General features: G+C 66.2%; 46 protein-coding genes and 1 other RNA gene (1 of these 47 running past the window's edge). 20 read left to right on the top strand and 27 right to left on the bottom strand.

From position 1 onward, the window contains the following. The 13 genes from QM685_RS33265 to gyrA form a co-directional block, all read right to left on the bottom strand. Positions 1-1,111 carry the 5' portion of a UDP-glucose dehydrogenase family protein gene (locus tag QM685_RS33265; protein WP_415123495.1) on the bottom strand. It extends 293 nt beyond the left edge of the window, so only the first 1,111 of its 1,404 coding nucleotides appear in the window; it begins with the start codon at positions 1,109-1,111; its stop codon lies beyond the left edge, outside the window. Positions 1,112-1,246: 135 nt separating this feature from the next. Then, on the bottom strand, positions 1,247-2,422 hold the full coding sequence (gene lapB / locus QM685_RS33260) for a lipopolysaccharide assembly protein LapB (protein ID WP_415123494.1): 1,176 nt from the start codon (positions 2,420-2,422) through the stop codon (positions 1,247-1,249). A 68-nt stretch (positions 2,423-2,490) separates the two neighbouring features. Next, positions 2,491-2,784: a lipopolysaccharide assembly protein LapA domain-containing protein gene (locus tag QM685_RS33255; protein ID WP_415123493.1), complete on the bottom strand. Its 294-nt coding sequence runs from the start codon at positions 2,782-2,784 to the stop codon at positions 2,491-2,493. Between the two features lie 287 nt (positions 2,785-3,071). After that, positions 3,072-3,395 carry an integration host factor subunit beta gene (locus QM685_RS33250; protein ID WP_006050255.1) on the bottom strand — a complete coding sequence of 108 codons (324 nt, stop codon included), beginning with the start codon at positions 3,393-3,395 and terminating at the stop codon, positions 3,072-3,074. Between the two features lie 21 nt (positions 3,396-3,416). Beyond that, positions 3,417-5,150: a 30S ribosomal protein S1 gene (rpsA, locus tag QM685_RS33245; RefSeq protein ID WP_415123492.1), complete on the bottom strand. Its 1,734-nt coding sequence runs from the start codon at positions 5,148-5,150 to the stop codon at positions 3,417-3,419. 161 nt (positions 5,151-5,311) lie between these two features. Then, positions 5,312-5,998: a (d)CMP kinase gene (gene cmk, locus QM685_RS33240; RefSeq protein ID WP_415123491.1), complete on the bottom strand. Its 687-nt coding sequence runs from the start codon at positions 5,996-5,998 to the stop codon at positions 5,312-5,314. Positions 5,999-6,033: 35 nt separating this feature from the next. Beyond that, a complete protein-coding gene (aroA, locus tag QM685_RS33235) occupies positions 6,034-7,338 on the bottom strand; it encodes a 3-phosphoshikimate 1-carboxyvinyltransferase (protein WP_415123490.1) in 1,305 nt (434 codons plus the stop codon). Positions 7,339-7,356: 18 nt separating this feature from the next. Then, positions 7,357-8,298 carry a prephenate dehydrogenase gene (locus QM685_RS33230; protein ID WP_415123510.1) on the bottom strand — a complete coding sequence of 314 codons (942 nt, stop codon included), beginning with the start codon at positions 8,296-8,298 and terminating at the stop codon, positions 7,357-7,359. A gap of 54 nt (positions 8,299-8,352) precedes the next feature. Beyond that, the gene (gene hisC / locus QM685_RS33225) at positions 8,353-9,474 is read right to left on the bottom strand and encodes a histidinol-phosphate transaminase (protein ID WP_415123489.1); all 1,122 of its coding nucleotides are present in this window, start codon (positions 9,472-9,474) and stop codon (positions 8,353-8,355) included. 95 nt (positions 9,475-9,569) lie between these two features. Next, on the bottom strand, positions 9,570-10,649 hold the full coding sequence (gene pheA / locus QM685_RS33220) for a prephenate dehydratase (RefSeq protein WP_415123488.1): 1,080 nt from the start codon (positions 10,647-10,649) through the stop codon (positions 9,570-9,572). Positions 10,650-10,712: 63 nt separating this feature from the next. After that, complete coding sequence (gene serC / locus QM685_RS33215) at positions 10,713-11,795, bottom strand: 3-phosphoserine/phosphohydroxythreonine transaminase (protein WP_415123487.1); 1,083 nt, start codon at positions 11,793-11,795, stop codon at positions 10,713-10,715. A 234-nt stretch (positions 11,796-12,029) separates the two neighbouring features. Next, positions 12,030-12,638, bottom strand: a complete 609-nt coding sequence (locus QM685_RS33210; RefSeq protein WP_415123509.1) for a DUF2059 domain-containing protein — start codon at positions 12,636-12,638, stop codon at positions 12,030-12,032. 125 nt (positions 12,639-12,763) lie between these two features. Continuing rightward, positions 12,764-15,394, bottom strand: a complete 2,631-nt coding sequence (gene gyrA, locus QM685_RS33205) for a DNA gyrase subunit A (RefSeq protein WP_415123486.1) — start codon at positions 15,392-15,394, stop codon at positions 12,764-12,766. A 476-nt stretch (positions 15,395-15,870) separates the two neighbouring features. Between gyrA and ompA the strand changes: the two genes are divergently transcribed. The 5 genes from ompA (at position 15,871) to QM685_RS33180 (ending at position 19,325) form a co-directional block, all read left to right on the top strand. After that, the gene (gene ompA / locus QM685_RS33200; RefSeq protein ID WP_415123485.1) at positions 15,871-16,515 is read left to right on the top strand and encodes an outer membrane protein OmpA; all 645 of its coding nucleotides are present in this window, start codon (positions 15,871-15,873) and stop codon (positions 16,513-16,515) included. Positions 16,516-16,744: 229 nt separating this feature from the next. Beyond that, positions 16,745-17,443: a bifunctional 2-polyprenyl-6-hydroxyphenol methylase/3-demethylubiquinol 3-O-methyltransferase UbiG gene (ubiG, locus tag QM685_RS33195; RefSeq protein WP_415123484.1), complete on the top strand. Its 699-nt coding sequence runs from the start codon at positions 16,745-16,747 to the stop codon at positions 17,441-17,443. Between the two features lie 31 nt (positions 17,444-17,474). Beyond that, positions 17,475-18,188: a phosphoglycolate phosphatase gene (gene gph, locus QM685_RS33190; RefSeq protein WP_415123483.1), complete on the top strand. Its 714-nt coding sequence runs from the start codon at positions 17,475-17,477 to the stop codon at positions 18,186-18,188. Between the two features lie 124 nt (positions 18,189-18,312). Then, positions 18,313-18,682: a transfer-messenger RNA gene (ssrA, locus tag QM685_RS33185) on the top strand. A 274-nt stretch (positions 18,683-18,956) separates the two neighbouring features. Further along, positions 18,957-19,325 carry a hypothetical protein gene (locus QM685_RS33180; RefSeq protein WP_415123482.1) on the top strand — a complete coding sequence of 123 codons (369 nt, stop codon included), beginning with the start codon at positions 18,957-18,959 and terminating at the stop codon, positions 19,323-19,325. 150 nt (positions 19,326-19,475) lie between these two features. Here the strand turns inward: QM685_RS33180 and QM685_RS33175 are convergent, their stop codons facing one another. Beyond that, positions 19,476-19,742: a hypothetical protein gene (locus tag QM685_RS33175; RefSeq protein WP_415123481.1), complete on the bottom strand. Its 267-nt coding sequence runs from the start codon at positions 19,740-19,742 to the stop codon at positions 19,476-19,478. A 119-nt stretch (positions 19,743-19,861) separates the two neighbouring features. Continuing rightward, positions 19,862-20,941: a substrate-binding domain-containing protein gene (locus QM685_RS33170; RefSeq protein ID WP_415123480.1), complete on the bottom strand. Its 1,080-nt coding sequence runs from the start codon at positions 20,939-20,941 to the stop codon at positions 19,862-19,864. A gap of 134 nt (positions 20,942-21,075) precedes the next feature. On the opposite strand from QM685_RS33170, the gene QM685_RS33165 reads away from it, so the two are divergent. The 4 genes from QM685_RS33165 to QM685_RS33150 are packed head-to-tail and all read left to right on the top strand — an operon-like array spanning position 21,076 to position 26,377. After that, a complete protein-coding gene (locus tag QM685_RS33165; RefSeq protein ID WP_415123479.1) occupies positions 21,076-21,561 on the top strand; it encodes an NAD(P)H-dependent oxidoreductase subunit E in 486 nt (161 codons plus the stop codon). After that, positions 21,558-23,141 carry a formate dehydrogenase beta subunit gene (locus QM685_RS33160; protein WP_415123478.1) on the top strand — a complete coding sequence of 528 codons (1,584 nt, stop codon included), beginning with the start codon at positions 21,558-21,560 and terminating at the stop codon, positions 23,139-23,141. The genes QM685_RS33165 and QM685_RS33160 overlap by 4 nt, the downstream gene beginning before the upstream one ends. 15 nt (positions 23,142-23,156) lie before the next feature. After that, positions 23,157-26,114 carry a formate dehydrogenase subunit alpha gene (gene fdhF / locus QM685_RS33155; RefSeq protein WP_415123477.1) on the top strand — a complete coding sequence of 986 codons (2,958 nt, stop codon included), beginning with the start codon at positions 23,157-23,159 and terminating at the stop codon, positions 26,112-26,114. Between the two features lie 8 nt (positions 26,115-26,122). Then, entirely contained in the window at positions 26,123-26,377 is a 255-nt protein-coding gene (locus tag QM685_RS33150; protein WP_415123476.1) for a formate dehydrogenase subunit delta, read from the top strand. A 78-nt stretch (positions 26,378-26,455) separates the two neighbouring features. On the opposite strand, the gene QM685_RS33145 is transcribed toward QM685_RS33150, so the two are convergent. Then, on the bottom strand, positions 26,456-28,198 hold the full coding sequence (locus QM685_RS33145; RefSeq protein WP_415123475.1) for an FAD-dependent monooxygenase: 1,743 nt from the start codon (positions 28,196-28,198) through the stop codon (positions 26,456-26,458). Positions 28,199-28,410: 212 nt separating this feature from the next. Here QM685_RS33145 and QM685_RS33140 point away from each other — a divergent pair, with 212 nt between their 5' ends. Further along, positions 28,411-30,258 (top strand): tetratricopeptide repeat protein, encoded by a 1,848-nt coding sequence (locus tag QM685_RS33140; protein ID WP_415123474.1) that lies wholly within the window; start codon positions 28,411-28,413, stop codon positions 30,256-30,258. Between the two features lie 128 nt (positions 30,259-30,386). Here the strand turns inward: QM685_RS33140 and QM685_RS33135 are convergent, their stop codons facing one another. Next, positions 30,387-31,688, bottom strand: coding sequence for an MFS transporter (locus QM685_RS33135; RefSeq protein ID WP_415123473.1), 1,302 nt, complete (start codon positions 31,686-31,688; stop codon positions 30,387-30,389). 312 nt (positions 31,689-32,000) lie between these two features. Between QM685_RS33135 and QM685_RS33130 the strand changes: the two genes are divergently transcribed. Both QM685_RS33130 and QM685_RS33125 read left to right on the top strand, forming a co-directional pair. Beyond that, entirely contained in the window at positions 32,001-32,525 is a 525-nt protein-coding gene (locus QM685_RS33130; RefSeq protein WP_415123472.1) for a GNAT family N-acetyltransferase, read from the top strand. Between the two features lie 300 nt (positions 32,526-32,825). Beyond that, a complete protein-coding gene (locus QM685_RS33125; protein WP_415123471.1) occupies positions 32,826-33,695 on the top strand; it encodes a hypothetical protein in 870 nt (289 codons plus the stop codon). A gap of 55 nt (positions 33,696-33,750) precedes the next feature. Here the strand turns inward: QM685_RS33125 and QM685_RS33120 are convergent, their stop codons facing one another. Both QM685_RS33120 and QM685_RS33115 read right to left on the bottom strand, forming a co-directional pair. After that, on the bottom strand, positions 33,751-35,265 hold the full coding sequence (locus QM685_RS33120) for a gamma-glutamyl-gamma-aminobutyrate hydrolase family protein (RefSeq protein WP_415123470.1): 1,515 nt from the start codon (positions 35,263-35,265) through the stop codon (positions 33,751-33,753). Positions 35,266-35,401: 136 nt separating this feature from the next. Further along, a complete protein-coding gene (locus QM685_RS33115) occupies positions 35,402-37,159 on the bottom strand; it encodes a cation:proton antiporter (protein WP_415123469.1) in 1,758 nt (585 codons plus the stop codon). 209 nt (positions 37,160-37,368) lie between these two features. Here QM685_RS33115 and QM685_RS33110 point away from each other — a divergent pair, with 209 nt between their 5' ends. The 7 genes from QM685_RS33110 (at position 37,369) to guaD (ending at position 47,554) form a co-directional block, all read left to right on the top strand. Continuing rightward, positions 37,369-38,748 (top strand): amidase, encoded by a 1,380-nt coding sequence (locus QM685_RS33110; protein WP_415123468.1) that lies wholly within the window; start codon positions 37,369-37,371, stop codon positions 38,746-38,748. Between the two features lie 117 nt (positions 38,749-38,865). After that, the gene (locus tag QM685_RS33105; RefSeq protein ID WP_415123467.1) at positions 38,866-39,375 is read left to right on the top strand and encodes a disulfide bond formation protein B; all 510 of its coding nucleotides are present in this window, start codon (positions 38,866-38,868) and stop codon (positions 39,373-39,375) included. Between the two features lie 399 nt (positions 39,376-39,774). Beyond that, the gene (gene xdhA / locus QM685_RS33100; protein ID WP_415123466.1) at positions 39,775-41,313 is read left to right on the top strand and encodes a xanthine dehydrogenase small subunit; all 1,539 of its coding nucleotides are present in this window, start codon (positions 39,775-39,777) and stop codon (positions 41,311-41,313) included. Continuing rightward, positions 41,313-43,748 (top strand): xanthine dehydrogenase molybdopterin binding subunit, encoded by a 2,436-nt coding sequence (gene xdhB, locus QM685_RS33095; RefSeq protein WP_415123465.1) that lies wholly within the window; start codon positions 41,313-41,315, stop codon positions 43,746-43,748. Before xdhA ends, xdhB begins: the two co-directional genes overlap by 1 nt. Before the next feature lie 191 nt (positions 43,749-43,939). Beyond that, positions 43,940-44,956 (top strand): xanthine dehydrogenase accessory protein XdhC, encoded by a 1,017-nt coding sequence (gene xdhC / locus QM685_RS33090; RefSeq protein WP_415123464.1) that lies wholly within the window; start codon positions 43,940-43,942, stop codon positions 44,954-44,956. 49 nt (positions 44,957-45,005) lie between these two features. Next, on the top strand, positions 45,006-46,067 hold the full coding sequence (locus tag QM685_RS33085) for an adenosine deaminase (RefSeq protein WP_415123463.1): 1,062 nt from the start codon (positions 45,006-45,008) through the stop codon (positions 46,065-46,067). A gap of 122 nt (positions 46,068-46,189) precedes the next feature. Next, on the top strand, positions 46,190-47,554 hold the full coding sequence (gene guaD / locus QM685_RS33080) for a guanine deaminase (RefSeq protein ID WP_415123462.1): 1,365 nt from the start codon (positions 46,190-46,192) through the stop codon (positions 47,552-47,554). Between the two features lie 63 nt (positions 47,555-47,617). Here the strand turns inward: guaD and QM685_RS33075 are convergent, their stop codons facing one another. Next, positions 47,618-48,862, bottom strand: a complete 1,245-nt coding sequence (locus tag QM685_RS33075) for an NAD(P)/FAD-dependent oxidoreductase (RefSeq protein WP_415123460.1) — start codon at positions 48,860-48,862, stop codon at positions 47,618-47,620. Positions 48,863-49,001: 139 nt separating this feature from the next. On the opposite strand from QM685_RS33075, the gene QM685_RS33070 reads away from it, so the two are divergent. Further along, entirely contained in the window at positions 49,002-49,742 is a 741-nt protein-coding gene (locus tag QM685_RS33070) for a class I SAM-dependent methyltransferase (protein ID WP_415123458.1), read from the top strand. Positions 49,743-49,777: 35 nt separating this feature from the next. Here the strand turns inward: QM685_RS33070 and QM685_RS33065 are convergent, their stop codons facing one another. From QM685_RS33065 to QM685_RS33035, 7 genes are all read right to left on the bottom strand, one after another. Further along, positions 49,778-51,016, bottom strand: a complete 1,239-nt coding sequence (locus QM685_RS33065; RefSeq protein WP_415123456.1) for a beta-ketoacyl-[acyl-carrier-protein] synthase family protein — start codon at positions 51,014-51,016, stop codon at positions 49,778-49,780. Continuing rightward, positions 51,013-52,239 (bottom strand): beta-ketoacyl-ACP synthase, encoded by a 1,227-nt coding sequence (locus QM685_RS33060; RefSeq protein ID WP_415123454.1) that lies wholly within the window; start codon positions 52,237-52,239, stop codon positions 51,013-51,015. The genes QM685_RS33065 and QM685_RS33060 overlap by 4 nt, the downstream gene beginning before the upstream one ends. Beyond that, complete coding sequence (locus QM685_RS33055) at positions 52,239-52,964, bottom strand: 3-ketoacyl-ACP reductase FabG2 (protein ID WP_415123452.1); 726 nt, start codon at positions 52,962-52,964, stop codon at positions 52,239-52,241. The genes QM685_RS33060 and QM685_RS33055 overlap by 1 nt, the downstream gene beginning before the upstream one ends. After that, positions 52,961-53,449 (bottom strand): hotdog family protein, encoded by a 489-nt coding sequence (locus QM685_RS33050; protein WP_415123450.1) that lies wholly within the window; start codon positions 53,447-53,449, stop codon positions 52,961-52,963. Before QM685_RS33050 ends, QM685_RS33055 begins: the two co-directional genes overlap by 4 nt. Positions 53,450-53,454: 5 nt before the next feature. Then, a complete protein-coding gene (locus QM685_RS33045) occupies positions 53,455-54,639 on the bottom strand; it encodes a beta-ketoacyl-[acyl-carrier-protein] synthase family protein (RefSeq protein WP_415123448.1) in 1,185 nt (394 codons plus the stop codon). Next, complete coding sequence (locus QM685_RS33040) at positions 54,636-57,062, bottom strand: MMPL family transporter (protein WP_415123508.1); 2,427 nt, start codon at positions 57,060-57,062, stop codon at positions 54,636-54,638. The genes QM685_RS33045 and QM685_RS33040 overlap by 4 nt, the downstream gene beginning before the upstream one ends. Continuing rightward, positions 57,062-57,671 (bottom strand): LolA family protein (locus tag QM685_RS33035; protein ID WP_415123445.1); only part of this gene is annotated, 610 nt, incomplete at its 5' end. The genes QM685_RS33035 and QM685_RS33040, both read right to left, overlap by 1 nt.

The raw sequence follows: 57,671 nt of genomic DNA, 5'->3' as shown, positions 1-57,671 counted from the left end.
CTTCGTCGACCGCGACCGGATCGTACGCGCGCACCGTCGCACCGCGCGCGAGCAGCTCGCCGATCACGCGCCGGCTCGGCGCCTCGCGCATGTCGTCGGTATTCGGCTTGAACGCGAGGCCCCACACCGCGAACGCGCGGCCGCTCAGATCGTCGCCGAGCTTCGCGGTGATCTTGCGCACCAGCACGTCCTTCTGCTCGTGGTTCACTTCCTCGACCGCTTCGAGAATCCGCAGATTGTGGCCGCTTTCGCTCGCGGTGCGGATCAGCGCCTGCACGTCCTTCGGAAAGCACGAGCCGCCATAGCCGCAGCCCGCATAAAGAAAGTGATAGCCGATGCGCGGGTCGGATCCGATGCCGCGGCGCACCGCTTCGATATCCGCGCCGACCTTGTCGGCAAGATTCGACATCTCGTTCATGAACGAGATGCGCGTGGCGAGCATCGCGTTGGCCGCGTATTTCGTGAATTCGGCGGAGCGCACGTCCATGTACAGCGTGCGTTCGTGATTGCGGTTGAATGGCGCGTACAGACGCTTCATCAGTTCGCGCGCGCGCTGGCCCGGTTCGTCTTCGTCGATGCCGATCACGATGCGGTCGGGACGCATGAAGTCGTCGACGGCCGCGCCTTCTTTCAGGAACTCGGGGTTCGACACGACCGAGAAGCGATGCTGCGCGCTGCCCGTGAGACCCCGTTTGGCCAGCTCTTCCTCGATCACCGCGCGCACGCGCTGCGCGGTGCCGACCGGCACCGTCGATTTATCGACGATCACCTTGAAGCCGTTCATCGTGCGGCCGATGTTGCGGGCCGCCTCGAGCACATATTGCAGATCGGCCGAGCCGTCCTCGTCGGGGGGTGTGCCGACCGCGATGAACTGTACGTCGCCGTGCGCGACGCTGGCCGCGACATCGGTCGAAAACGTGATCCGGCCGGCTGCGCGCGTGCGGGCGATGATCTCCTGCAGACCGGGCTCGTGAATCGGTACGCCGCCGTTGTTGAGAATCTCGATCTTGCGCGGATCGACATCGAGACAGAACACGTCATTGCCGATTTCGGCAAGACATGCGCCGGTGACGAGGCCCACGTAGCCCGTGCCGATAATGGTGATTTTCATACGCTTTCCGATAGAAGATTCCGGTGATGGCCACCGGTCGTGTGGCTGGCGGCGGACTCGCTGCGCATGCCGGCCGCGCGACGCGGCGGCAGTGCCTTTATCACCACCGCGATTGCCAGCCCGGCCGGCGCGGCATCAGTTCGGCGCCGTGATCGGTTCGACGCGACGCGGCGCATAGGTTTCCCAACCGCTGCAACCCGGGCACTGCCAGTAGAAAAGCCGCGCCCTGAAACCGCAATTCTGGCACGTATACCGCGGCAAATTTTTGGTGCGCTGGCGGATCAGCGTGTGCATCAGTTCGAGCTCGCTGCGCCGCGGTTCTTCAGCAACGGCCTGCTGCGCCTCGAGCAGACGCGTCATGCCGGCCAGATTCGGCGACTTCTGCATCTGCGAGCGCGCGAGTGCATGAGCGGCGTCGGTACCGCGCAACGACGCGACGTGCTGATACGCGACGTCGAGCAGATCGTTGCTCGGATGACGGTCGACCCAGGTGGTGAGCAGATCGGCGCCTTCCTGCGCGCGGCCGAGCGCCTCGTATGCCTTCATGATCTTCTCGGCGACGAGCGGCAGATACGCCGGGTTCTGCTCCTCGACGCGACGCCATTGCGCGATCGCCGCTTCCGGCGCGCCGCCAGCCGCATCGACATCGCCGAACAGGATCGTCGCGCGCACGTTGGTCGGGTTGGCCTTCAGCGCGAGTCCAAGCTGACGGCGTGCCTCGTCCGGCTTTTTCTGCTGCAACGCTTCCTGCGCGAGTTCGCAATGGAACTGCGCGATTTCCTTGTCGAGCGACGGTGCGCCCATCGTTTCGAGATGGCGCGCGGTGTCGATCGACTTGACCCAGTCCTTCTCGATTTCGTAGATCGTGAGCAGCGCGCGTTGTGCGCCTAATGCGTAGTCGCCGGCCTGAAGCGAGCGAAAGGTTTCCTCGGCGCGGTCGAGCAGGCCTGCTTTCAGGAAGTCCTGTCCGAGCTCGTAGAGCGCATGATCGCGTTCGCTGACCGGCAGGTCCGCGCGGCTTAGCAGATTCTGATGCACGCGAATCGCGCGGTCCGTTTCGCCGCGGCGCCGGAACAGATTGCCGAGCGCGAAATGCAGCTCGACCGTTTCGGGATCGAGCTTGACCACTTCGATAAACGCATCGATCGCCTGGTCAGGCTGCTCGTTGAGCAGGAAATTCAGTCCGCGGAAATACGAACGCGGCAGATTGGCGCTTTCGGAGAGCAGCGTCTTGAGGTCGTAGCGCGCGGCCATCCAGCCGAACGCGAACGCGACAGGTATGACGAGCAGCCACCAGAAGTCTAGATCCATGCGATTAATGCAAATGTGCGGGAAAGCGGAAACGAAAAGCCGCGCTCAGGCGCGCGGCGCGGGACAGCTCAGATCAGCGGCGGCAGCGGCGGCTGTTCGACGACAGCCGGAGTCTCGCGTACCACCCGTAACTCGCGCCTGAGGCGGCCGTTCTCCATACGCAAGCGCACGACGGCCGGCATCGCCGACACGAGCCCCGCCAGCAAGCCGACTACGAAGAACGCGAGGCCAATCAGAATCAAAGGCGCCGACCAGGCGTAGCCGGCGAGGAAATTCAGCGTAGCGGGTTGCGTGTTGGAGAGCGCCAGCACCAGCAGCAGCACGAACACCAGAACACGGATCAGCCAGACGATAAATTTCATGAATAGATCTCTTGACGGCAGTTGCGGGGACGCCGGCTTGATGACGCGTCGCGCCAAGGTGTTGCCCGCGCCGAAGTGACCCGTATTGTAATTGAAGCCCTCGCGGCTGGGCAGCACGTGCCGGCCGAGGGTACCGGTGGTTGCCCGCACAGAGCGGCCTGTGGCACGCGACCTGCGCGGCACGGACGAAAAAAAAGCGCCCGAAGGCGCTTTTTCTGGTCTTTTGCCGATTGGGCGTTGGCCGCTGACGCTGGCTTTGCCACGCTCCAGGACGCATAGCGGGGCATTTACAGGTCGTCATCCGGCTCTTCGGCCTTCAACGGCTCACCCGCGCGGCGATCCACCCGCTCGCGCAATTCCTTGCCCGGCTTGAAGTGCGGTACGTACTTCTCGGGTACCAGCACCTTTTCGCCCGACTTCGGATTGCGTCCGACGCGAGATGGACGGCGGTTGAGGCCGAAGCTGCCGAAGCCGCGAATTTCGATGCGATGACCTTTGGCAAGCGCCTCCGACATCGCATCGAGCATCGTCTTCACCGCGAAATCCGCATCTTTGAGAACAAGCTGCGGAAATCGCGTAGCCAGTTGGGCGACCAATTCCGATTTGGTCATACTGCAGCAGACCTCTCAGACTTACTGGTTCTGGCCGTCGAGCTTGGCCTTCAGCAACGCGCCGAGGTTCGTCGTGCCGGTAGCGGCTGCGCTCGAATCCGAAGCAGCGAGGCCACGGATGGCTTCCTGCTGCTCAGCCGAATCCTTCGCCTTGATCGACAGGTTGATGCCGCGCGACTTGCGATCGATGTTGATGACCATCGCGTTGACCTTGTCGCCTTCCTTCAGCACGTTGCGAGCATCTTCCACGCGGTCCTGAGCGATTTCCGAAGCACGGAGGTAGCCTTCGACTTCACCCGACAACTGGATCACAGCGCCCTTCGCATCCACCGACTTGACGGTACCGTCGACGATCGAACCCTTGTCGTTCATTGCAACGTAGTTGCTGAACGGGTCGCCTTCGAGCTGTTTGATACCAAGCGAAATGCGCTCTTTCTCGACGTCGATGCCGAGAACGATCGCTTCCACTTCGTCGCCCTTCTTGTACTTGCGAACGGCTTCCTCGCCGGTTTCGCTCCACGACAGGTCCGACAGGTGAACCAGACCGTCGATGCCGCCCGGCAGACCGATGAACACGCCGAAGTCGGTAATCGACTTGATGGCGCCGCTGATCTTGTCGCCCTTCTTGAAGTTGCGGCTGAAGTCGTCCCACGGGTTCGGCTTGCACTGCTTCATGCCGAGGCTGATACGACGGCGGTCTTCGTCGATTTCGAGAACCATGACTTCGACTTCGTCGCCCAACTGGACAACCTTCGACGGAGCAACGTTCTTGTTGGTCCAGTCCATTTCCGACACGTGGACGAGGCCTTCGATGCCCGATTCCACTTCGACGAATGCGCCGTAGTCGGTGATGTTGGTGACCTTACCGAACAGACGCGTGCCCGACGGGTAACGGCGCGAGATGCCTTCCCACGGATCGTCGCCCAGTTGCTTGATACCGAGCGAAACGCGGTTCTTTTCCTGGTCGAACTTGAGGATCTTCGCGGTGACTTCCTGGCCAACCGACAGAACTTCGCTCGGGTGACGCACGCGACGCCATGCGATGTCGGTGATGTGCAGCAGACCGTCGATGCCGCCGAGGTCGACGAATGCACCGTAGTCGGTGATGTTCTTGACCACGCCTTCGACGATCGCGCCCTCCTTCAGCGTCTCGAGCAGCTTCGCGCGCTCTTCGCCCTGGGTCGCTTCGATCACGGCGCGGCGCGACAGCACCACGTTGTTACGCTTGCGATCGAGCTTGATGACGCGGAATTCGAGAGTCTTGCCCTCGTACGGGGTCGTGTCCTTGACCGGACGCGTGTCAACCAGCGAACCCGGCAGGAACGCGCGGATGCCGTTGACCATGACGGTCATGCCACCCTTGACCTTGCCCGTGATCGTGCCGGTCACGAGTTCGTTGTTGTCGAGCGCCTTTTCCAGCGACAGCCACGAAGCCAGACGCTTCGCCTTGTCACGCGACAGGATCGTGTCGCCATAGCCGTTTTCCAGGGCATCGATCGCGACGGAAACGAAGTCGCCCGCCTGCACTTCTACCTCGCCCGCGTCGTTCAGGAACTCTTCGAGCGGGATGTAGGCTTCGGACTTCAGACCAGCGTTGACGACCACGAAATTGTGGTCGACACGCACGACTTCGGCGGAAATCACTTCGCCAGCGCGCATGTCCTGCTTGGTCAGCGACTCTTCGAACAGAGCCGCAAAAGATTCGGTATTCGGGGTAGAGGTTTGCAGGTCGGACATAAAAATCAGAATTTGCATGGTTTTCGCCGTGCCTGGCTCACCGGACGGTCAGCAACTTCGGCAAACGCGCGAATGCCACGCGGGGTTAAAGGGTTAAACACAACGCTTCGCGACCATCGCGAAGCACCTACCAACAACGGATTGACCACCGGTTACACGATGCGTCACTTATATCGAAGTCACGCATGCGGAACCAGCGCTTCATACCACTGCACCACCTGCTCGACCACCTGGTCGACCGACAATGCGGAGGTATCAAGCAGCCTTGCATCCGCCGCGGGCTTGAGAGGCGCGGCCGCGCGCTGACTGTCACGCTCGTCGCGCTCACGCAAATCCCGGAGCAAGTCATCTATATTAGCAGAAAATCCTTTTTGGATCAATTGCTTATGCCGGCGCGCAGCGCGGGCCTCGACGCTCGCAGTCATGAACACCTTGAGCACGGCGTCCTGGAAGATCACCGTGCCCATGTCGCGGCCATCGGCGACGAGCCCCGGCTCCTTGCGGAACGCCCGCTGACGCGCCACCAGCGCGGCTCGCACCGGCGCGTGCACGGCGATCGCCGAGGCGCGGCCGCCCACTTCCTCGGCACGGATTTCGGTCGACACGTCGACGCCGTCGAGCTGCGCGAGCCCTTCGCGGAACGTGATGTGGAGATCGTCGATCAGCTTGACGAGCTCCCCGACGTCGTCCGCCGCGATGCCGTAGCGCAGGCTCGCGAGCGCCGCGAGGCGGTACAGCGCGCCGCTATCGAGCAGGTGAAAGCCGAGGTTAGCGGCCACCATCGCGGCTACGGTGCCTTTACCGGAGGCACTCGGGCCGTCGATCGCAATGACGGGCGTCTGGTGAAAGGGACGGATCGGTTTCATCGAAAAGGTCGCACGTCAGGCGATTCGCACGCGAATCAGGGTCGGGCGAGCGCCGTAAAGCGCTCGAAATAATCGGGGAATGTCTTGCCGACGCACTTCGGGTCGTTGATCCGGATCGGCACGCCGCCAAGGCTCACGAGCGAGAAGCACATCGCCATGCGGTGATCGTCATAGGTGTCGATCGACGCGTTCGGGATCAGTTTTTCAGGCGGCGTGACGACGAGGAAGTCCTCGCCCTCCTGCACCTTCGCGCCGACCTTGCGCAGTTCGGTCGCCATCGCGGCGATCCGGTCGGTTTCCTTCACGCGCCAGCTCGCGATGTTGCGCAGCGTGGTCGTGCCGTCCGCAAACAACGCGGCGACCGCGATCGTCATCGCCGCGTCGGGAATCAGGTTGAAGTCCATGTCGATCGGATCGAGCTTGCCATGGTCGTTGCCGACACCGCGTACTTCGATCCAGTCCTCGCCCATCTGCAGATTCGCGCCCATGCGGATCAACGCGTCGGCAAAGCCGACATCGCCCTGGATGCTCGCGCGACCCACGCCCTCCACCTTCAACGGGCCGCCGCCGAGCGCGCCGGCCGCGAGGAAATACGACGCTGACGACGCGTCACCCTCCACCATGATCGTGCCGGGCGACTGGTAGCGCTGCCCCGCCGGCACGACGAACTGGTGCCAGTCATGGCGCTCGATCCTGATGCCGAAACGCTCCATCAGCTTGATCGTGATCTCGATATAGGGCTTGGAGATCAGCTCGCCGTCGACCTGCACGGTGCTCGCGCCGCTGGCAGTGCGCAACAGCGGCAGCGTCATCAGGAGCGAGGTCAGGAACTGGCTGGATACGTCGCCGCGCACGTGGATCGGCGCGTCGGCGGCAATCTGCGCGGGGCGGATCCGCAGCGGCGGATAGCCTTCGTTCTGCTCGTAGTCGATCTTCGCGCCGATCTGGCGCAAGCCGTCAACGAGATCGCCGATCGGCCGCTCGTGCATGCGCGGCACGCCGTGAATCCGGTAGTCGCCACCGTTGACGGCCAGTGCCGCGGTCAGCGGACGCACCGCCGTGCCGGCATTGCCGAGAAACAGATCGGCCGTGCGCGCGGTGAACGCGCCGCGCGTGCCGGTCACGACGCAAGTATCCCCGTCGCGCTTCAGACGCACGCCGAGCTTTTCGAGCGCGTCGAGCATCACGCGGGTGTCGTCGGAGTCGAGCAGGTTCGTGATCGTCGTCTCACCCTCGGCAAGCGCCGCGAGCAGCAGCACGCGGTTCGAAATGCTCTTCGAGCCGGGCAGACGAACCGTGCCGGACGCACGGGAAAAAGGTCCGAGATCGAGGAATTCCATGATGAGTCCAGTTTCCGGTTATTTCGACGCGTCACTGCCGGCGACACCGGCTGCGCGCTGCTCCTGCCACTGGCTGCGCGCGACGCGCGAGCGGGTGAACACGGCTTCGAGCGCGGCGCCGTCGGCGGCTTCGATCGCCGCGCGCAGGCGCGCGAGTACCGCGGTGTACGCGTCGAGTTCGTCGAGCAGCGCCGCGCGGTTGGCCACGCACACGTCGCGCCACATTTCCGGGCTCGACGCGGCGATGCGCGTGAAGTCGCGAAATCCGCCCGCCGCGAACGAGAATTTCAACTCGGCATCGGGCGAGTTGAGAATCTGCTCGACGAGCGCGAACGACAGCACGTGCGGCAGATGACTGACCGACGCGAACACGCGGTCGTGCTGCTCCGGTGCCATTTCGCGCACGAGCGCACCGGTGGCGCGCCACATCGCGGCGACGCGCGCGACCGCCGCCGACTCATTCTCCGGCAGCGGACACAGCACCACGTTGCGGTTGACGTACAGGTCAGGCAATGCGGCATCGACACCACTCGACTCGCGGCCCGCGATCGGATGGCCCGGCACGAACTGGCCGATCCGCGCGCCGAGCGCCGCGCGCGCCGCGGCGACCACGTCGGACTTGCTGCTGCCGGCATCGGTGACGATCGTGTGCGCTTCCAGATACGGCACGATGCGCTCGAGCAACGGCTGCGTCTGCGCGACGGGGGCCGCGAGCAGCACACAATCCGCACCCGCGAGCGCGTCGCGCAAGGCGGCATCGTCATGCAGCGCCGCCGCGCCGTCGATTACACCGAGCGCCAGCGCCCGCTCGCTCGACGCGGATGTCCGCCCGACGCCGATCACCGTGCGCGCCCCGCCGACCTCGCTGCGTTCGCGCAATGCGCGCGCGAGCGATCCGCCGATCAGGCCGACACCGAAAATCACCAGCTTGTCAAAAGAAAACGCGGCCACGTCGGTCAACAAAATAAGCGCGCCACTCCTGTCTGGCGGACGCGCGGGTCAAAGGATCGATATTTACGCGGCGGCAGGCTCGGCCAGCGTCTTTTCAAGCGCCGCGAGGAAAGCTTCGTTTTCCTCCGGCAGGCCGATCGTGATTCGCAGCCACTGCGGCAAACCATAGTTGTCGACCGGACGCACGATCACGGCCTGCTTCAGCAATGCGAGGTTCACGCGGGCACCGGCAGCGTCGTCGTCGCCGACGCGCACGAGCACGAAGTTGCCTTCGGACGGCACATATTCGAGGCCGAGCTTATCGAATGCGTCGGTCAGACGGCGATAGCCCTGTGCGTTCAGCGCCGCGCTCTTCTCGAGAAACGCGTTGTCGTTCAGCGCGGCGATCGCCGCGGCTTGCGCGAGCGTGTTCACGTTGAACGGCTGACGCAAACGGTTCAGCAAATCGGTCAATTCGGGCTGCGCGATCGCAAAGCCGATGCGCAGACCCGCGAGGCCAAATGCCTTCGAGAACGTGCGCGACACGAGCAGGTTCGGGTAGCGGCGCACCCATGCGATCGAGTCGTAACGCTTGTCCGCCGACAGATACTCGGTGTATGCCTCGTCGAGCACGACGACCACATGGCGCGGCACCTCGTCGAGAAACGCCTCGAGCGCCGGACCGTCGACGAACGTACCGGTCGGATTATTCGGATTCGCAATGAAGACGAGACGCGTGTCGTCGGCGATCGCGGCGAGCATCGCGTCGAGGTCGTGACCACGGCGCACGGCCGGCACAACAATCGCGCGCGCGCCGACTCCTTGCGTCGCGAGCGCGTAGACCGCGAACGAATACTGCGAGAACACGACCGACTGTCCCTTCTCGACGTATGCATGCGCGGCGAGTTCAAGAATGTCGTTGCTGCCGTTGCCGAGCGTAATCCACCCGGCCGGCACGCCGTAACGCGCGCTCAATGCGGCCTTCAGCTCGAAGCCGTTCGAGTCGGGATAGCGGCCGAGATCGGCGACTGCCCGCGCCATCGCGCGCTGGGCCGATTCCGGCATGCCAAGAGGATTCTCATTCGATGCCAGCTTCACGATGCTCGCCTCTTCGAGACCGAACTCGCGGGCCACTTCCGAAATCGGTTTGCCGGCTATATACGGCGCGATCGCACGCACGTAGGAAGGGCCGAAAGACGCTGTCATGAAAATCTCCGAACGACAATGAATATTGGAAACATGCGGAAATAATGGATAGGCGGCGCATTCGACGTCCGCCGGACTCCGGTGCCGACATCCCGTCAGCGGGCGCGCGGATACGAGCCGAGTATCTTCAGGAACGCGGCCTTCTCGCCGAGCCCCGCCAGCGCGGCCGCCACGGCCGCGTCATCGCGATGGCCCTCGACGTCGATGTAGAAGTAGTACTCCCACGTGCCGACGCGCGCCGGACGCGATTCGAAACGCGTCATCGACACGCCGTGACGCGCGAGCGGCTCGAGCAGCTTGAACACCGCGCCCGGTTCATTCATCACCGACACGATCAACGAGGTCTGGTCGTGACCGCTCGGGCCGGTCGGCTGCTTGCCGATCATCACGAAGCGCGTGCGGTTGTGCGGATCGTCCTGGATCAGCGCGTTGGTAACCTGCAAGCCGTAATGGATCGCGGCGCGATCGCCCGCGATCGCCGCGACGGTCGGATCTTCGGCCGCCATCCGCGCGGCTTCCGCATTACTCGCCACGGCCTGACGCTGCAGATGCGGCGCGTTCGTCGACAGCCAGCGCTGACACTGCGCGAGCGCCTGCGCATGCGCGCACACGCGCGTAACGCCGGCGAGGCCGTTCTGGGTGAGCAGATTGTGGTGGATCGGCAACGCGAGTTCGCCACCGATGATCAGTTGCGTTTGCAGTAGCAGATCCAGCGTGCGCGACACCGCGCCCTCGGTCGAATTCTCGACCGGCACGACGCCGTATTCGGCGGCACCCGCTTCGACCGAGCGGAACACTTCGTCGATCGACGGGCACGGCAGCCCTTCGATCGACTGACCGAAGTATTCGTGCATCGCCTGTTCGCTATAGGTACCGACCGGCCCGAGATAGGCGGCCCTGATGGTCTTCTCGAGCGCGCGGCTCGCGGCCATGATCTCGCGCCAGATCGCGTTGATATGCTCGCCCGCGAGCGGCCCTTCGCTCATTTCCTGCAAGCGCGCGATCACCTGCATCTCGCGCTCCGGCCGGAACACCGGCGCGTTGAAATGCTTCTTGATCTCGCCCACTTCGAGCGCGACCGATGCACGCTGATTGAGGAGCGCGATCAACTGCGCGTCGAGCGCGTCGATACGATCGCGCAGAGGTTTGAGTCGGGTATTGAGTTCGTCGTCCATGCGTGAAAACGGTCCTGCCGGGTAACTGCGGGAAAAGATGCGCGCGCCTGCGAGTCAACCGACTCAGGCGCTGCGCTGCTCGAATTCCTTCATGTATTCGACAAGCGCTTTGACGCCTTCGAGCGGGACGGCGTTATAGATCGACGCCCGCATGCCGCCGACGGACTTGTGGCCCTTTAGCTGCACCAATCCCCGCGCTTTCGCGCCGGACAGGAAATCTTCGTTGCGCGACTCGTCGGCGAGGAAGAACGGCACGTTCATCCGCGAGCGCGAGCCACGCTCGACCTTGTTCAGATAGAAGCTGCTCGAGTCGATCGTGTCGTACAGCAACCTCGACTTTTCGAGGTTGCGTGCTTCCATTGCAGTGAGGCCGCCCTGCTTCTTCAACCACTTGAACACGAGCCCGGCGATATAGATCGCGTAGGTGGGCGGCGTGTTGTACATCGAATTGTTCTCGGCGACGGTTTTCCATTCGAACGCCGATGGGCAGATCGGCATCGCGCGATCGAGCATATCTTCGCGCACGATCACGACCGTCACGCCGGCCATGCCGATGTTCTTCTGCGCGCCGCCGAACAGCACGCCGTATTTGGCGATGTCCATCGGGCGCGACAGGATGTGCGACGACGCGTCCGCAACGAGCGGAATATCGCCGAGGTCGGGAATCTCGAAGGTTTCGACGCCGTGAATGGTCTCGTTCGTGCACAGATGCACGTAAGCGGGATCGTCCGACAGTTGCCATTCCGCGCGCGCCGGTGCGCGCGTAAAGCCTTCCGCGGTCTGGCCGCTCGCGGCCAGATGCACGCTGCCGTATTTCTGCGCTTCCTTGAATGACTTTTGCGACCACGAACCGGTGACGACGAAATCCGCACGCGGTTTCGCGCCGAGCAGGTTCATCGGCACGATCGCGTTTTCGCCGAGACCGCCGCCTTGCAGGAACAGAATGCGATGACTTGCCGGCACCTGCAACAATTCGCGCAGGTCGGTAAGCGCTTCCTCGTGGATCGACATGAATTCCTTGCCGCGATGGCTCATTTCCATCACGCTCATGCCGCTGCCGTGCCAGTTCAGCATCTCGTCGGCTGCCTGGCGCAGCACTTCTTCGGGCATGGCCGCCGGGCCGGCGGAGAAATTAAAGACGCGCATGTGAGGTCCTGGAAGCGGGCGCGAGAAAAAAGGAATCGCGCGGAAATCGGCGAAAAGATCCGCGAGACTGCTCGCCGAAAAAAGAAAATGGCCGTCTGCGCCAGTGCGCAAACGGCCATTATCGCATTGTCGCCGCCAACCCGCCACGCCGTGTGACCCGGCAGATGCGCCTTCCCGGCATGCCCCGGAAGGCGGCAGCCGGCTGCGAACCCGGCGCAGCCTTGCGAGCGGAATTTACTTCGCGGCAGCCGGCTTGACCGATGCGACTTCCTTGTCGGCCTGAGCACGCGTCGCCTTGATCGATTCCGGCATGTACTTCTGCATCAGACCGTTCACGACGTCACGGCCAACCTGGTCTTGCACCTGGATGAACTTGCGGCCGGTCGGGCTCTTGTAGAACGTGGTCAGGTCCTTGATTTCCGACGTGCTGTAGTACTTCGCGTACGCGTCGTACTGAGCCTGCATTGCGTCCTGACGGAATGAGTCGGTTGCGAACACCTGGCCTGCGCTGTCAACCAGCTTCGGCACCGCGTTCTGCTGCAGCGACGGGACGGCAGCCTGCTTCTGCTTGTCCGTCATCGTCTTGTTTTCGCTCAGCGCGTCCGACAGAATCGCCGGCACGAGCTGCTTGGCCTGCATCTGCGCGCTGTTGCCGATTGCGCCAACCAGCTTCTGCGCGTCGATGGCGTCGAGCAGGTCCTTGATGGCAGCCTGCTTGGCCGGATCAACCGGTGCTGCTGCGGCAGCCGGAGCCGCCGGCGCCTGGTTTTGCAGCGCTTGAGCCATAGCGAAGGTCGGCACGAGGGCAGCCAGCAACATCAGTTGTTTGAATCGTTTTTGCATCATTACTCCCTAAGAGAAATTAATCTGAACCGCGCGCCGCGCCGGAAAGCGTATCGGCCCGATACGCGAGGCTTCGCAGCGTAGCTTCAACTTATTAACCGGGACTGAAACACCGCGGACACGACTCAAGCCGCGCCGCCGCTCTCACCGCCGTTGTCGCCTTCGGCGGGGCTATCCGAATCGTTTTCCGACTCGCCTTCGGCCTCGGCCACCTGTTGCAGACCGGACAGCTTGGTCCCTTCGTCAAGGCTGATGAGTGTAACACCTTGGGTTGCGCGCCCCATTTCGCGGATTTCCGATACGCGCGTGCGAATCAGCACGCCCGTCGTAGTGATCAGCATGATCTGCGCCTCTGGATCCACCAGCGTCGCAGCAACCACCCTGCCGTTACGCTCCGACGTCTGGATCGCGATCATGCCCTTCGTGCCACGGCCGTGACGCGTGTATTCGGTGATCGGCGTGCGCTTGCCGAAGCCGTTTTCCGTCGCGGTGAGCACCGACTGCTGCTCGTCGCCGGCCACCAGCAAGGCGATCACGTTTTGTCCGTCCTCGAGCTGCATGCCGCGCACACCGCGCGCCTCGCGGCCCATCGGACGCACGTCGTTTTCGTCGAAGCGCACCGCCTTGCCCGAATCCGAGAACAGCATCACATCGTGCTGACCATCCGTGATGGCCGCGCCGATCAGGTAATCGCCCTCATCCAGACCGACCGCAATAATACCCTTGCGCAGCGGGCGGCTGAATGCTTCGAGCGGGGTCTTTTTTACCGTTCCTAACGCGGTGGCCATGAACACGAACTTGTCGGCCGAGAACTCCTTGACCGGCAGCACGACCGTAATCTTTTCGCCTTCCTGCAGCGGGAACATGTTGACGATCGGCCGGCCGCGCGAGTTACGCGAGCCCTGCGGAACTTCGTAGACCTTGACCCAGTACACCCGGCCGCGGTTGGAGAAGCACAGGATGTGATCGTGCGTATTGGCGATGAAGAGCGTGTCGATCCAGTCGTCTTCCTTCATCGAAGTCGCCTGTTTGCCGCGACCGCCGCGCTTTTGCGCGCGATATTCGGACAACGGCTGCGATTTCACGTAGCCCGCGTGCGACATCGTCACGACCATTTCCTGCGGCGTAATCAGGTCTTCGGTGTTCAGCTCGGTCGCGTTCAGCTCGATCTTCGAGCGGCGCGCGTCGCCGAATTCGGCCTTGATCGACGTGAGTTCGTCGACGATGATCGCCGAAATGCGTTCCGGGCGAGCCAGAATGTCCAGCAGGTCGGCGATCTGCGCCATCACGTCGCGATATTCGCCGATGATCTTGTCCTGCTCGAGACCGGTCAGGCGCTGCAGACGCATCTGCAGGATTTCCTGCGCCTGGGTGTCGGACAGACGGTAGAGGCCATCGGCCTGCATGCCGAACGACGGATTCAGACCTTCCGGACGGTAGGCTTCGCGACCGCCCGCCGCCGCGTTTTCGCTCTCGGCGCGCGACAGCATCTCGCGCACGAGCGACGAATCCCACGCGCGCGCCATCAGTTCCTGCTTCGCGATAGGCGGAGTCGGCGCGGCCTTGATGATCGCGATGAATTCGTCGATGTTGGCCAGCGCCACCGCGAGGCCTTCGAGCACGTGACCGCGCTCGCGCGCCTTGCGCAGTTCGTAGACGGTGCGCCGCGTCAGCACTTCCCGGCGATGCGACAGGAAGCACGTCAGCATTTCCTTCAGGTTCAGCAGCTTCGGCTGGCCGTCGACGAGCGCGACCATGTTCATGCCGAAGGTGTCCTGAAGCTGGGTCGCCTTGTACAGATTGTTCAGCACGACTTCGGGCACTTCGCCGCGCTTGAGCTCGATCACGACGCGCATGCCGCTCTTGTCGGACTCGTCGCGGATGTCGGAAATGCCTTCGAGCTTCTTCTCGTTGACGAGCTCGGCGATACGCTCAAGCAACGAGCGCTTGTTCACCTGGTACGGCAGCTCGTCGACGATGATCGCCATGCGCTGGCCGCGGTCGATTTCCTCGAAGTGCGTGAGCGCGCGCATCACGACGCGCCCGCGGCCCGTGCGGTAGCCGTCGCGCACGCCAGCCACACCGTAGATGATGCCGGCGGTCGGGAAGTCGGGCGCGGGAATAATTTCGATCAACTCGTCGATCGTCGCCTCGGGGTTCTTCAGCAGATGCTGGCAGGCGTCGACGACTTCGTTGAGGTTGTGCGGCGGAATGTTGGTCGCCATGCCGACCGCAATGCCGGACGAGCCATTGATCAGCAGATTCGGGATGCGCGCGGGCAGGATCGCCGGTTCATTTTCGCTGCCGTCGTAGTTCGGCACGAAGTCGACCGTTTCCTTGTCGATGTCGGCCAGCAGTTCGTGACCGATCTTCGCCATGCGGATTTCAGTGTAACGCATTGCCGCGGCGTTGTCGCCGTCGACCGAACCGAAGTTGCCCTGGCCGTCCACGAGCATGTAGCGCAGCGAAAAGTCCTGCGCCATCCGGACGATGGTGTCGTATACCGCCGTGTCGCCGTGCGGGTGGTATTTACCGATGACGTCGCCGACGATACGCGCCGACTTCTTGTACGCGCGGTTCCAGTCGTTGTTCAACTCGTGCATCGCGTACAGCACGCGCCGGTGTACCGGCTTCAGGCCATCGCGGACATCGGGAAGCGCTCGCCCTACGATCACGCTCATCGCGTAATCGAGATACGAACGGCGCATTTCCTCCTCTAGGGAGATTGGCAGAGTCTCTTTGGCGAATTGATCCATTATCCGTATCTTTTACGTGCGAAGGCGACGGACAGACCGTCGCCTTCGCGTAAGCATTGCAGGCGCAACACATCACATGATTCTAACATGGCCGGCATCCGCCCCCGACCACGGTACGTATACACATTAGAGGGGACCTCATCAGCGCTCTCCCGACACCCCGTTTCCTCGACGATCAGGCTCGATTCGTGCGTCCGGCAATTCGCCGCTCTGCCAGATCTGGCGGACCTGCCAGGCGAATGCCTTTGTTGCGCATGCACCACAATTGGAGGGGGATTTGATGGGGGACGGATTTTTTTTTCGTCGGAAGGGAACGATATGGCAAAATGCCAACGCACAAAGAGTCAGACACTGCTCGAAGTCTATACAAACGTTTTTTGTTCCGCACCAATGTTATACTTCGAGCAATGTATGACTGGTCTTCGTCAACAGGCTCGCAGTAAACCTGCGGTAATCTCAATTTCGAGAGGAGAAATATGAATAAACTTTCAAAGCTCGCGTTCATTGCAGCTACCGCGGTTATGGCTGCATCCGCCATGGCACAGTCGGTGCCGGCGTCGCGACAAGCCACGAACGACAACTGGGTGAATGGTACCGGCGAATACGTGTGGATGAACGGCACGAACGAGCTGTGCTGGCGCGATGCATTCTGGACGCCGGCAACCGCCAACGCAAAGTGCGACGGTGCACTGGTTGCTCAGGCTCCGACGCCGCCGGCTCCGGCTCCGGCTCCGGTTATCTCCAGCGAAAAGATTACGTATCAAGCTGACGCGCTGTTCGACTTCGACAAGGCAATCCTGAAGCCGGCTGGTAAGGAACGCCTGAGCGAACTGGCAGCGAAGATCCAGGGCATCAACCTCGAAGTCGTCGTTGCAACGGGCCACACCGACCGCATCGGTACGGATGCGTACAACGACCGTCTGTCGCTGCGTCGTGCTCAAGCTGTGAAGGCCTTCCTGGTCAGCAAGGGCGTCGAAGCCAACCGTATCTACACGGAAGGCAAGGGCCGTCGCAACCCGGTTACCACTGGTTGCAACCAGAGGAACCGCAAGCAACTCATCGCCTGCCTCGCACCGGACCGTCGCGTGGAAGTCGAAGTTGTCGGTACGCCGAAGCAGTAAGCTGCACATTACCGCAGTATCAAAAAACCCCGCTCCGGCGGGGTTTTTTTATGCGTGGATTCCGCGCGGTGCGCGGCGCTACCACTGCCTGTCGCCGTAGGCTTTTCGCGCCCATGCCCCACCCAGCGCCGTCCTTTTGCCGCTCTTTTGCTGCCCTCTCTCTCGCCCTATATACTCAGGGTTTATCCTCGAGCGTCCGCTCACCGCCCTCATCGAGGCAGCTTTCGCCATGACCAACGCCGATCCCCACGAACTACAGAAATTCAGCGACCTCGCGCATCGGTGGTGGGACCCGAATGCCGAATTCAAGCCGTTGCACGAACTCAACCCCATCCGCCTGAGCTGGATCGACACGCACGCGCATCTCGCGGGCAAAAAGGTGCTGGATATCGGCTGCGGCGGCGGCATTCTGTCCGAATCGATGGCCGGTCTCGGCGCTCACGTGAAGGGCATCGACCTGTCGACGCAGGCGCTGGGCGTCGCGGATCTTCACAGTCTTGAAAGCGGCGTAACCGTCGATTACGAAGAAATCGCCGCCGAGGCGCTCGCCGCCCGCGAACCGGGTACCTACGACGTGGTGACCTGCATGGAAATGCTCGAGCACGTGCCCGAACCGGCGGCGATCGTCGAAGCGTGCAAGAACCTCGTGAAGCCGGGCGGCTGGGTGTTCTTCTCCACGCTGAACCGCAATATGAAGTCTTATCTGTTCGCTGTGATCGGCGCCGAATACATCGCGCGGATGCTGCCCAAGGGAACGCACGACTACACGCGCTTCATCCGTCCGTCGGAACTCGCGGGCTTCGTGCGCACCGCCGGCCTGCACACGGCCGACATCAAAGGCATCGTCTACAACCCGCTCAGCAAGCACTTCATGCTGTCGTCCGACACGAGCGTCAACTACATGCTCGCCTGCCGCCGCGACGCCTGAACCGCCCCGACCCACCGCCTCCAGACAAACAATGAGCGCCCCGACCCCCCTGCCTCAACGCGAAGACAACGACGACGCGCTCGGCGTCTGCCAAGCCGTGCTTTTTGACCTGGACGGCACGCTAGCCGACACGGCGCCCGACCTCGCGGCGGCCGTCAACAAGATGCGCCACGACCGCGGACTCGAGATGGTTCCGCTCGAAAAGCTGCGCCCGCTGGCCTCCGCGGGCGCGCGCGGGCTGATCGGCGGCGCGTTCGACATCGGCCCGGATCATCACGAATTCGCGTCGATGCGCGAGGAGTTTCTCGCCAACTACGAAGCGGATCTGTGCATCGAGACCACGCTGTTCCCCGGCATCGCCGAAGTACTCGACGAACTCGACGCGCGCGGCGTGCGCTGGGGCATCGTCACCAACAAGGTCGCGCGGCTCACCGAGCCGCTGATCGCGCAACTGGGGCTCGAGGAGCGCGCCGGCTGCGTCGTGAGCGGCGACACGACCCCGCACTCGAAGCCGCACCCGGCGCCGTTGCTGCACGCGGCGCGCGAACTGGACGTCGCGCCGGAGCGCGTCGTCTATGTCGGCGACGACCTGCGCGACGTGCAGGCCGGTTTTGCCGCCGGCATGAAGACGGTCGCGGCGGCGTACGGTTATTGCGGCAACGATATCCCGCCGACGCACTGGCATGCGCAGCACGTCGTTCAATCGCCAGCCGAATTGCAGAAGCTGTTGCGAGACATCGCGTGATGCGTGCGTCCGACACACTTGCTAACGAAGTTGCGCAATCCCGGCGTCCGCACGCAACACACGACGCGGCCGTCGATCTATTGTAAAATTGTTGTTTGGCTCATATATGTGAGCAACGAACCGCGGGGGCGACCTGGTTTCGACAGGGGTTGCGAAGCGGCTAGGGCATGTCGAGGACCCGTCACCTCGTTAATCAATGGGAAAAACGTAACTGCAAACGACGATACGTTCGCACTGGCAGCCTAAGGGCCGCCGTCCTCTGCCTAGTTCACTGACGGGCTAGTGTCGCAAGACCGGTAGCAATACCGACAGAGGTCATATACGTCAGTTAAGCCTTGGCGGCGTCACGACGTCCGGGTCGAAAATCTGGTGAATCGCCGTAGCGCAGCGTGTTCGTCCGCGTCGCCACGGTTAAATCAAAAGACAGAACTAAACATGTAGAACTGGTCGTAGAGTGCTTCTGGACGCGGGTTCGATTCCCGCCGCCTCCACCAATATCTAATCCTGACTCATTCCAGGATTTCCTGAAAACCCTGCCAGCCATCGGTTCGCGGGGTTTTTCCTTTCCGGGTCCATGTTTGATCATCTGGCCCGACCCAACGGCGTTTGAGAGGATATCGTCGGCATCCCGCCCCCTGGAATATCCCCTTATCCCCACCCGTTCACTCCATGGCACGCACAACGCGAGACTGCAAGTCTCCCCATGCTGCCTATACTCGAAACGCGCTGTCCGTCGTCAAACACGTCGTCAACACTGGAGTCCCCATCATGCGCAAGTCGATCCTCCTGCTGGCCCCGCTCGCGTTAGCCGCGTTGCAACAAGGCGCCTTCGCCGATCCACCCAAGGTAGAGAACGGCCGCTTCGTCACCGCCGACGGCATGACGCTTTACACCTTCGACAAGGACACCAAGCCCGGCGTAAGCGCCTGCACCGGCGGCTGCATGAACTACTGGCCGCCGGCCACGGCGACCTCGATGGACAAGCCCTCCGGCGACTGGACGCTGATCCCGAGCGCGGACGGCAAGCAGCAATGGGCGTACAAGGGCCATCCGCTGTATCGCTACTCGGCCGACAAGCAGGCGGGAGATGCGAAGGGAGACGGCTTCAAGGACATGTGGCACGTCGCGAAGCCTTGAGAAGTGGGCCGGGCCGAACGGCCGCAAAGCCCCCTTGGAGAGTAAGGCCGGCGACGCAACTCCCGCAACAACAGACCACGCCACAAAACACAACGCCGGCACGAAGGCCGGCGTTGCGTCAAACATCGATCGTCAAACAACGGACGAATCTTATTCGTCTTGCGGGCACTGCAGATTACAGCCGTTCGGATCGCCCATGTCGCCGCGCTTGCGCGCCGCCGAGCGCTTGCCGTGCTGATACTTGTCCGACGGCGCGGACGCGGCGAACGGCATCTGCGGATGCTCGTTGATACGGAACTCGTCCGTCAGAACGCCGCCCGGCACGCCGGGCGAATTCTGCGCGAACGCAATGGAGACGGTGCCACAGAGCACACCAGCCGCCGCAACGGCGGCAAATGCGTGAAGAAGAGCTTTCATATCGGTTCGGCGCGGCGTCGCGCGCGGTTAAAGCGGAAGCGAAGCCAAGAGAGTAGCCGAAACCGGCGTGCTTCGCAGCGGCACGGGCGGTCCGGCCCGGCTTTTATGATTACAGGCTCTTACGCCACCCCCTCTCCAAGCCCCTCGGCCAGTCCCACCAATCTGCCGCAATCACGCGGATCGTAGCCGTCGAGATGCTCGACACTATGACGAAACGCGCTGCTGCGCAGCAGATCGATCACCGCCGCGAGCGGTGCGCGCCCGAGGTGCGCGCGGTCGCACGCGAAGTAATAGTCCTCGTCGACGATCGGAATGAAGTCGAGTCCGAAGTGATGCGCGGCCGGCTTCACGCCGAAACCGACGTCCGCCATGCCGCTCGCGACGAACGCCGCGATCGCCGAATGCGTGAGCTCGGTCGACGCATACCCGTTGACACGGTCCGGGTCCACGCCGAGCCGGCGCAGCGCGAGATCGAGCAGCATCCGCGTGCCGGAGCCCGGCTGGCGGTTGACGAAGCGGATGTCGTCGCGCGCGAGATCGCCGAGCCCACCGATCCGCTTCGGATTGCCCTTGCCGATGAAGAGCCCCTGCTTGCGCCGCGTCAGATGCAAGAGCACGTGGCGCTGCGGATCGAGCCAGCGCCGGTAGGCGTCGGCGCACGTCGCGCGAAATTCGCCGAGCGGCAGATGAAAACCCGCCAGATCGCATTCGCCGCGCGCGAGCGCGCTGACCGCGTCCGCGCTGTCGCGATACTTGATGTCGACCGGCAGATCGCCGGCGACGAGCGCCGTCACGAGCGCGGCCACCGCATAGCCATGTGATGCGTGGATGCGCACGTCGTCGGCGGGCGGCGCGAGCCAGCGGTTCAGATCGCTCGCCACCTCGCTCGCGAGCGCCTGCAGGTTGCCGTCGAGCCGCTCCCCGCATAGCTTCTGCGCACGCAGCACCGCGTGACCGAGTTCGGACAGCACCGAGCCGCGCCCACGCTCCTTCGCGATCAGCGGGCCGCCGAGGCGCTCCTCGATGCCGCGCAGCAAACCCCACGCATGCCGGTAGGACAAACCCTTAAGCGCGGCGGCCTGCGCAATGCTGCCGGATTCGTCGACGAGCGCGAGCAACGGCACCACGTCCGACAGGCTGGCCTCGCGGCCGTCCACGCCCTTCACCACCAGTTCGACCTGACATTCGATCCTGACCATATATGTTCAACTCGTTCCTATTGCGCGCACCGGTTGGGCCGCCTATCTTTCGGCTATACCATATCGAATAAGCGAAGCATACGTGCACGTATTATGAATAACAAGTGCATATATCGCTTTGGAGGAGCCCCCAATTGGACGATTCTCTCGCCACGGCGCCGGATCAGCTCGTGCAGCGTCACGCGCGGCCGGGCCGGTCGCTGCTGGCCATCCTGCACGCGATCCAGGACGAACTCGGCTATGTGCCGCCCCGCGCGGTCGAACCGCTTGCTCGCGCGCTGAACCTGTCGCGCGCGGAAGTGCACGGCGTCATCACCTACTACCACCATTTCCGCATACAGCCGCCCGCGCCCGTCACCGTGCAGTTGTGCCGCGCGGAAGCGTGCCGCAGCATGGGCACCGAAGCGCTCGCGCAGCATATCGAGGCGCACACCGGCTGCCGCTTCGATGCCGCGCACGAGGCCGGCGCGACGGTCGAACTCGAATCGGTCTATTGCCTCGGCCAATGCGCGCTGTCACCGGCCATGATGCTCAACGGCACGCTGCACGCGCGCGTGTCGCCGCGCAAATTCGACGCGCTGTTCGCGGCCGCCCGCAAGTGCGTGGAGGTGCCGGCATGACGCGCATCTACGTCCCCCGCGATTCGTCGGCGCTCGCGCTCGGCGCCGACGCCGTCGCGCAGGCGATCGAAGCCGAAGCCGCGCGCCGCGGCATCGATATCGAACTGATCCGCAACGGCACGCGCGGTCTGCTGTGGCTCGAACCGCTCGTCGAAGTCGCGACGCCCGCAGGCCGCATCGGCTATGCGAACGTCGAAGCCGGCGACGTCGCCGCGCTGTTCGACGCGGGCTTCGTCGACGGCGGCGAGCATGCGCGGCGCGTCGGCGTGGTCGACGAGATTCCGTATCTGAAAAAGCAGCAGCGCCTGACTTTCGCGCGCATCGGCATCACCGATCCGCTGTCGATCGACGACTACGTCGCGCACGGCGGCCTCGAAGGGTTGCGTCGCGCGCTGCGGACCGACGGCGACGCCGCCTGCGAAGCGCTGATCGAATCGGGCCTGCGCGGCCGCGGCGGCGCGGCGTTCCCGGCCGGCATCAAATGGCGCACGGTGCGCGGCGCGCAGGCGGCGCAGAAGTACATCGTCTGCAACGCCGACGAAGGCGACTCGGGCACCTTCTCCGATCGCCTCGTGATGGAAAGCGACCCGTACATGCTGATCGAAGGCATGCTGATCGCGGGCGTCGCGACCGGCGCGACAGTCGGCTACATCTACGTGCGCAGCGAGTATCCGCATTCGATCGCGACGCTCGAAACCGCGATCGCCCGCGCCCGCGCGGCGGGCTGGCTCGGCGACAGCGTGCTCGGCTCGAGCGCGCATCGCTTCGAGCTGTTCGTCGCGAAAGGCGCCGGCTCGTACGTGTGCGGCGAGGAAACCGCGCTGCTCGAATCGCTCGAAGGCAAGCGCGGCATCGTCCGCGCGAAGCCGCCGGTGCCCGCGCTCGCGGGCCTCTACGGCCAGCCGACCGTGATCAACAACGTGATCACGCTCGCCACCGTGCCGGTCATCTTCGCGCGCGGCGCGGCGTTCTACAAAGACTTCGGCATGGGCCGCTCGCGCGGCACGCTGCCGTTCCAGCTCGCCGGCAACGTCAAGCGCGGTGGTCTCGTCGAGCTCGCGTTCGGCGTGACGCTGCGCGAACTGCTCGATGACTACGGCGGCGGCACCGCGAGCGGCCGCCCCGCGCGCGCGGTGCAGGTGGGCGGCCCGCTCGGCACCTATCTGCCGGAAAGCCAGTGGGACATTCCGATGGACTACGAGGCCTACGCGGCAGTCGGCGCGGTGATCGGCCACGGCGGTCTGGTCGTGCATGACGACACGTCGAATCTCGCCGAGCTCGCGCAATACGCGATGCACTTCTGCGCGCTCGAATCGTGCGGCAAATGCACGCCGTGCCGGATCGGCTCGACGCGCGGCGTCGAGGTGATCGCGCGGATCCGCAACGGCGACACGTCGACGCGCCAGGTGCAACTGCTGCGCGATCTGTGCGACACGATGGTGTCCGGTTCGCTGTGCGCGATGGGCGGCATGACGCCGTATCCGGTGCTGTCCGCGCTCGATCACTTCCCCGAAGATTTCGGTCTCGCCGCCGCGCAGGCTCATGGCGCCGATCAATCAACCAAAGCCGCCGCGGCCTGAACCAGGAGCCCCATCATGTCCGATCCGATCAACTCCTCTTCCGGCGGCTGCGGCTCTGGCAATTGCGCGTGCAAGTCGCAGGCACGGGCACGCGCCGCCCATCCCTTCGCCGACGACACCGACTACGGCACCCCCGCGCGCCACTCGGACGTCGACGTCACGCTGGAAATCGACGGCCAGGCGGTGACGGTACCCGCCGGCACGTCGGTGATGCGCGCGGCGATCGAAGCCGGCGTCAACGTGCCGAAGCTGTGCGCGACCGATTCGCTCGAACCGTTCGGCTCGTGCCGTCTGTGCCTCGTCGAGATCGAAGGCCGGCGCGGCTATCCGGCCTCGTGCACGACACCGGTCGAAGCCGGCATGAAGGTGCGCACGCAGACCGACCGTCTGCAGTCGCTGCGCCGCAACGTGATGGAGCTGTACATCTCCGATCACCCGCTCGACTGCCTCACCTGCCCCGCCAACGGCGACTGCGAACTGCAGGACATGGCGGGCGTGACCGGCCTGCGCGAAGTGCGCTACGGCTTCGACGGCGCGAATCACCTGCAGGACCGGAAAGACGAATCGAATCCGTACTTCACGTACGACCCGTCGAAGTGCATCGTCTGCAACCGCTGCGTGCGCGCGTGCGAGGAAACCCAGGGCACGTTCGCGCTGACGATCACCGCGCGCGGCTTCGAATCGCGCGTCGCCGCCAGCGACAACCAGCCGTTCATGGACTCGGAGTGCGTATCGTGCGGCGCCTGCGTGGCCGCCTGCCCGACCGCGACCTTGCAGGAAAAAACCGTCGTGATGCTCGGCCAGCCCGAGCATTCGGTCGTCACGACCTGCGCGTATTGCGGCGTCGGCTGCTCGTTCAAGGCCGAGATGAAGGGCAACCAGGTCGTGCGGATGGTGCCGCACAAGAATGGCCACGCGAACGAGGGCCACGCGTGCGTGAAGGGCCGCTTCGCGTGGGGCTACGCGACGCACAAGGACCGCATCAAAAAGCCGATGATCCGCGCGAAGATCACCGACCCGTGGCGCGAAGTCAGTTGGGACGAAGCGATCAGCTACGCGGCTGCGGAATTCCGCCGCATCCAGGCGAAGCACGGCCGCGATTCGATCGGCGGGATCACGTCGTCGCGCTGCACGAACGAGGAAACCTACCTCGTGCAGAAGCTCGTGCGCGCCGCGTTCGGCAACAACAACGTCGACACCTGCGCGCGTGTGTGCCATTCGCCGACCGGCTACGGGCTGAAGACGACGATCGGCGAATCGGCGGGCACGCAGACGTTCGCATCGGTCGACAAGGCCGACGTCATCATGGTGATCGGCGCGAATCCGACCGACGGCCACCCGGTGTTCGGCTCGCGTCTGAAGCGCCGCGTACGCGAGGGCGCGAAGCTGATCGTCGTCGACCCGCGCCGGATCGACATCGTCGATACGCCGCACGTGAAGGCGTCGCATCATCTGCAATTGCGCCCCGGCACCAATGTCGCGATCGTCAACGCGCTCGCGCACGTGATCGTCACCGAAGGCCTGCTCGACGAGGCGTTCATCGCCGAGCGCTGCGAAACGCGCGCGTTCGAGCAGTGGCGCGCTTTCGTCGCGCTGCCGGAGAACGCGCCCGAGGCGACCGAAGCGGCGACCGGCGTGCCGGCGCAGCAGGTGCGCGAAGCCGCGCGCCTCTATGCGACGGGTGGCAATGCCGCGATCTACTATGGCCTCGGCGTCACCGAACACGCACAAGGCTCGACGACGGTGATCGGCATCGCGAACCTCGCGATGGCGACCGGCAACATCGGCCGCGAAGGCGTCGGCGTGAATCCGCTGCGCGGCCAGAACAACGTGCAGGGCTCGTGCGACATGGGCTCGTTCCCGCACGAACTGCCGGGCTATCGCCATATCGGCGACCCGCTCGTGCGCTCGCAATTCGAGGACGCATGGAACGTGACGCTGCAGCCCGAACCGGGCCTGCGCATTCCGAACATGTTCGACGCCGCGCTGCACGGCAGCTTCAAGGGCCTCTACTGCCAGGGCGAGGACATCGTGCAGTCGGACCCGAACACGCATCATGTGGCGGCGGCGCTGTCGTCGATGGAATGCATCGTCGTGCAGGACATCTTCCTCAACGAAACCGCGAAGTACGCGCACGTGCTGCTGCCCGGCTCGTCGTTCCTCGAAAAGGACGGCACGTTCACCAACGCCGAGCGCCGCATCTCGCGCGTGCGCAAGGTGATGCCGCCGCTCGGCGGTTACGCGGACTGGGAAGTCACGCTGCTGCTGTCGCGCGCGCTCGGCTACGAGATGGACTACACGCATCCGTCCGAAATCATGGATGAAATCGCACGGCTCACGCCGACGTTCCACGGCGTGTCGTATCGCAAGCTCGACGAACTCGGCAGCATCCAGTGGCCGTGCAACGAAGCGGCCCCCGACGGCACGCCGACGATGCACGTCGACACGTTCGTGCGCGGCAAGGGCAAGTTCGTGATCACGAAGTTCATTGCGTCGCCGGAAAAAGTCACGCGCAAGTATCCGCTGCTGCTGACGACCGGCCGCATCCTGTCGCAGTACAACGTCGGCGCGCAGACGCGCCGCACCGAGAACTCGCGCTGGCATGACGAGGATCGGCTCGAACTGCATCCGCACGACGCGCAGGAACGCGGCATCAAAACCGGCGACTGGGTCGGCATCGAATCGCGCGCGGGGCAGACCGTGCTGCGCGCGAAGGTCACGTCGCGGATGCAGCCGGGCGTCGTCTACACGACATTCCACTTCCCCGAGTCGGGCGCGAACGTGATCACGACCGACAGCTCCGACTGGGCGACCAACTGCCCGGAATACAAGGTGACCGCGGTGCAGGTGATGCCGGTCGAACAGCCGTCGCAATGGCAGAAGGACTATTCGCGCTTCAATAGCGAGCAGCTCGATCTGCTGAGGCAGCGCGAACTGGCTAATAACGTCACTGCGGTAACCGCGGGCAAGTGAGGCGAGTCATGGACAATCGGAATCTGATCGACATGGCGAACCGGATCGGCGATTTCTTCGAGTCGATGCCGGACCACGAGGAAGCGCTGACCGGTACCGCCGACCACATCCGCCGCTTCTGGGAGCCGCGCATGCGACGCGCGCTGCTCGCGACGCTCGACGAAGCGCCGGATGCGTACGACATCGCGCTGACGGACTTCACGCGCGAGGCGATCGTCAGGCATCGCGCGGAGTTGATGCCCGCCGATGCTTCGGCGGCTTAGATCACGGCGTAGGCCACTTCCAGCATCTTCGGCCGCTTTCACCTGCCCCGCGCGCACCACGCGACAGGCGGGAGCCCGTCACAGCACCGCCTGCTCCGGTATCTCTCCCCCCACCGCGAACCACGCCTCGCAGTGCCGCAACAGACCATGCAGGTCCGAGCCGGTGCGCCCGCGCGCGCTGATATAGCCGTCCGGCCGCACCAGATAGAACGACGGCCGCGTGCGTCCATACGATTCGGCGAGCGCCGGGGCTCCGTCGCCGGTCGTATCGGTGATGCGCCAGATTCGCACCGTGCCCGGCAGCAGCCGCTCGATCTCGGCGGCGAGCTTTTCCACTTCGGGATCCGGCGGCGGCGCATGCTTCGCGGCGGGATCGAGCGGCGTGCCGTCGACGGGCAGCGGCGGCACCAGCAGGAACAGCGAGAAGAACGCCGGGTCGTGCAGATCGAAAATGCAGCCGACGCCCGGCGCGCGTCCGAGCGGCCCGTCGACCACATGCACGAGTGCATCCGGCGCCCGCTCGCCCGCGCGCGGGCCGCCGTCGAGCACGCGTTCGAGCGTGAGCGGACTGCGCCGGTACTGGATCGACAGCTCGCTGATCGTCGCGCGCGCGGCGTCGCGCAGCGGACCGAACGCGGCCAGCACCGGCATCACGCGCTCGCGCAGCAGCTTCAGCGGACCGTGATCGGCCTCGGCCATCTGCGTGATGAAGCCGGTCTGCCGCAGCACGTCGCGCTCGATCGGATGCCGTTCGAGGTGATACGTGTCGAGCAGCCGGTCCGGCGCCGCGCCGCGGATCACGCGCGCGAGCTTCCAGCCCAGATTCAACGCCTCCTGGATGCCGGTGTTCATACCCTGCGCGCCGGCCGGGCTATGTACGTGCGCGGCGTCGCCGGCGAGGAAGACGCGGCCCACACGCAGGCGATCCACCATCCGGCTGTTCACATGAAAGTACGACGACCACGCGAGATCCGATACGTCGACGCGTTCGCGCACGCGCCGCGCGATCAGCGCCTTGCATTGCTCGAGCGACGGCGGCGGCGTCGGGTTCGGCGGCGGCTCATCGGGTTCCGCGGGCATCGCGGATGCAACGGATGTCGACGGCGCGGCGGCATCCGCCGGCTCGAGCGCGTGATCGGCGATCAGCCGATGACGGCCGTGGCCCATTGGAAAGAGCGCGACCAGCCCTTCGCCGGACGCGAAGATATGGAACTCGTCGTCGGGCCAGTCGGTTTCCGCATGCAGGTCGGCGAGCAGGAAGGTCTGCGCGAAAGTCCTGCCCTCGAAGTCCAGCCCGAGCCGGTGGCGGATCGCGCTGTGCGCGCCGTCCGCGGCGATCAGGTACGACGGCCGCATCGTTTCGGTATGCCCGTCCGCGCGGCGCAGCGTCGCCACAATGCTCGCGGCGCCCTGCGCGAACACCGTCAGTTCGACGCCGCGCTCGACCGTCACGCCGAGCGTCGCGAGATGTTCGGTGAGCAGCCACTCGGTCACCGACTGATCGAGAAACAGCAGATACGGATAGCGCGTGTGCAGCGGATCGAAATCGAGCCGCGCGAGCCGCATGCCGTTCGAGAACAGATTGGCGACGCGCGCGCGATGGCCGAGTTCGAGAAACGGTTCGATCAGCCGATGCTGTTCGAGCAGTTCGAGCGTGCGCGCCTGAATGCCGACGGCGCGTGAATACGGGTTCGGCTGCGGCGCCTTGTCGATCAGACGCACGGGGATATGAGCGCGCGCAAGACTCATCGCTGCGGCTAGCCCGGTAGGACCGGCCCCGACGATCAGCACCGGCGACGCATCGTAGGCGGCAGCGTCCATGCGGAACTCCGGATGCAACAATGCGTTCTAGTGTACGCCGCCGTTCATATGGCGAACGGTGCGCTGCATCAATCGCAGTCACCGGATACGCGCGGCGCATGAAGGCCGCACCCGCGCCGCACGCCGCACACCCTACGGACCACCCAAATCCGGACCCCGCCGGCAAGTATGGGAAAATGCGGCCTCAGTTTGATCCGAATCCCATCCCCGTCATGCAACCTGTATTTGACCGCGCGTTCGCCGCGCATCGTGACGGCCGCCTCGACGATGCCGAACGCGGCTACCGCGCGACACTCGAGCACAATCCCAGCCACGTCGACGCGCTCCATCTGCTCGGCGTGCTGCGCCATCAGCAGGGCCAGCACGCGGAAGCCGCGGAGCTGGTGCGGCGCGCGGTGAACCTGCGCCCCGAAGACGCCGCGCTGCAACTGAACCTCGGCAATGCGCTGAAGGCGCTCGGCCAGATCGACGCGGCGATCGAGCAGTTCCGCAACGCGCTGACGCTCGCGCCGACCTTCCCGATGGCGCACTACAACCTCGGCAACGCATACGCGTCGCTGGGGCGCCATGAAGACGCCGCCGACGCGTTCGAACGATCGGTGCGGCTGCAACCGGACGACGCGTCGTCGCACAACAATCTCGGCAACGCACTGCACGCGCTCGGGCGTCATACGGACGCGATCACGTCGTTCCGGCGCGCGCTCGAGCTGCGTCCCGGTCACGCGGGCGCGCTGAACAACATGGGCATGTCGCTGAACGCGCTCGATCGGCCGGACGATGCGCTGCCCTGCTTCCGGGCCGCGCTCGCCGCCGAGCCGCGCTTCGTCGCCGCGCATTTCAATCTCGCCAATACGCTCGACGCAACCGGCCGCCATGCGGAAGCCGTCGCCTCGTTCGAGACGGTGCTGCGTTTGCAGCCGAACCTGCCGCCCGCGATCTACGGAATGGGCAACGCACTCGTGGCGCTCGGCCGTGCCGGGCAGGCGCTGCCGTATCTCGAGCGCGCGGTCGGTCTCGATCCGCAATTCGCGCTCGCGTGGCTCGCGCTCGGCACCGCGCACCAGGCGCTCGGCGCGCATGCGGCCGCGGTGCGCGCGTTCGATCAGGCGCTGCGCCTGCGTCCCGATCTCGCGTCCGCGCATCTGAACCGCGCGCTCGCATGGCTCGCGATGCGCGATTTCGCGCGCGGCCTGCCCGAATACGAATGGCGGCTGCAAACGCTCGCGCAGCCGGTGATCCAGACGTTGCCGCGCTGGCACGGCGAGCCGATCGACAGGCACACGCTGCTGATCCACGCCGAACAGGGTTTCGGCGACACGCTGCAGTTCGTGCGCTTCGTGCCGCTCGCCGCGCAGCGCGCCGCGCGCGTCGTGCTCGAAGTGCAGCCGGCGTTACTGCCGTTGCTTGCCCCCGCCGCGCACGCGTGGCGCGTGACGCTGATCGCGCGGGGCCAGCCGCGCCCCGCCGCCGATCTGCAGATTCCGCTGCTGAGCCTGCCGCTCGCGCTCGGTACACACTACGACACGATTCCGGCCCGCACGCCCTATCTGAACGTGCCGCCGGCCTACGGCCGCAAATGGCGCGGCTCGCTCGGCGGCCACGCGAAACGCAAGATCGGGCTCGCGTGGTCGGGACGCATCCAGCGCAACGAAACGCGTTCGATGCCGCTTGCCGCGCTCGATCCGCTGTTCGCGCTCGACGGTATCGACTGGATCGTGCTGCAGCCCGATCTCAGCGGCGACGAGCGCGCGGCGCTCGACGCGCATCCGCGCGCCGCGTCGATCCATCGCTACGATGCGCGCATCGGCGACTTCGCGGATACCGCGGCGATCATCGAACGGCTCGACGCGGTCGTGTCGATCGATACGTCGATCGCGCACCTCGCGGGCGCGCTGCGCAAGCCGCTGTGGCTGATGCTGCCGTTCGCCGCCGACTGGCGCTGGTTCGACGGCGATACGCGCAGTCCGTGGTATCCGGGCGCGACGCTCGTGCGCCAGCCGCGGCCCGGCGCGTGGGATGAAGTCGTCGAGGCGGTGGCGAAGGAACTGCGGCACGGCTAGGCGCGAGTGCCCGCCGTGTCCGCACAAGTCCCACGGCAACCGCTGCGCCGCCGCAAAAGCAGAACCCCCGCGTTCGCGAGAACGCGGGGGTTCTGTCCTTCAGGCTGGCAAGCGAAGCAACGCGCCCGTCAGGCCGCCCGATACTGATTGCGCGACTCCGGCGTGCGATACAGGAACAGCGTCGCGAGCAGGCCGCAGATCGCCGCCACGCCGAGGACCAGACCCGGCGCCGCCTTGTTGCTCGTCACGTGGATCACCAGCGTCGCGATGGCCGGCGTGAAGCCGCCGATCGTCGTCGCGAGGCTGTATGCGAGCGAGAAGCCGGCGGTGCGCACTTCGACCGGCATCACTTCGGTCAGCGCCACCACCATCGCGCCGTTATAGCAGCCGTACAGGAACGACAGCCACAACTGCACCGCGAGCAGCCGCAGGAACGACGGATCGGCGACCAGCCATTGCAGCGCCGGATACGCGGTGACGATCGTCAGGATCGTGAACGCGAGCAGCACCGGACGGCGGCCGACGCGATCCGACAGCGCGCCGGACAGCGGCAGCCAGATCAGGTTCGAGATACCGACACAAACCGTCACGACGAGCGTGTCGATCGCCGACAGCTTCAGCACTTCCCTGCCGAAGGTCGGCGTGTACGCGGTGATCATGTAGAACGACACGGTGGTCATGATGACCATGCCCATCCCACCCAGCACGACCGGATAGTTCGCGAGCATCGACTTCATGATCTCGCCCATGCCCGGGCGATGCTTGCGCTTCGCGAACTCCTCGGTTTCCTGCAGCGAGCGCCGGATGATGAACAGGAACGGCACGATCAGACAGCCGATCAGGAACGGCACGCGCCAGCCCCACGCGGTCATCTGGTCGGCGGGCAGGAGCTTGTTGAGCATCACGCCGATCAGCGCGGCGAACACCACCGCGACCTGCTGGCTGCCCGACTGCCACGAACAGTAGAAGCCCTTGTTGCCCCGGGTGGCGATCTCCGACAGATACACCGACACGCCGCCCAGCTCGACCCCGGCCGAGAACCCTTGCAGCAGCCGCCCGAGCAGCACGAGCACCGGCGCGACGAGGCCGATGGTCGCGTAGCCCGGAATCGCCGCGACCGTCAGCGTGCCGAGCGCCATCAGGCTCAGCGTGAGGATCAGGCCTTTGCGGCGGCCGTGGTGGTCGATGTAGGCGCCGAGCACGATCGCGCCGATCGGCCGCATCAGGAAGCCCGCGCCGAATACGGACAGCGACAGCATCAGCGACGCGAATGCGTTGCCGCTCGGGAAGTAGGTCTTGGCGATCGCCGAAGCGTAGTAGCCGTAGACCATGAAGTCATACATCTCAAGAAAGTTGCCGCTGACGACGCGGAACACTGTCTTGACTTTGGATTCTTCCGTCACGGAAGTAGCGTGGGTCGCAGTAGACATGACACTCTCGGATGAACCCGCCGCCGCGCCGCGCGCAGGCGGAGCATGACGATCGGGCAGTTGAAACGGTCCGCCGCGTTTCGCAAGCGGATGCCGCGGACGGACGAAAAAATGCGCCCCTTGAGGCGCCGCATTCTGATGCTTACAGCGTTCACGCAACATCAGGGTAAACGTTGTGATTCACGCAGCGCCCGCGCCACGTAATGTTACTGCTGATGTTGCCGTAAAACGCATACAGTTGGCTTACGTTCCGCTATCGGCGGGTGGCGCGGTAGACTCTCCGCGCGATGTCATTCAGTTGGTTTTATTCCGATGCGAACCGCCCCTGCTCTCTCGCTGCGCCCCGCGACCGTCGAGGACGCCGGCCTCATTGCGTCGATTCACAGTGCCAGTTGGCAGGCCACCTATCGCGGTCTGTTGCCCGATGCCTTTCTCGACGGCGAAGTCGCGCGCGAACGCGCCGCTTACTGGGAGGCGCGCCTCGACGCGCCGGGCGGCGAGCGCCGCATCGTGCTGATCGCCGAGCTCGACGGCGAGCCGACCGGCTTCGTGTGCGTCGAGCGTCAGCCGCAGTCCGCCTGGGGCGTGCTGCTCGACAACCTGCATGCGCTGCCGGGCTATCAGGGCATCGGCGTCGGCAGGACGCTGATGCGCGCCGCCGAGGACTGGGCGCGCGCGCAGGGCGAGGCGCAGTTGTATCTGTACGTGCTCGAGGGCAACACGCCGGCAATCGGTTTTTATGAGCGGCACGGCTGGAAATTCGTCGGCGCCGAGCCGGATCATATGGGCGGTGTGGACATCACCGCGTTGCGGTACGTGTACCGGTTGAAGCCGTGACGTCGTGAGGCCATCGCGCGCGTCGATCGTTTGCACGATGCTTTCATTTTTCAGAGCGATCCGATTGCCGGAGTGGATTGCCTCGAGGCAACATTTTTTTATTGCCGATGGCTTCTGCGGGTAACCGCCTCTCTCCTTGCCTCTCCTGCTATTCCGTGACTGCTCACCGGCGGCCCTGTCATCGGGCACCGGAATGAACCGATGTCCAGCACTCCGCTTACCCTGATCGAAGGCGCTTACGCGCTGCCCCGCCTGCGTCCGCTCGAAGACGTCCCCGCGCCGTTGCGTCGTGAATGGGCGTTGCTCGCGCCCGGCTATAGCTGGCGAAAGGAACTCAGATCGTTCTATGCGGCGCTATTGCACACGGGCTGCCTGAGCAACCGGGAGTTTTTGTCGCGTCGTAGATGGATGCCGCTCGATGCCGGGCTTGTGGTTGCGTCATCCGCTGCCGCACCTTCCACAGCGGCGGCGGCGAAACCCACCCTGGTGCCGGGCACGATGCGTAACGATGTGCCGCGGGCGGTCGCTCAAGCACCGACGCGGGTGACGCTGAAGCTGCGCCCGTCCAGCAGAGCGAAACGTCGCGCTTCACGCTATTGGCATGTGATGGCGGCTAGCATCTGCATCGTCGGTGGAGTTGCGGTGCTTGCGTGGATTGCACTCGATCGATACGAGGCGGTTCGTCAGATGACCGGTGAACTGCCGAGACCCGCGGCCATCGGAACGGGTAATCACGATGGGCAAGCCGGCACGCGGCAAGCGGCTGTTGGCGAGGAGTCTCACGCGCATGCGGCGCTACGGCCTGCCGATGTTGCGTCCACCATTGCGTCCACCTCTACGCCGCCATCGGCTCCGGTTCATGGCCCGGTGTCCGGCGGCAAACCGGCTCCGTCGCCGTCGTCGCAACGTACGCGCGTGCGGCACGTAACGGCCATGCGCGCCACGCCGGACACGTCGCTCCCATTACTTGCGCAATCGACCGCGCGAACCGACGCGCCGTTCGCGCAAGCCTGGCTCGATGGCAATGAATACGCCACTATCACGACATCCGCCGCAACCCATCCGCGCGCTGTCACGTCGAACAGTCGGCAGGCAAGCAGCGACACCGAGTGGATGAACTACATGACACAGCGTCGCGTCACCGAAATTCCGGAGCAATTCACGCAGTGACTTTGCGCTGAAGCACTCAAAGCGACACCACCAAAAAAACGCGCGACGCGCGGCCCTAAAACCGCGTCTCCCGCGCGACCCGCAGGAACGTATCGAGCAGCGGCGTGCAATCGAGCAATTCCGGGCCGCCCGCGCGATGAAACTCCGGATGCCACTGCACGCCCATCACGAACGGCGCGCGCCGGTAGCGCACCGCCTCGATGATGCCGTCCGACGCCGACACCGCCTCGATATTGAGATCGCGGCCGAGCGTCTTCACCGCCTGGTGGTGAATCGAGTTGACAATCGCATCGCGCCGTCCGGGAAACATGTTGAGCAGCGTCGAGCCGTCCGGAAAATGCACACCGTGCCGGTGCTGATCGTAGTTCTCGTTGACGTGCACGTTCGCGGTCGGCACATCGGTCGCGATGTCCTGATAGAGGGTGCCGCCGAATGCGACGTTGATCAGTTGACAGCCGCGGCACACGCCGAGCACCGGCTTGCCCGACTCGATGAATTCGTGCAGCAGCTCGAGCTCGTACATATCGCGCACGCGGTCACCGGGCCATTCGTGGCTGGTCGCCGTTTCCGCGTACGTCTGCGGCGAGACGTCGGCGCCGCCTTGCAGCAGCAGGCCGTCGAGATGCTTCGCGTAATCGCGCAAACGGATGTTGCTCGGGTGCAGCATGCCCTGATGGCCGACGGTCGGAATCATGAACACGAGCACGTCGCGCGACATCACCCAGTGCGCGATCGATTCCTCGAGATACTGCAGCGTCTTGCCGCGCAGTCCTTTCGCGCCCGGCTCCGGATGGAAGATGCGCGCCGACACGCCGATGCGCAGCGTGCGCTGCGTGATGCGCTGCCCGGCGCGATCGAACAGTTGCCGCGCGCGCGCCGCGATGATGCGGCCGAGCACGCTCCACGCCGAATCGTTCTGGCGCAGATAACGCGGCGGCGGCGACGGCGGCAACGCGTTGGGCGGCGGTGGATTGGCCGCGCTGAAATCGGGCGCCGCGCCGAAGCCCGGAGGCGGCGCGCCGGCCGGACGCGTGGTGGAGGCCGAGGCTTCTTCGGAGGCGACTTCGTCTTCGGCGGCGATGTCGTCGGCGAACGAGCTGGCCGGACTGGTCGAGCTGGCTGAAGCGCTTGCCGCGCCTGTGTGCGGCTCGCCGCTCGCGGACGCCGGGCTCGCCGGTCCGCGCGCTTCGGACTTCGTCGCCGTGGCGCTCGCCGCTTGCGAGCCGCCGCGCCGCGCTTCGCGTTCGTGGACCGCGGCTTCCTGCTGCGCGGTCGACGCGGCGGCGGCGCTGCGCGCCTCGGCCGCGTCGCGTAAGCGCGCCGTTTTCGGATCTTCGGGCGTGACCGCCGACGCGCTGATCGGATCGTCGGTCGATGACCTCACGGCCGCTTCCTCGGTTGCCGGATTCGTATCCTGAGCGGCCGACTGGGTAGCATCTTCACGCAATGGAGGCAGGGAGGCGGCCGGTTCGGCCGGGGCTGCGCCGGTGTGTGGCGCGCCGGATGGGGCGGGCGAGGCCGGCGACGGAGTGCCGGTCGTGCCGGCGTTTTCAGGTTTGTTTTCGCTCATGACTGTCGGACGGGCGCCTTCCACGCGAACGAATGAATATGCCCTGATTATCCGTCAGCGCAGCAGGCCCGGCAAACCCGCACACAATTACTCACATTGTTGCGGAGCTCGACACAAACCGGTCATCCCCCGGATGTCAGGGGTCCGGCTGCTCCTCGAAAGTCTCCCGCAAGGCAATCTGCATCGACGCGTGAATCTTCACGCACCAGCGCCACACGAGCGCGAGCAGCAGCGCGGCGCAGACCAGCACCGCGACGAGCAGCCCCGTCGGCGGCAGGATGCTGCCCGACAGCGCGGCCACCAGCAGAAACACGCCGATCATCGAGATGATCGGCACGACGTCGGCGATCGCGTAACGCAGCGCGCTCGTAAAGCGTCCGGCCGTACCCGGCTGCACGCTGACTTCGGCGAGCAGCAGCGCGAGCGATTTCGTCTTGCGATACACGGCCACCAGAAACGGCAGCGACACGATGAGCGCAACGCTCCACTGCACGACACGCTGCAGCGACGCGTCGGCGAGCCAGTTCGCGAGCAGCCTGCCCGTATGCGGCGCGCTATACGACACGGCCAGAAAGATCGCCGCGACGAGCGCGAGATTCACCGCGATCTGCAGAATGATCCGCCGCGTCATGCCGAACAGCGTCGGCTCGCCGCGCGCGGTGCTGAGACTGCGCAGCCACTGGCCATAGAGACCGAACGCGTTCGACAGCGTATCGGGCATCGCCCGCGCGAGCCGGCGCGTGAGCGGATCGGCGACGCGGATCAGATACGGTGTCGTGAGCGTGGTGAGCGCCGACACCGCAACCGCGATCGGATAGAGAAACGCGCTCGTCACCTTCAGCGTGAGGCCGAGCGACGCGATGATGAACGAGAACTCGCCGATCTGCGACACGGTCATGCCGACCCGCATCGCGGTGCGCCCGTCGCGGCCCGCGAGAAACGTGCCGAGCCCGCACGACACGATCTTGCCGGCGATCACCGCGAGCGTGATCACCACGATCGGCCACGCGTAGTCGAGCATCACGGCCGGGTTCAGCATCAGCCCGATCGTCACGAAGAAGATCGCGGAAAAGGCATCCCGGAGCGGCGCGATCAGATGCTCGATACGGTGCAGATGACGCGACTCGGCCATGATCGCGCCGATCAGAAACGCGCCGAGCGCAATGCTGTAGTCGAGCTTGACGACGAGCAGGCAAAAGCCGAAGCAGAAGCCGAGCACGGACACGAGCAGCATCTCGTCGCTGTGCGTGCGCGCGACGTAATTCAGCGCGCGCGGCACGAGCAGCACGCCGACCAGCAGCGACACCATCATGAACAGCATCAGCTTGCCGAGCGTGATCGCGGCGAGACCGGCGCTCAGTTGCCCGGTCTGTGCGATGCCCGTGAGCAGCACCAGCATCGCGATGCCGAGAATGTCCTCGACGATCAGAATGCCGAACACGAGCTGCGCGAAGCTCTCGCGCTTGAGTCCCAGATCGGACAGCGCCTTCACGATGATCGTCGTCGACGAGATCGCGAGGATCGCGCCGAGAAACAGCGAATCCATCGAATTCCAGCCGAACGCGCTGCCGATCTCATAGCCGATCCACAGCATCAGCACGATCTCGGAGAGCGCGGCGACGATCGCCGTCACGCCGACCTTGAACAGCTTGCGCAGGCTGAATTCGAGTCCGAGCGAAAACATCAGGAACACGACGCCGAGTTCGCCGAGCGTCTGGATCGTCTGTTCGTCGTGGATCAACTGGAACGGCGGCGTGTACGGCCCGATGATCACCCCGGCCGCGATATAGCCCAGCACCACCGGCTGCTTCAGCCGATGGAACAGCACGGTGACGATGCCGGCGAACGCCATCACGACGGCCAGGTCCTGAATAAAGCCGATGCCATGATGCATGAGCGCGTTCCTTACAAAAACGTAATCACGGAAAGCGCAGTGTAACAAACGGACCGGCATCGTTTCGACGCGTTTGCGCGAAACATGGCGCGGCGAGTCCGAGGCCGCGCGCGCCCGTAAAACCTTGCTCTACAATGCGGACGACACGATCCGCCGGCTCGCCAGTCCGCCGCCGCGCAACTGCGCTCAATCTGCTTCCCACCGACATCATGGCCACTGAATTCACCCCGTTCCCGCCGCTTGCCCAGCTTGCCGCCGATCTCGCCGCCGGCCGCACCACGAGCCGCGCGCTCGTCGAAACCGCGCTCGGCAGAATCGCCGATCCGGCTGGCCAGGGCGCGGCTGTGTTCACCCACGTCGACGCCGACGCCGCGCGCGCCGCCGCCGACGCGCACGACCGTCTGCGCGCGGCCGGCACCGTGCTGTCGCCGCTCGCCGGCATTCCGGTGTCGGTCAAGGATCTGTTCGATATCGAGGGCCAGCCGACCCGCGCGGGCTCCGTCGCGCTCGCCGACGCGCCGCCCGCGAAGGCGGACGCGGTCGCGGTCGCGCGGCTGAAGCGGGCCGGCGCGGTGATCGTCGGGCGCACCAACATGAGCGAATTCGCGTTTTCCGGGCTGGGCCTCAATCCGCACTACGGCCATCCGCTGTCGCCGTACCGGCGCGGCGTGAAGGGCGACGAGCGGATTTCGGGCGGCTCGTCGTCGGGCGCGGCGGCTTCGGTCGCCGACGGGATGGCGGCGATCGCGCTCGGCACCGACACCGGCGGCTCGATCCGCATTCCGGCCGCGCTGTGCGGGTTGACCGGCTTCAAGCCGACCGCCGCGCGCATTCCGAAGCAGGGCGGCGTGCCGCTGTCGTCGACGCTCGATTCGTTCGGCCCGATCGGCGTGTCGGTCGCGTGCTGCGCGCTGGTCGACCGGATGCTCGCCGGGCTCGAGCCGCGCATTCCGGCCGCGCGTCCGCTCGAAGGCGTGCGCCTCGGCGTGCTGACCAACTTCGTCACCGCGGGCGTCGAGCCCGACGTCGCGCGCGCGATCGACACCGCGCTCAAGCACCTGGAGGCAGCCGGCGCGATCGTCAGCGAAGTGCGCTTCGCGCCGCTCGACCGGCTGCCGGAGATCAACCGCATCGGCTTTTCGTCGATCGAAGCGTATGCGTGGCATCGTCCGCTGCTCGACAGGCATCGCGACCAGTACGATCCGCGCGTGCTCGCGCGTATCCTGAAGGGCCAGCCGGCTACCGCGATCGATTATCTGGATCTGCTCGCCGAGCGCGAGGCGATGCTCGACGAAGCCGCGCGCACGCTGTGGCAGCGCTTCGACGCGATCGTCGCGCCGACGGTGCCGGTCGTGCCGCCGCGTCTCGCCGACCTGCTGCACGACGACGATGCGTTTACCCGCACCAATGCGCTGATCCTGCGCAATCCGAGCGCGTTCAACTTCCTCGATAGCTGCGCGCTGTCGCTGCCGTGCCATCTGCGCGGCGACGCGCCGGTCGGCCTGATGCTCGCGGGCGCGCCGCACGCCGACGACGCGCTGCTCGCGATCGGCCGCGGCGCCGAGGCGGTGCTCAACGCGATCCGCTGAGCCCGGCGCGGTTCGTCGGGCGGCCGCGGCAATCGTCTGGCAATAAGCGGCCGGACGGGGGTTCGCGCTAGAATCCGGGCACCCGCTTTTTCCGTTTTTCAAATAGATCGACGACCCATGAATAACGATTCCGCGATGCTGCGCCGCGAGCGCGCCCTGCTGGTGCTGCTCGGCCTGATCTGCGTCGCCCTGGTGGGCGGTGCGTTGTATCTGCAGTTTTTCATGCGCGAAGATCCGTGCCCGTTGTGCATCATCCAGCGTTATTTCTTCCTGCTGATCGCGATCTTTGCGTTCCTCGGCTCGCGTTTGAATACCTGGCGCGGCGTGCGCGTGCTCGAAGTGCTCGCGGCGCTGTCGGCGCTGGCCGGCATCGCGACCGCGGTGCGTCACGTGTATATCCAGGCAAATCCGGGCTTTAGCTGCGGCTTCGACGCGCTGCAACCGGTCGTCGATAGCCTGCCGCCCGCGCATTGGCTGCCGGGCGTGTTCAAGGTCGCCGGCCTGTGCGAGACCGCCTATCCGCCGATCCTCGGGCTGACGCTGCCGATGTGGTCGCTGGTGGGATTCGTCGTTGCGTTTCTGGCGCTGGCGTTGAGCCTGGCTCGGAACCGGCGGCGGATCGCCTGAGGTGGGTTGAGCCGGGCGGAGGCGGGCTCGGCGAGTTTCGGCCGCTGCTGGATTCCATCCCGCTACATACCGGAAATCGCGGAAATCGCGCCGGACTTCGTGTCGCCTGTTGGCGGCAGCCGAATGCCGGCGTTTTTTTGTTGCCAGCGTCCGTTACATTTCATCTGCCCCCTCGCCTTCCCGCTTCCGGCCCCTTCGCCGCCTCGCGCAACTTCCCGCCACCGCGCGAATCGTACAAAGATCATGGCCGCCGCCGCATATGCTTCATGCGATCCGGGAAATATTTTCAGGCCGGGGTAGTGCTATCTTCGAATCTGGATGGCGATCTACGTGCGCGAGGCCGGCTTCGGCGACCCCATGCGTAACGCGCGCCCGGTCCGCAGTGTCTTTCGATTCGCCATGACAACGCAAACCATCCGCTTCTATCACCAGGGGTCCGTCCGCGAGGTCGCGGGCGTCCCGGCGACGCGCACCGTGCTCCAGCACCTGCGCGAGGATCTGCGCTGCACCGGCACCAAGGAAGGCTGCGCGGAAGGCGATTGCGGCGCGTGCACGGTCGTCGTCGGCGAACTCGACGCGCGCGGCGGCCTCGCGCTGAAGGCGGTCAACGCGTGCATCCAGTTCCTGCCCACGCTCGACGGCCGCGCCCTGTTCACCGTCGAAGACCTGCGCGCCGCGAACGGCGCGCTGCATCCGGTGCAGCAGGCGCTGGTCGACTGCCACGGTTCGCAATGCGGCTTCTGCACCCCCGGCTTCGTGATGTCGATGTGGGCGCTGTACGAAAATCAGCCGGCCGGCGCCGGCCTGCCGGCCCGCGATGAAATCAACGCCGCGCTGTCCGGCAATCTGTGTCGCTGCACCGGCTACCGGCCGATCGTCGAGGCCGCTCAAAAGATGTTCGACTATGCGCAGCATCCGCGCGTCGCGCTCGATCGCGAAACCGTCGTGGCCACGCTGCGCGCGCTGCGACGTACCGACACGTTCGAATACCATGCGCCCGACGCGCGCGGCGCCTCGTTCGGCGCATCGGCTTTCTACGCACCCGTCACGCTCGACGCATTCGCGACGCTGCGCGCGCAACATCCCGATGCGCGCATCGTCGCGGGCAGCACCGACGTCGGCCTATGGGTCACGAAGCAGTTCCGCGCGCTCGGCGACGTGCTGTACGTCGGCAACGTCGCCGAACTGAAAGCGATCGCGCGCGACGCGCAGACGCTGACGATCGGCGCGGCCGCCACGCTCGAAGACGCGTTCGCCGCGCTCGCCGCCGATTACCCCGAACTCGCCGAACTGTGGACGCGCTTCGCGTCGCGGCCGATCCGCAATGCCGGCACGCTGGGCGGCAACGTCGCGAACGGCTCGCCGATCGGCGATTCGATGCCCGCGCTGTTCGCGCTCGGCGCCGAGGTCGTATTGCGCCGCGCTCGCGCGACGCGCACGCTGCCGCTCGACGCGTTCTACACCGGCTATCAGAAGACCGCGCTCGCGGCCGGCGAATTCGTGACCGCGCTGCGCGTGCCGCGCCCGGCCGGCGATCTGCGCTTTCGCACGTACAAGGTGTCGAAGCGCTACGACCAGGACATCTCGGCGGTGTGCGCGGCGTTCGCGCTGCACCTCGCGGAAGACGGCGCGATCCGCGCGGCCCGCGTCGCGTTCGGCGGCATGGCGGCCACGCCGAAGCGCGCCGCGCAAACCGAAGCGGCGCTCAATGGCGCGCGGTGGAATGAAGCGACCGCGCGCCGCGCGATGGACGCGCTCGCCGCCGATTACCAGCCGCTCACCGACATGCGTGCGTCGAGCGCGTACCGGCTGAAGGTCGCGCGCAATCTGCTGTGGCGCTTCTACCTCGAAACGCGCGACGACGCGCCGCTCGCGCTTTGCGACGTGAACGCGTTCGCGTTCGAAGCCGACACGGCCATCGCCAGGGAGGCGCCGTGATGAACCGTACCGATGCCTTTGTCGAAAGCGCGGGCAGCCATGCCGGCCAGCACGCCGCGATACTGAACGACGCGTCGATCGGCGTGCCGCTGCCGCATGAATCGGCCGCGCTGCACGTGAGCGGCGAAGCGACCTACACCGACGACATCGCCGAGCTGCACGGCACGCTGCACGCCGCGCTCGGCCTGTCGCGCCATGCGCATGCGCGCATCGTGTCGATGGATCTCGACGCGGTCAGGAACGCGCCCGGCGTGATCGCGGTACTGACCGCCGAGGACATCCCCGGCGAAAACAATTGCGGCCCGGTGCTGCACGACGATCCGATTCTCGCCGACGGCGAAGTGCTGTATCTCGGCCAGCCGGTATTCGCGGTGATCGCCGAAACGCACGAGCTCGCGCGCCGCGCCGCCGCGCTCGCGAAAAGCGACGACGTGATCCGCTACGAACCGCTCGACGCAATCCTGACCGCCGCCGACGCGAAGGCCGCCAAGCAGTTCGTGCTGCCGCCGCTGCATCTGCGGCGTGGCGACCCCGATGCGAAGATCGCCGCCGCGCCGCATCGGCTCGCCGGCACGTTCGAAGTCGGCGGCCAGGAGCAGTTTTATCTGGAAGGCCAGATCGCGTACGCGCTGCCGAAGGAAATGGACGGCATGCTCGTCTACAGCTCGACGCAGCATCCGAGCGAAATGCAGCAGGTCGTCGCGCATATGCTCGACTGGCCCGCGCATAACGTCGTGTGCGAATGCCGGCGCATGGGCGGCGGCTTCGGCGGCAAGGAATCGCAGTCGGCGCTGTTCGCGTGCGTGGCCGCGCTCGCCGCGCAGCGCCTGCGCCGGCCGGTCAAGCTGCGCGCCGACCGCGACGACGACTTCATGATCACCGGCAAGCGCCACGACGCCGTCTACGAGTACGAAGCGGGCTTCGACGATCAGGGTCACCTGCTTGGCGTGCGCGTCGAGATCGCGTTGCGCGCGGGCTATTCGGCGGATCTGTCCGGCGCGGTCGCGACGCGCGCGGTGTGCCACTTCGACAACGCGTACTACCTGTCCGACGTCGATATCGTCGCGCTGTGCTGCAAGACCAACACGCAGTCGAACACCGCGTTTCGCGGCTTCGGCGGCCCGCAGGGCGCGCTCGTGATGGAAGTGCTGCTCGACAGCATCGCCCGCGAGTTGCGGCTCGATCCGCTCGACGTGCGGCTCGCGAACTACTACGGCGTCGGCGAACGCGATACGACGCCGTACGGGCAGCGGGTCGAGGACAATGTCATCGCGCCGCTCACCGATGCGCTGCTCGACTCGAGCGACTATCGCGCGCGCCGCGCGGCGCTTGCCGCGTTCAACGCGCGCAGCCCGGTGCTCAAGCGCGGCCTCGCATTCTCGCCGGTCAAGTTCGGCATCTCGTTCAACGTGCCGTTTCTCAATCAGGCCGGCGCGCTCGTGCACGTGTACAAGGACGGCTCGGTGCTCGTCAATCACGGCGGCACCGAGATGGGCCAGGGGCTCAACACGAAGGTCGCGCAGGTGGTCGCGAACCAGTTCGGCCTGCCGTTATCGCGCGTGCGGGTGACATCGGCGGACACGTCGAAGGTTGCGAACACGTCGGCGACCGCGGCTTCCACCGGCAGCGATCTGAACGGCAAGGCCGCCGAAGCCGCCGCGCGGACGATCCGCGCGCGGCTCGCCGAACTCGCGGCCCGGCAGCTCGGCGGCCATGCCGGGGACGTGCAGTTCGCGCACGGCATCGTGTCGTCGAACGGTGGCGCGATGCCGTTCGGGCAACTGGTGAATGCCGCGTATCTCGCGCGCGTGCAACTGTGGTCGGACGGCTTTTACGCGACGCCGAAGGTGCATTGGGATGCGAAGACGCTGACCGGTCATCCGTTCTATTACTTCGCGTACGGCGCGGCCGTGTCGGAGGTCGTCGTCGATACGCTGACCGGCGAATGGAAGCTCGTGCGCGTGGACGCGCTGCACGACGCCGGTCAGTCGATCAATCCGGCGATCGATCTCGGCCAGGTGGAAGGCGGCTTCATCCAGGGCATGGGCTGGCTCACCAGCGAGGAGCTATGGTGGAACCGCGAGGGCCGTCTGATGACGCACGCGCCGTCGACGTACAAGATTCCGGCGGTCAGCGACACGCCCGCCGCGTTTCATGTGCGGCTCTACGAAAACAGCAACGCGGAGCCGACCGTGTTCCGCTCGAAAGCGGTCGGCGAACCGCCGTTGCTGTTACCGTTCTCGGTGTTTCTCGCGATTCGCGATGCGCTCGCCGCCGCGGTGCCGGGCGCGCGACATGCTCCGCCGTTGCGCGCGCCGGCCACGCCCGAGGCGATACTCGATGCGCTGGAGGCGTTGCAGCTGGCCAATGCGGCCGAACCCGCGGCGCAAACGCAGGCACAAGCGCAATCTCCGGCAACCGAACAGCAGGACTGAGCACATGCCCACCAGGCAAAAACCGCACGAGCGATATTGAACAGGCGACGCTAAACAGGAGAAACTGCGCGAATGCGCATGAATGCGCACGAATCCGCATCACCCGCCGGCCCGACGCGACACGACCGCCGAGTGCCCAACCCAACCCGCCGCACGGACACCCCGCGCGGCCCCGTATGGAGAACCGCCGGATGCAAGCCTGGCTCACTGACCTGCAGCACCTGCTCGCGCACGGCGACGCCGCCGTGCTGGTCACGGTCGCGCGCGTCGAAGGTTCGGCGCCGCGCGAGGCCGGCACGAAGATGATCGTCACGCGCGAGGCGGCGAAACACACGATCGGCGGCGGCCACCTCGAATGGAAGGCGATCGAGACCGCGCGCCGGGTGCTGCGCGACGGCATGCGCGCGCCGCATATGCGGCGGCTCGAACGCTTCGCGCTGGGGCCGAGCCTTGGCCAGTGCTGCGGCGGCGCGGTGATTCTCGCGTTCGAGCGGCTCGACGTCGGCGATCTCGGCTGGATCACGTCGCTCGCGAAGCGGCTCGCGGCGGGTCAATCGACGGTGCGTAGCGTATCATTCGGCCCCTCGCCGGATGCGGTGATGCTGTCCGAGCCCGAACCCGGCGTCGATACGGCCGACTGTCTGCTATGGGACGGCGCCGGCTTCGACGACAGCAGCGCGCTGCTGACCGAGACGATCGCGCCGGGCGAGTTCCCGGTCGTGCTGTTCGGCGCCGGTCACGTCGGCGCGGCGCTCGTGCGCGTGCTCGCGACGCTGCCGTGCACGGTGCGCTGGGTCGACGAGCGCGACGCGCAGTTTCCGCCGCTCGACACGTTGCATGCGCCGAACGTCGCGATCGATCCGAACGACGCGCCCGACGAAGCGATCGATCAGGCCGCGCCGAACACGTATTTCGTCGTGATGACGCACAACCATGCGCTCGATCTCGAACTGGCCGAGCGCATCCTGCGGCGCGGCGACTTCGCGTTCTTCGGCATGATCGGCTCGCATAGCAAGCGCAAGCAGTTCGAGCACCGGCTCGCGGCGCGCGGCATCGATCCGGCTCGGATCGCGCGGATGAAGTGCCCGCTCGGCGTCGACGGCATCGTCGACAAATCGCCCGAGGTCATTGCGATCTCGGCCGCCGCGCAGGTATTGCAGGCGGTCGAGGCGAACGCGGGCGCGCACCGCGCGACGCAGGCGGTGTGATACGCGAACCACGCCGGGATTGACCCCCAATACAAAATTCCAGACTACGATGAATACAAGCACCGCTACCCCCGCCACCGTCACTGCGCTCGCCGACAAAACCGCGCGCGCGCCGAAGGCCGAGCTGCATATCCACATCGAAGGCTCGCTCGAGCCCGAGCTGATTTTCGCGCTCGCGCAGCGCAACGGCGTGAAGCTCGCGTACGACTCGGTCGACGCGCTGCGCGCCGCGTATGCGTTCACCGATCTGCAATCGTTTCTCGACATCTACTACGCGGGCGCGAGCGTACTGCTGCACGAGCAGGATTTCTACGACATGACGATGGCGTACGTCGAACGCTGCCTCGCCGATAACGTGATCCACAGCGAAATCTTCTTCGACCCGCAGACCCACACCGAACGCGGCGTGCCGATCGCGACGGTGGTGGCCGGCATCGAACGCGCGCTCGCCGACGCGGAACAGCGCGGCATGTCGAGCAAGCTGATTCTGTGCTTCCTGCGCCATCTGTCCGAGGAAGACGCGCTCGCCACCTTCGACGAAGCGCGGCCGCTCTTCGAGCAGTACCGGCATCGGCTGATCGGCGTCGGTCTCGATTCGTCGGAGCGCGGCCATCCGCCGTCGAAGTTCGAGCGCGTGTTCGCGAAGGCGCGCGCGCTCGGTCTGAAACTCGTCGCGCATGCGGGCGAGGAAGGACCGCCGTCGTATATCTACGAAGCACTCGACGTGCTGAAGGTCGACCGCGTCGATCACGGCGTGCGCAGCATCGAAGACCCGGCGCTCGTCACGCGGCTCGCCGATACGCGCGTCGCGCTGACCGTGTGCCCGCTGTCGAACCTGAAGCTGTGCGTGTTCGACGATCTGACCAGACACACGCTGAAGGACCTGCTCGATCGCGGCGTCGCCGTCACGGTGAATTCCGACGATCCGGCCTATTTCGGCGGCTACGTGAACGCGAACTATCTGGCCACCATCGACGCGCTGAAGCTCAACGACGCCGAGGTCTACACGATCATCCGCAACGGCTTCGAGGCGTCGTTCGTGACGCCCGGGGAACGCGACGCGCTGATCGGCAAGCTCGACGCGCACTGGCAACAGGACGGTCCGCACTGATGGGCTTCCACTGATGGGCTTCAACAGGCGGCGGGCGGTTTCGCTTCGTGCGGGCATCTGAACGTGACCCGCATCGAGCAACCGCCGCCGCCCAGCTTTTAACATTCGGAGACAGTTTTTCCATGACTGAGACGGCTCACCCCGCGCCCGCGACGCAATCCGCCTTCCGCGCGCAACTGCTGACTTTCAACGGCGATCCCGCGCACGTACCCAATGGGGCGGTGTTCCATGAAGACGGTCTGCTGATCGTCGAAGACGGCCGCGTCGTCGCGGCGGACGCGTATGCGGCGCTCGCGCCGCGGCTCGCGCCCGGCACGCGCGTCGAGGACCGGCGCGACAAGCTGATCGTGCCGGGCTTCATCGATACGCACATCCACTATCCGCAAACCGACATGATCGCGTCGCCGGCGCCGGGCCTGCTGCCGTGGCTCGACACGTACACGTTCCCGACCGAGCGCCGCTTCGGCGACGCCGCGCACGCGCGCGACACCGCGAGCTTTTTCGTCGACGAACTGCTCGCCTGCGGCACGACGACCGCGCTCGTCTACTGCACGGTCCACAAGGAGTCCGCCGACGCGCTCTTCACCGAGAGCGAGGCGCGCAATCTGCGCATGGTCGCGGGCAAGGTGCTGATGGATCGCCATTGTCCCGAGTTCCTGCGCGACACCGCGCAATCGGGCTACGACGACAGCGCCGAGCTGATCGGCCGCTGGCACGCTCGCGGCCGGCAGATGTACGCGCTCACGCCGCGCTTCGCGCCGACCTCGACCGAGGCGCAGCTCGAAGCGTGCGGCGCGCTCGCGCGCGAGCATCCGGACGTGTTCATCCAGAGCCACGTCGCGGAAAACACCGACGAGGTGAAATGGGTGGCCGAGCTGTTCCCCGGCCACCGCAGCTATCTCGACATCTACGATCACTACGGGCTGCTGCGCCGCCGCGCGGTGTACGGCCATTGCATCCATCTCGACGACGAAGACCGCCGGCGCATGGCGCAAACCGGCGCGCTCGCGTCGCATTGCCCGACCTCGAACCTGTTCCTCGGCAGCGGCCTGTTCGACTTCGACAAGGCCGACTCGGCCGGCATGCCGGTTGCGCTGGCGACCGATGTCGGCGGCGGCACGTCGTTCTCGATGCTGCAGACGATGAACGAGGCGCACAAGGTCGCGCGTCTCGGCGGCCATCATCTGACGGCGACGCGCATGTTCTGGCTGGCGACCGCCGGCGCGGCCGAAGCGCTCGATCTCGCCGACAAGGTCGGCACGCTGAAGGCGGGCTCGGAAGCGGACTTCGTCGTGCTCGATCCGCAAGCGACGCCGCTGCTCGCGCGCCGTACCGCACGGCGCGAATCGCTCGAGGAGCTGCTGTTCGCGTTCGCGCTGCTCGGCGACGATCGCGCGGTGTACGAGACGTATGCAGCCGGCAAGCGCGTGCATCGCCGCGGCGACGCGCGGCAGCACGTGCCGGGGCGGGCGCGGATCGCGGCCTGAACGGCAAAACGGCGCTTCGATCCCGAAGCGCCGTTTTTTTGTCACCCTGTGCCGCCCGCTACCTCAGCGTTGTTTGCACACTTCATGCAGCGTATCGAGCCGCCTGACCGGATCCGCGACATACGGATTCGACTCGTCCCATGCATAGCCCGCGAGCACCGCGCAGATCATGCGCCGGATCGACGGCGTCTGGTCCGGGTAATAGATGATGTCCTGCAGCTCGCCCGTGTACCAGCGCTCGACGAACGCGCGAAACGTATCGATACCTTTACGCAGCGGCACGTCGTAGTCGGCGGACCAGTCGACGCTCGCGCCGTCCAGTTGCCGGTTCAGCGTGCGCGCGGCAAGATGCGCGGAGCGCAGCGCGATCGTCACCCCCGACGAAAACACCGGATCGAGGAACTCGCCCGCATTGCCGAGCAGCGCGTAGCCCGGTCCATGCAGACGCTCGACGTTCGCCGCATAGCCGCCGATCTGTCGCACCGGCATCAGGAACGGCGCGTTGCCGATCAGCCGGTTCAGCGTCGGCTCCTGCTGGATCAGCGCGCGCAGCGTCGCTTCGCGCCGCGGCTCCGGCACGTCGAGAAAGCTCGCCTCGGCCACGCATCCGACCGACGAGCGGCCGCCCGCGAGCGGAATCATCCAGAACCATACGTCGCGGCGCTCGGGGTGCGTGGCGATGCAGATCTTGTTGCGATCGACGGCATCGAGCGTCAGACCATCGCGTACGTGCGTGAAGATAGCGGCGCGCGTCGGCATCCGCGTCGGCGTCTCCAGATTCAGCAGGCGCGGCAGCACGCGGCCAAAACCGCTCGCATCGAGCACGAAGCGCGCATCGACCCGATACGCGAGGCCTGCGTCGTCGGCCACCTCGAGCGAAGGCGCATCGCCCGTGCGCACCTGCCGCACCGTATGGCCGAAGCGCACGTCGGCACCCAGCCCGGCCGCGCAGCGAATCAGGAGGTCGTCGAACTGCGCGCGCTCGACCTGATACGTGGTGCCCCAGCCGGGCGAATACTTGTCGCGGAAGTCGAACGACGAACTCTGGTCGCGATACACGAAATACGCGCCATTCTTGTACTGGAAGCCTGCTTCGACGACGGCCTGCAGCATGCCTGCCTCTTCGAGATACGCCATGCTCTGCGGCAACAGGCTCTCGCCGATCGAGAAACGCGGAAAATGCTGGCGCTCGAGCACGAGCACGGAACGGCCCGCGCGGCGCAACAGCGCGGCGGCGACCGCGCCGGCCGGGCCCGCGCCGATGATCGCGACGTCGACCGCGGTCCGTTCTGAAGAATTGCTATTCAATCTTTTGCTCCAACGGTTTGCATGCGCACTGCGATGCATGCGGGGGTTTCATGCATCGCGCAACATCGCGCAATACACGGACTTCTCGCTACAATCGGGCCTCCGACAGCAAGAACGACGTCTCACCGGAGAGTGCATCGTGTCGTCATCCCGAATGTCCAGTGTGCCCTTTGTGCCGGAGACGGCCTTCGGAATCTGGTTCCTGCGCACCCGCACCTGGGAACATCACGTACTGCGGGTCGCGATCGACGACCTGAAGCGCCTGATCGATACGCCGTTGCCCGCCGCGCCGGTCATCGTCGACGCGGGCTGCGGGCAAGGCATTTCGTTTCGCCTGCTGGCCGGCGCGTTCAAACCGCGCCGCATCGTCGGCGTCGATTACCACGCGCCGTCGCTGACGCTCGCCGCGCGGGCGGCCGGTGCGTGCCGCGACGCGGTCGCGGACATCGAACTGCTGCATGGCGACTGCGCGCGTTTGCCGCTGCCCGACGCGAGCGCCGACATCGTGTTCTGCCATCAAACGTTCCATCATCTCGTCGAGCAGGAACGCGCGCTCGCCGAGTTCCGCCGGGTACTGAAACCAGGCGGCGTGCTGCTGTTCGCCGAATCGACCGATGCGTACATCAGGTCGTGGGTAATCCGGCTGCTGTTCCGTCATCCGATGCATGTCCAGAAGAGCGCCGACGGCTACCTCGACATGATTCGACGCGGCGGCTTCCGGTTCGGGCCGGGCAACGTTTCGCTGCCCTACCTGTGGTGGAGCCGCGCGAAAGACTTCGGTCTGCTCGAACGGCTCGGTCTGTACCGGCCACGGCCCGGCAAGCGTCGCGAAACCCTCGTCAATGTCGCCGCGGTAAAGGTCGCGGCGGACATGGATTGACGCTGCGGCACCCACACCCGATCCGCCGCCGCGCTTCAGACGCCTCGCCACGCTTCGAACACCAGGCTCGCGCAACTGCCGCCGAACCCGAATGAAACCGACATCGCGGTGTCGATACGCGCCGCGCGCGCGCCGCGCACGAGCGGCATGCCCGCCACTTCCGGCTCCGGCGCATCGAGTTGCGCCGTCCCCGCGATAAAACCGTCGCGCATCATCAGCAGCGTGTAGATCGCTTCGTGCGCGCCACATGCGCCGAGCGAATGCCCGGTCATGCCCTTGGTCGACGAAAACGCCGGCACGCCCTGCTCCGACGCGTCGAACACGTCGCGCAGCGCATGCAGCTCCTCGATGTCGCCGAGCGGCGTCGACGGCGCATGCGTGTTCACGTAATCGGGGCGGCGCCCCGCTTCGGCGAGCGCGCCGCGCATCGCCCGCGCGATGCCCGCCGCGCGCGGCGCGACCATGCCCGCGTGATCCGTGCAATCGCTGAATCCGCTCAGCTCCGCATGGATGCGCGCGCCGCGCGCGAGCGCGTGATCGAGCGCTTCGAGCACCAGCACGCCGCCGCCCGATGCGATCACGAAACCGTCGCGCCGCGTATCGTACGGACGCGACGCGCGCCACGGCGTGTCGTTGAAACCGCGCGACAGCGCGCCCATCGCATCGAACAGCAGCGTCATGTTGTCGTGCAGCGCTTCGCTGCCCCCCGCGAGCACGATCTGCTGGCGGCCGGTCCGGATCAACTGCATCGCCTGGCCGATCGCAAGCGCCGACGTCGTGCATGCCGACGACGGCGAATAGCCGACGCCCTCGAGCCCGAACACCTGCGCGACGTTGGCCGACGCGGTACTGCTCATCGTATGCGGCACCGTGTACGGCGGCACCCTGTCGACGCCGCGCGCGTCGGCGATACCGATCGCCACGTCATAGCTCGATATCGTGCCGACGCCCGAGCCGATCACGACGCCGGCCCGCGGCGAGCGCAACGCGTCGGGCGTAAGCCCGGCATCGTCGATCGCGCTGCGCGCCGCATGGCATGCGAAGCGCGCGGTGTCGCCCATGAAGCGCTCGAGCTTGCGCTCGAACGGCGCCTCGCGCGCGACCGACGCGACGCCCGCGACCTGCGAGCCGAAGCCGCGCTCGCGCCACGCGTCGATCCGCTCGATGCGCGGGCGGCCCGCGCGCAACGCGGCCGAGACGTCGTCGAGCGTATTGCCGAGGCACGACACGATGCCCATGCCGGTCACGACCACGCGTTGCGGCGCGACGCTCATCGAACGCGCCTGAAAATCAGCGAGGTGTTGATGCCGCCGAACGCAAAGTTGTTGCTCATCACGTATTCGGCATCGATCTCGCGCGGCGCGCCGACGATGTAGTCGAGCGGCGCGCAGGCGGGATCGACGTTCTCGAGATTCAGCGTCGGCACGTACCAGTTGCGCTTCATCATCTCGATCGTCCACCACGCCTCGATCGCGCCGCACGCGCCGAGCGTGTGGCCGACGTAGCTTTTCAGCGAGCTGATCGGCATGCGCGCGCCGAAGATCCGCGCGGTCGCTTCGCTTTCGGCGATGTCGCCGCGCTCGGTCGACGTGCCGTGCGCATTCACATACGCGATCGCCTCGGGCGGCAGTTGCGCGTCGCGCAGCGCGAGCCGCATCGCGAGCGCCATCGTGCCGGCGGTCGGCTGCGTCATGTGCACGCCGTCCGAATTGCAGCCGAAGCCGACCACCTCCGCGTGAATCCGCGCGCCGCGCGCGAGCGCGTGTTCGTACTCTTCGAGCACCAGCGTCGCCGCCCCTTCGCCGACCACGAGGCCGTCGCGCGCGGCATCGAACGGGCGTGGCGTCAGATGCGGTTCGTCGTTGCGCGTACTGGTCGCGTACAGCGCGTCGAACACCGCGACCGCCGGTCCCGACAATTCCTCCGCGCCGCCCGCGAGCATCAGCGTCTGCTTGCCGGACTGGATCGTCTCGTACGCGTAGCCGATCGCCTGACTGCCCGACGCGCACGCGCACGAGGTCGGAATGATGCGGCCTTTCAGATCCCAGAACAGGCTCACGTTGACCGCCGTGGTATGCGGCATCATCTGCACGTAGCTGTTCGACGTGACGCCGGTCATCGAGCCGGTTTCGAGCATCGTGCCGAACGCGCGAAGCGGCTGCACCGAGCCCGACGACGAGCCGTACGCGACGCCCATGCGGCCGTCGGCGATGCTCGCGTCATCGGCGAGGCCCGCATCGGCGAGCGCGAGTTCGCTCGCGCGCACCGCATACAGCGACACCGGCCCCATCGAGCGCGTCTTCTTGCGCGGATAATGCGCGGGCGTCGTGAACCCCGGCAGCGGACACGCGAGCCGCGTATGCAGTGCCTCGAAGTAGTCCCATTCGGCGATGCGCCGCACCGCGTTTTCGCCGCTCGCGAGGCGCGCCGCGACGGCCTGCCAGCTCTCGCCGAACGCGCTCACGCCGCCCATGCCGGTAATGACGACACGTTTCATCAGATCATCCCGCCGTTCACGCCGATCACCTGGCGCGTCACGTACGACGCGCCATCGGACATCAGAAAGCTCACGACCGACGCGACCTCGGCCGGCTGGCCGACGCGGTTCATCGGCACCGTCTTCAGCGCGTGCTCGAGCGTCATCTGTTCGAGCATGCCGGTTTCGACGAGCCCCGGCGCGACGCAATTGACCGTGATGTTGCGCGACGCGAGCTCGACCGCGAGCGCCTTGGTGGCGCCGATCAGCCCGGCCTTCGCCGCGCTGTAGTTGACCTGGCCGCGGTTGCCGGTCACGCCCGACACCGACGCGATCGTGACGATGCGCCCGCCCTTGCGCGCGCGCACCATCGGCATCGTCAGCGGATGCACGACGTTATAGAACGCGTCGAGCCCGGTTTCGATCACGACGTCCCAGTCCTCGTCGGTCAGCGCGGGAAACGCGGCATCGCGCGTCACGCCCGCGCTGCACACGATGCCGTAATACGGGCCGTTCGCGGCGACGTCCGCTCCGAGCACCTCGCGGCACACCGCGCGCTCGCGCACGTCGAATTGCAGCACGCGCGCCGTGCCGCCCTGCGCGGCGATACCCGTCGCGACCGCGTCGGCTTCGCTGCGTCCCGTGCGGCAATGCACGGACACCGCGAAGCCGTCGGCGGCCAACTTGTACGCAATCGCGCGGCCGATGCCGCGGCTTGCGCCGGTCACGAGAACACGCCGGCTCATGAACTGACACTCCCTTCGATGAATGACTGGAAATCGGCGGGCTGGAAGATCTTGATGATGGCCTCGGCGCAGCGCGCGTCGCCGTCGTCGATCGTGCATTCGTACGCGCCATGGCCTGCCTCGCCGCGCAGCAGCTCGCTCACGTGAATCCGCAGGCGCGCGCCGCGCCTGAAAGCCGGCTGCAGCGCCCGATAGCTGCGCGAGCCGAGCAGCACGCCGGGACGGGCGCGGCCGCCGCCGCGCAGCGCGAGCAGCGCGACGTGCGCGGCGATCGCCTGCGCCATCAGCTCGATGCCGATCCACGCGGGCATCGCGCCGTCGGCGTCGGCATACCACGCGTGCGGATCGACACTCGCGTGCGCGCTCAGCGTGGCGTCGGCGAACGTGTCGACCGCGTCGATCAGCAGCATGCTGCCGCGGTGCGGGATGAGCGCGTCGATCGGCTGCCGCGCGAGTTGTTCTAGGGTGAGTTGCGGAGTGCTCATGCGCGTCACCGGGCGAGGATCAGGCTGACATTGCTGCCGCCGAACGCGAACGAATTACTCATCGCGTACTGCGTGCCGGCGCCGCGCGGCAGATGGCGCACGCCTTGCACGAGATCGAGCGCGGGCAGCGCGGGATCGGCTTCGCCGTCCCACAGATGCACTGGCAAGCTCACGTCGTCGCGCGCCAGCGTGAGCCACGCGAGACCGAGTTCGGTCGCGCCGGCCGCGCCGAGCTGATGGCCGGTCAGCGGCTTGGTGCCGCTCGCGGCGACGCCGTCCGGAAACACGCGCGCCATCAGTTGCGCTTCCATCTCGTCGTTCTTCTGTGTGCCCGTCGCGTGCAGGTTCACGTAGCCGAGCGCCGATGCCGCAATGTCCGCATCCGCCAGCGCCTCGCGCAGCGCGAGTTCGCCGCCGACGCCGAGCGGGTCCGGCGCCGAAATATGATGCGCGTCGCTCGATTCGCCGAGGCCCGCGAGCCGCACCGCCGCTTCGTCGCGGCTCATCAGAAACACGGCCGCGCCCTCGCCGACGTTGATCCCGCGACGATTGCGGCTCATCGGATTGGTGCGCACGGTGCTGGTCGATTCGAGCGACGCGAAACCCTGCACCGTCAGCTCGCACAGCGAGTCGACGCCGCCCACGACGACCGCGTCGCAGAACTGCAATTGCAGCAGCCGGCGCGCCGACGCGAATGCTTTCGCACTCGACGTGCACGCAGTCGAGATCGTGAACGCCGGCCCCTGCACGCCGAGCGCGGCGGCCGCGAACGGCGCGACCGTGCCGATTTCCATTTGCCGGTAGTTGAAGTTCTCCGGCAGCTCGCCCGCCTGCGCCTGATAGACGAACGCGGTTTCGGCGGCCTCGATGCCCGACGTGCTGGTGCCGAGCACCACGCCGATGCGCTGCGGGCCGTAGCGCTCGCGCGCGGCTTCGATCGCGGGCGCGATCTGCGCGAGCGCCGCGAGCAGCAGACGGTTGTTGCGGCAGTCGTAGCGCGCTAGATCGGCGCGCGGCGCGAGATCGAGCGGCGCGAGCACGCTGCCGACGAACGCATCGCCGATGCCGGTATGCATGTTGCCCATACCGGGCGCGCGCGCGGCGGCAAGCGCCGGCACGATCTCGTCGAGGTCGCCGCCGAGCGCGTTGATCATGCCGAGCGCGTGCAAATAAACCGATGGCGCTTTCATGCCGCCCTCCGTGATTCTGATGGCATACCGACAGGCGCGAGCAGCACCGCAACCGCGATGCCGATCGCGAGCGTCGTGCCGAAGCTGCGCAACGCGGGCATCCCGCTCATGCCGAGCATGCCGAACGACAACAGCGTGGTGGCCGCCGACAACAATACGCCGGTCCACACCGCGCCGAGATCCGCATCCGCGCGCAGACACCCTTCGCGCAGAAACACCGCATAGTTTGCACCGACGCCGAGCACCAGCATCAGCGCGAGCCAGTTGAACAGATTGAGCGGCACGCCCGCGTAACCGAAGACCGCGAGCGCGACGCCGACCGCGAGCAGCACGGGCAGCGTCGTCGCGATACCGCCGCTCAGCCGGTAACGCAACGTCAGCAGCGCGAGTACGAGCACCAGCGCGCCGCCCAGCCACCAGCCGCTATCCACGCGATACGCGCCGAACAGCTTCGACACGCTCGCGGCCTTGTCGACGAACACGACGCCGGGCAGGCCGCGCGCGAGCGCGATCAGCGCGGACTCGTTGCGCGGCGTCACGCCTTGCGGGATCACGACGGCGGCGTAACTGCGCCCGTTCCGTTCGGGCGACTCCACCGCGCCGAGCCACAGATGCCGGTACGGCTGCGACCACGGCGCCGCGAGCCAGCGCTCGACGCTCAACGGCGCTTGCGGTTTCGCATAGGCGGCGAGCCACGCAGCGGCGATTTCGTCCTTGAAGCCCGCCTGCAGCAGCGTCGCGCGCAACGCGGCGGGATCGTCGAACACGTGCTGCGCGAGCAGCGCGCGGTCGTCGTTCTGGCGCTGCGCGGACGGCACGAACTGCGCGACCGACTGATAGCCGCCGACACCATTCGCGCCGCCGTTCAGCGCGTCGAGCTTCGCGCCGAGCGCTTCGGCGCGTTGCAGCACCGCTTCCGGCGTCGCGCCGCGCACGACGAAGAACTGCGCGCTGTTGTCGATGCCGACCGCCGCGCGCACCTCGTCTTCCTGCGCGACCAGCGACGCATCGCGCTGGATCAGCAGATGGATGTCGTCGTCGCTGGTGAGGCGCAGCCAGCCCGGCACCGCGACGACCAGCAGCAGCGCCGCGATCAGCCACGCGCGCCTGCCGCCGAGCGCGCGCCGCCAGTGCGCAAGCAGGCGCGCCGCGCCCGCGAACAGGCGCCGCGGACTGTGCTTCGGCGCGCGCGTGAGCAGCGCGGGCAGCAGCCACAGCACCGACGCGAACGCGATCGCAATGCCGACCATCGCGAAACACGCGATCTGCCTGAGCGCCGGGAACGGCACCCACGTCAGGATCGCGTAGCCGAGCAGGCTCGTCGCCAGCGCCACCGTCAACGCGGGCCGCACCGTGCGCGCGCCGCGCCGCGCATCCCAGCCGCGCCCCGCGCCGAGATAGACGACGAAGTACTGGATCGAGTAATCGACGGCCTCGCCGATCAGGCTCGCGCCGAATACCAGCGTCAGCAGATGCAGCTTGCCGAAGATCAGCAGCGTGGCCGCGAGCGCGCAGACGATGCCGAGCGCCGTCGACACGAAACCGAGCAGCAACAGGCGTGGCGAGCGGAACACCCACATCATCAGCAGCGCGATGCCCCCCAGCGACACGAGGCCGATCCGATGCACGTCGCGTTCCGACGCGCTGCGCGCCGCTTGCGCGTAGAACACCGCGCCGGTGCGCGCGACCGATACGTCGGGGAACGTCCGGCGCAACGCGCTTTCGGCGTCGGCGAGCGCCGCCTGCACCGCGCGCTGCGTCTTCGTTTCGTACGCGGAGCCCGGCAGCGTCGCGACGATCAGCACGCTGGTCGTGTCGCCGTGCGCATCGCCGCGATGCGAGACCAGCAGGTTGTCCTCGACTTCGAGATTCGACGTCGCGAGCGGCAGGCCGCCGAGCCAGCGTTCGAGCCAGCCGAACGGATCGTCGGCGAGCGGCGTGCTCAGACCGCCTTGCAGCGGGCTGTAGAGGCGCTGCGCGAGCTGGTCGTGCAAGGTCGTCGCGCCGGCACCGGCAAGCGCCGCGCGATCGGCCGGCGCCAGCAGGCCGAAGCGATACGGCATGTACAGCGCGGCGATCTGCGACAGATCGAACGGCGGCAGCTCGGCCGTCACCGAGCCGAATGCGCCGCTCTTTTGCAACGACGCGCCCAGTTGCTTCGCCGCCGCCTTCGCATGCGCGTCGTCGCGGCTCGTGATCAGCAACACGGTGCGGTCGCCGAGCGCGCTCGCGAGTGCGTCGACCGCTTTTTCGGCAACCGGATCGGCCTCGGTCGCGGGCAGTAGCGCGAGCAGATTGGTTTCGAGCGGCGACGGCCCCGCGAAGCGCCAGCCGCAATACAGCGCCGCCAGCAGCGCGAGCACGAGCCATGCGGCGCGCACGCCCCAGGCCTGTTTCGCGGACCGCTGCTGCAGCGCGTCCATCATGGCGCTCCGAACAGGCTGCGCTCGGCCGGCGTCGGCTCGGCGACGGCCGTGCTGTTCGCGAACTCGAGCTTCGTTACGTCGCCGTTCGCGAGCATGATGCGCAGACCTTGCAGATAGTCGCCGCCGCTCATCTCGAGACCCTTGATCGATTGCGCGAGCTGCGGCTGATTCGGGGTGAAGCGCATGCGCCATTGCGCGGCGCTGCCTTCGGCGCTCACGTCGAATTGCGAGTACAGCGCGGACAGATCGCCGCCGAGCATCGCGCGCATCATCTTCGAGACCTGCGCGACGCCGCGCGTGCCCTGCGCGCCCTGCGTCGTCACGCGCCGGCCGGCGGCGTCGACCTGCACGACACCGGCGTCGGTGATCACGTAGGTGGCCTTGTACGGCGTGTCGATCCGCCAGATCACGCCGCGCTCGCGAAAGAACAGCAACGTGCCGCTGCTCACGAGCGGCTGCTTCATCGCGGCGAGCGTCTGCGTCTGCGTGAATTGCGCGCGCACGCCTTTGGCCTGCGCCAGATGCGTGGCGACCTGCGACACGAGCGCCGGGTTGCCGGCGGTAGTCGCGGCCGCGCCGGGCGCCGCGCCGGAGGCGGCGTGGGCA

Source organism: Paraburkholderia sp., from assembly GCF_047605525.1.
Lineage (GTDB): Bacteria > Pseudomonadota > Gammaproteobacteria > Burkholderiales > Burkholderiaceae > Paraburkholderia.
This window is presented reverse-complemented; position numbering and strand designations above follow the sequence as displayed.

What these genes read in the sequence shown, in the direction of transcription:
- QM685_RS33120 (WP_415123470.1), bottom strand. Translation starts at nt 35,265, where the DNA reads ATGAGCGAAAACAAACCTGAAAACGCCGGCACGACCGGCACTCCGTCG.
- QM685_RS33085 (WP_415123463.1), top strand. Translation starts at nt 45,006, where the DNA reads ATGAATACAAGCACCGCTACCCCCGCCACCGTCACTGCGCTCGCCGAC.
- QM685_RS33060 (WP_415123454.1), bottom strand. Translation starts at nt 52,239, where the DNA reads ATGAAACGTGTCGTCATTACCGGCATGGGCGGCGTGAGCGCGTTCGGC.
- xdhC (WP_415123464.1), top strand. Translation starts at nt 43,940, where the DNA reads ATGCAAGCCTGGCTCACTGACCTGCAGCACCTGCTCGCGCACGGCGAC.
- QM685_RS33115 (WP_415123469.1), bottom strand. Translation starts at nt 37,159, where the DNA reads ATGCATCATGGCATCGGCTTTATTCAGGACCTGGCCGTCGTGATGGCG.
- QM685_RS33250 (WP_006050255.1), bottom strand. Translation starts at nt 3,395, where the DNA reads ATGACCAAATCGGAATTGGTCGCCCAACTGGCTACGCGATTTCCGCAG.
- guaD (WP_415123462.1), top strand. Translation starts at nt 46,190, where the DNA reads ATGACTGAGACGGCTCACCCCGCGCCCGCGACGCAATCCGCCTTCCGC.
- QM685_RS33210 (WP_415123509.1), bottom strand. Translation starts at nt 12,638, where the DNA reads ATGCAAAAACGATTCAAACAACTGATGTTGCTGGCTGCCCTCGTGCCG.
- QM685_RS33255 (WP_415123493.1), bottom strand. Translation starts at nt 2,784, where the DNA reads ATGAAATTTATCGTCTGGCTGATCCGTGTTCTGGTGTTCGTGCTGCTG.
- pheA (WP_415123488.1), bottom strand. Translation starts at nt 10,649, where the DNA reads ATGGACGACGAACTCAATACCCGACTCAAACCTCTGCGCGATCGTATC.
- lapB (WP_415123494.1), bottom strand. Translation starts at nt 2,422, where the DNA reads ATGGATCTAGACTTCTGGTGGCTGCTCGTCATACCTGTCGCGTTCGCG.
- QM685_RS33140 (WP_415123474.1), top strand. Translation starts at nt 28,411, where the DNA reads ATGCAACCTGTATTTGACCGCGCGTTCGCCGCGCATCGTGACGGCCGC.
- serC (WP_415123487.1), bottom strand. Translation starts at nt 11,795, where the DNA reads ATGCGCGTCTTTAATTTCTCCGCCGGCCCGGCGGCCATGCCCGAAGAA.
- QM685_RS33040 (WP_415123508.1), bottom strand. Translation starts at nt 57,062, where the DNA reads ATGGACGCGCTGCAGCAGCGGTCCGCGAAACAGGCCTGGGGCGTGCGC.
- QM685_RS33150 (WP_415123476.1), top strand. Translation starts at nt 26,123, where the DNA reads ATGGACAATCGGAATCTGATCGACATGGCGAACCGGATCGGCGATTTC.
- fdhF (WP_415123477.1), top strand. Translation starts at nt 23,157, where the DNA reads ATGTCCGATCCGATCAACTCCTCTTCCGGCGGCTGCGGCTCTGGCAAT.
- hisC (WP_415123489.1), bottom strand. Translation starts at nt 9,474, where the DNA reads ATGACAGCGTCTTTCGGCCCTTCCTACGTGCGTGCGATCGCGCCGTAT.
- QM685_RS33160 (WP_415123478.1), top strand. Translation starts at nt 21,558, where the DNA reads ATGACGCGCATCTACGTCCCCCGCGATTCGTCGGCGCTCGCGCTCGGC.
- QM685_RS33105 (WP_415123467.1), top strand. Translation starts at nt 38,866, where the DNA reads ATGAATAACGATTCCGCGATGCTGCGCCGCGAGCGCGCCCTGCTGGTG.
- cmk (WP_415123491.1), bottom strand. Translation starts at nt 5,998, where the DNA reads ATGAAACCGATCCGTCCCTTTCACCAGACGCCCGTCATTGCGATCGAC.
- ompA (WP_415123485.1), top strand. Translation starts at nt 15,871, where the DNA reads ATGAATAAACTTTCAAAGCTCGCGTTCATTGCAGCTACCGCGGTTATG.
- QM685_RS33055 (WP_415123452.1), bottom strand. Translation starts at nt 52,964, where the DNA reads ATGAGCCGGCGTGTTCTCGTGACCGGCGCAAGCCGCGGCATCGGCCGC.
- QM685_RS33045 (WP_415123448.1), bottom strand. Translation starts at nt 54,639, where the DNA reads ATGAAAGCGCCATCGGTTTATTTGCACGCGCTCGGCATGATCAACGCG.
- QM685_RS33145 (WP_415123475.1), bottom strand. Translation starts at nt 28,198, where the DNA reads ATGGACGCTGCCGCCTACGATGCGTCGCCGGTGCTGATCGTCGGGGCC.
- rpsA (WP_415123492.1), bottom strand. Translation starts at nt 5,150, where the DNA reads ATGCAAATTCTGATTTTTATGTCCGACCTGCAAACCTCTACCCCGAAT.
- gyrA (WP_415123486.1), bottom strand. Translation starts at nt 15,394, where the DNA reads ATGGATCAATTCGCCAAAGAGACTCTGCCAATCTCCCTAGAGGAGGAA.
- QM685_RS33170 (WP_415123480.1), bottom strand. Translation starts at nt 20,941, where the DNA reads ATGGTCAGGATCGAATGTCAGGTCGAACTGGTGGTGAAGGGCGTGGAC.
- ubiG (WP_415123484.1), top strand. Translation starts at nt 16,745, where the DNA reads ATGACCAACGCCGATCCCCACGAACTACAGAAATTCAGCGACCTCGCG.
- QM685_RS33110 (WP_415123468.1), top strand. Translation starts at nt 37,369, where the DNA reads ATGGCCACTGAATTCACCCCGTTCCCGCCGCTTGCCCAGCTTGCCGCC.
- QM685_RS33135 (WP_415123473.1), bottom strand. Translation starts at nt 31,688, where the DNA reads ATGTCTACTGCGACCCACGCTACTTCCGTGACGGAAGAATCCAAAGTC.
- aroA (WP_415123490.1), bottom strand. Translation starts at nt 7,338, where the DNA reads ATGGAATTCCTCGATCTCGGACCTTTTTCCCGTGCGTCCGGCACGGTT.
- QM685_RS33065 (WP_415123456.1), bottom strand. Translation starts at nt 51,016, where the DNA reads ATGAGCGTCGCGCCGCAACGCGTGGTCGTGACCGGCATGGGCATCGTG.
- QM685_RS33175 (WP_415123481.1), bottom strand. Translation starts at nt 19,742, where the DNA reads ATGAAAGCTCTTCTTCACGCATTTGCCGCCGTTGCGGCGGCTGGTGTG.
- QM685_RS33050 (WP_415123450.1), bottom strand. Translation starts at nt 53,449, where the DNA reads ATGAGCACTCCGCAACTCACCCTAGAACAACTCGCGCGGCAGCCGATC.
- xdhB (WP_415123465.1), top strand. Translation starts at nt 41,313, where the DNA reads ATGAACCGTACCGATGCCTTTGTCGAAAGCGCGGGCAGCCATGCCGGC.
- QM685_RS33180 (WP_415123482.1), top strand. Translation starts at nt 18,957, where the DNA reads ATGCGCAAGTCGATCCTCCTGCTGGCCCCGCTCGCGTTAGCCGCGTTG.
- xdhA (WP_415123466.1), top strand. Translation starts at nt 39,775, where the DNA reads ATGACAACGCAAACCATCCGCTTCTATCACCAGGGGTCCGTCCGCGAG.
- QM685_RS33130 (WP_415123472.1), top strand. Translation starts at nt 32,001, where the DNA reads ATGCGAACCGCCCCTGCTCTCTCGCTGCGCCCCGCGACCGTCGAGGAC.
- gph (WP_415123483.1), top strand. Translation starts at nt 17,475, where the DNA reads ATGAGCGCCCCGACCCCCCTGCCTCAACGCGAAGACAACGACGACGCG.